The 47601-nt window shown below is 72.8% G+C and carries 35 protein-coding genes; 7 read left to right on the forward strand and 28 right to left on the reverse strand.

The window, feature by feature from the left end; all coding sequences use genetic code 11:
* Nucleotides 1-89: 89 nt before the first annotated feature.
* The 7 genes from ACFCY7_RS20835 to ACFCY7_RS20865 all read right to left on the reverse strand — a co-directional run bounded on the left by ACFCY7_RS20835 (nt 90) and on the right by ACFCY7_RS20865 (nt 10500).
* Nucleotides 90-908 (reverse strand): S1 family serine peptidase, encoded by an 819-nt coding sequence (locus ACFCY7_RS20835; protein WP_376487194.1) that lies wholly within the window; start codon nt 906-908, stop codon nt 90-92.
* Nucleotides 909-1051: 143 nt separating this feature from the next.
* Nucleotides 1052-2587: an RNA polymerase sigma factor gene (locus ACFCY7_RS20840; RefSeq protein WP_376487196.1), complete on the reverse strand. Its 1536-nt coding sequence runs from the start codon at nt 2585-2587 to the stop codon at nt 1052-1054.
* 375 nt (nt 2588-2962) lie between these two features.
* The gene (locus tag ACFCY7_RS20845; protein ID WP_376487197.1) at nt 2963-3850 is read right to left on the reverse strand and encodes a FadR/GntR family transcriptional regulator; all 888 of its coding nucleotides are present in this window, start codon (nt 3848-3850) and stop codon (nt 2963-2965) included.
* A 160-nt stretch (nt 3851-4010) separates the two neighbouring features.
* Nucleotides 4011-5834, reverse strand: coding sequence for an ATP-binding cassette domain-containing protein (locus tag ACFCY7_RS20850; protein WP_376487200.1), 1824 nt, complete (start codon nt 5832-5834; stop codon nt 4011-4013).
* A gap of 122 nt (nt 5835-5956) precedes the next feature.
* Complete coding sequence (locus ACFCY7_RS20855) at nt 5957-6724, reverse strand: NUDIX domain-containing protein (protein ID WP_376487202.1); 768 nt, start codon at nt 6722-6724, stop codon at nt 5957-5959.
* Between the two features lie 109 nt (nt 6725-6833).
* Nucleotides 6834-8951, reverse strand: coding sequence for a glycogen debranching N-terminal domain-containing protein (locus ACFCY7_RS20860; RefSeq protein WP_376487205.1), 2118 nt, complete (start codon nt 8949-8951; stop codon nt 6834-6836).
* Nucleotides 8952-9066: 115 nt separating this feature from the next.
* Nucleotides 9067-10500, reverse strand: a complete 1434-nt coding sequence (locus tag ACFCY7_RS20865; protein ID WP_376487207.1) for a DUF4192 domain-containing protein — start codon at nt 10498-10500, stop codon at nt 9067-9069.
* 142 nt (nt 10501-10642) lie between these two features.
* Between ACFCY7_RS20865 and ACFCY7_RS20870 the strand changes: the two genes are divergently transcribed.
* Both ACFCY7_RS20870 and ACFCY7_RS20875 read left to right on the forward strand, forming a co-directional pair.
* Nucleotides 10643-12826, forward strand: coding sequence for a RecQ family ATP-dependent DNA helicase (locus ACFCY7_RS20870; RefSeq protein ID WP_376487208.1), 2184 nt, complete (start codon nt 10643-10645; stop codon nt 12824-12826).
* Nucleotides 12827-13054: 228 nt separating this feature from the next.
* Nucleotides 13055-13684: a hypothetical protein gene (locus ACFCY7_RS20875; protein ID WP_376487210.1), complete on the forward strand. Its 630-nt coding sequence runs from the start codon at nt 13055-13057 to the stop codon at nt 13682-13684.
* A gap of 102 nt (nt 13685-13786) precedes the next feature.
* Here the strand turns inward: ACFCY7_RS20875 and ACFCY7_RS20880 are convergent, their stop codons facing one another.
* The 3 genes from ACFCY7_RS20880 to ACFCY7_RS20890 all read right to left on the reverse strand — a co-directional run bounded on the left by ACFCY7_RS20880 (nt 13787) and on the right by ACFCY7_RS20890 (nt 15944).
* A complete protein-coding gene (locus ACFCY7_RS20880; protein ID WP_376487269.1) occupies nt 13787-14365 on the reverse strand; it encodes a hypothetical protein in 579 nt (192 codons plus the stop codon).
* A gap of 129 nt (nt 14366-14494) precedes the next feature.
* Nucleotides 14495-15199 (reverse strand): ribonuclease HII, encoded by a 705-nt coding sequence (locus ACFCY7_RS20885; RefSeq protein WP_376487213.1) that lies wholly within the window; start codon nt 15197-15199, stop codon nt 14495-14497.
* A 118-nt stretch (nt 15200-15317) separates the two neighbouring features.
* Nucleotides 15318-15944 carry a TetR/AcrR family transcriptional regulator gene (locus tag ACFCY7_RS20890; RefSeq protein ID WP_376487215.1) on the reverse strand — a complete coding sequence of 209 codons (627 nt, stop codon included), beginning with the start codon at nt 15942-15944 and terminating at the stop codon, nt 15318-15320.
* Nucleotides 15945-16076: 132 nt separating this feature from the next.
* Between ACFCY7_RS20890 and ACFCY7_RS20895 the strand changes: the two genes are divergently transcribed.
* Nucleotides 16077-17630, forward strand: coding sequence for an MFS transporter (locus ACFCY7_RS20895; protein WP_376487217.1), 1554 nt, complete (start codon nt 16077-16079; stop codon nt 17628-17630).
* 141 nt (nt 17631-17771) lie between these two features.
* Here ACFCY7_RS20895 and ACFCY7_RS20900 read toward each other — a convergent pair whose 3' ends face one another.
* From ACFCY7_RS20900 to ACFCY7_RS20915, 4 genes are all read right to left on the reverse strand, one after another.
* Nucleotides 17772-18683, reverse strand: a complete 912-nt coding sequence (locus ACFCY7_RS20900; protein ID WP_376487219.1) for an ADP-ribosylglycohydrolase family protein — start codon at nt 18681-18683, stop codon at nt 17772-17774.
* Nucleotides 18684-18695: 12 nt separating this feature from the next.
* The gene (locus ACFCY7_RS20905; RefSeq protein ID WP_376487222.1) at nt 18696-19355 is read right to left on the reverse strand and encodes a histidine phosphatase family protein; all 660 of its coding nucleotides are present in this window, start codon (nt 19353-19355) and stop codon (nt 18696-18698) included.
* 181 nt (nt 19356-19536) lie between these two features.
* Entirely contained in the window at nt 19537-20142 is a 606-nt protein-coding gene (locus ACFCY7_RS20910) for a YdbC family protein (protein ID WP_376487224.1), read from the reverse strand.
* Between the two features lie 42 nt (nt 20143-20184).
* On the reverse strand, nt 20185-21015 hold the full coding sequence (locus tag ACFCY7_RS20915) for an arylamine N-acetyltransferase (RefSeq protein ID WP_376487226.1): 831 nt from the start codon (nt 21013-21015) through the stop codon (nt 20185-20187).
* Nucleotides 21016-21158: 143 nt separating this feature from the next.
* Between ACFCY7_RS20915 and ACFCY7_RS20920 the strand changes: the two genes are divergently transcribed.
* Nucleotides 21159-21686, forward strand: a complete 528-nt coding sequence (locus tag ACFCY7_RS20920; RefSeq protein ID WP_376487229.1) for a TerD family protein — start codon at nt 21159-21161, stop codon at nt 21684-21686.
* Nucleotides 21687-21832: 146 nt separating this feature from the next.
* On the opposite strand, the gene ACFCY7_RS20925 is transcribed toward ACFCY7_RS20920, so the two are convergent.
* The 3 genes from ACFCY7_RS20925 to nrdR all read right to left on the reverse strand — a co-directional run bounded on the left by ACFCY7_RS20925 (nt 21833) and on the right by nrdR (nt 26454).
* A complete protein-coding gene (locus tag ACFCY7_RS20925; protein ID WP_376487232.1) occupies nt 21833-22573 on the reverse strand; it encodes a class I SAM-dependent methyltransferase in 741 nt (246 codons plus the stop codon).
* Between the two features lie 306 nt (nt 22574-22879).
* Complete coding sequence (locus tag ACFCY7_RS20930) at nt 22880-25771, reverse strand: vitamin B12-dependent ribonucleotide reductase (protein WP_376487235.1); 2892 nt, start codon at nt 25769-25771, stop codon at nt 22880-22882.
* A gap of 173 nt (nt 25772-25944) precedes the next feature.
* Nucleotides 25945-26454 carry a transcriptional regulator NrdR gene (gene nrdR / locus ACFCY7_RS20935; protein ID WP_376487237.1) on the reverse strand — a complete coding sequence of 170 codons (510 nt, stop codon included), beginning with the start codon at nt 26452-26454 and terminating at the stop codon, nt 25945-25947.
* Nucleotides 26455-26899: 445 nt separating this feature from the next.
* Between nrdR and lexA the strand changes: the two genes are divergently transcribed.
* Nucleotides 26900-27688: a transcriptional repressor LexA gene (gene lexA, locus ACFCY7_RS20940; protein WP_017237805.1), complete on the forward strand. Its 789-nt coding sequence runs from the start codon at nt 26900-26902 to the stop codon at nt 27686-27688.
* A 91-nt stretch (nt 27689-27779) separates the two neighbouring features.
* Here the strand turns inward: lexA and ACFCY7_RS20945 are convergent, their stop codons facing one another.
* The 5 genes from ACFCY7_RS20945 to ACFCY7_RS20965 form a co-directional block, all read right to left on the reverse strand.
* Entirely contained in the window at nt 27780-29753 is a 1974-nt protein-coding gene (locus ACFCY7_RS20945; protein ID WP_376487241.1) for an ATP-dependent DNA helicase, read from the reverse strand.
* Nucleotides 29754-29812: 59 nt separating this feature from the next.
* Nucleotides 29813-31705 carry an IucA/IucC family protein gene (locus ACFCY7_RS20950; RefSeq protein ID WP_376487242.1) on the reverse strand — a complete coding sequence of 631 codons (1893 nt, stop codon included), beginning with the start codon at nt 31703-31705 and terminating at the stop codon, nt 29813-29815.
* 67 nt (nt 31706-31772) lie between these two features.
* On the reverse strand, nt 31773-32429 hold the full coding sequence (locus ACFCY7_RS20955) for a GNAT family N-acetyltransferase (RefSeq protein ID WP_376487245.1): 657 nt from the start codon (nt 32427-32429) through the stop codon (nt 31773-31775).
* Between the two features lie 162 nt (nt 32430-32591).
* Nucleotides 32592-34634: an IucA/IucC family protein gene (locus ACFCY7_RS20960; RefSeq protein ID WP_376487247.1), complete on the reverse strand. Its 2043-nt coding sequence runs from the start codon at nt 34632-34634 to the stop codon at nt 32592-32594.
* Between the two features lie 36 nt (nt 34635-34670).
* Nucleotides 34671-36113 (reverse strand): diaminobutyrate--2-oxoglutarate transaminase family protein, encoded by a 1443-nt coding sequence (locus ACFCY7_RS20965; protein WP_376487250.1) that lies wholly within the window; start codon nt 36111-36113, stop codon nt 34671-34673.
* 327 nt (nt 36114-36440) lie between these two features.
* Between ACFCY7_RS20965 and ACFCY7_RS20970 the strand changes: the two genes are divergently transcribed.
* Nucleotides 36441-37616, forward strand: coding sequence for a trypsin-like serine peptidase (locus ACFCY7_RS20970; protein ID WP_376487254.1), 1176 nt, complete (start codon nt 36441-36443; stop codon nt 37614-37616).
* A gap of 126 nt (nt 37617-37742) precedes the next feature.
* Nucleotides 37743-38909, forward strand: a complete 1167-nt coding sequence (locus tag ACFCY7_RS20975; protein WP_376487256.1) for a trypsin-like serine peptidase — start codon at nt 37743-37745, stop codon at nt 38907-38909.
* A gap of 87 nt (nt 38910-38996) precedes the next feature.
* Here the strand turns inward: ACFCY7_RS20975 and hflX are convergent, their stop codons facing one another.
* The 6 genes from hflX to miaA all read right to left on the reverse strand — a co-directional run bounded on the left by hflX (nt 38997) and on the right by miaA (nt 47349).
* The gene (hflX, locus tag ACFCY7_RS20980; RefSeq protein ID WP_376487259.1) at nt 38997-40490 is read right to left on the reverse strand and encodes a GTPase HflX; all 1494 of its coding nucleotides are present in this window, start codon (nt 40488-40490) and stop codon (nt 38997-38999) included.
* A gap of 122 nt (nt 40491-40612) precedes the next feature.
* The gene (locus ACFCY7_RS20985; protein ID WP_376487262.1) at nt 40613-42103 is read right to left on the reverse strand and encodes a M1 family metallopeptidase; all 1491 of its coding nucleotides are present in this window, start codon (nt 42101-42103) and stop codon (nt 40613-40615) included.
* A gap of 126 nt (nt 42104-42229) precedes the next feature.
* Nucleotides 42230-44467, reverse strand: coding sequence for a RelA/SpoT family protein (locus ACFCY7_RS20990; protein WP_376487265.1), 2238 nt, complete (start codon nt 44465-44467; stop codon nt 42230-42232).
* A gap of 140 nt (nt 44468-44607) precedes the next feature.
* On the reverse strand, nt 44608-45516 hold the full coding sequence (dapF, locus tag ACFCY7_RS20995; RefSeq protein ID WP_376487266.1) for a diaminopimelate epimerase: 909 nt from the start codon (nt 45514-45516) through the stop codon (nt 44608-44610).
* Between the two features lie 273 nt (nt 45517-45789).
* The gene (locus ACFCY7_RS21000) at nt 45790-46302 is read right to left on the reverse strand and encodes a hypothetical protein (RefSeq protein WP_376487271.1); all 513 of its coding nucleotides are present in this window, start codon (nt 46300-46302) and stop codon (nt 45790-45792) included.
* Nucleotides 46303-46410: 108 nt separating this feature from the next.
* Complete coding sequence (miaA, locus tag ACFCY7_RS21005) at nt 46411-47349, reverse strand: tRNA (adenosine(37)-N6)-dimethylallyltransferase MiaA (RefSeq protein ID WP_376487267.1); 939 nt, start codon at nt 47347-47349, stop codon at nt 46411-46413.
* Nucleotides 47350-47601: the final 252 nt, after the last annotated feature.

The raw sequence follows: 47601 nt of genomic DNA on the forward strand, positions 1-47601 counted from the left end.
CCCCCGCAAGGGGGTGGCCGCCCGTTCTCGTACCCGGAAGAAGCAGGACCCTCGGAAGCGGGCCCGGGCCCCGTCACGCGGGTTCCGGATCAGAAGCGCGCCGGAAGCACCGCCGAGACCCGCGTGTAGACGCCCGGATTCTCCGCCTGCCCGCAGCCGCTGCCCCAGGACACCAGGCCGACGAGAAGCCCCTTGGCCACGAGCGGACCTCCACTGTCCCCCTGGCACGCGTCCTTGCCGCCCTGCGGGTCGCCCGCGCACAGCATCGTCTCGCGCTGGTACCGGACGCCGAAGCCGCCCGGGTAGGCCCGCTCGCACGACGCGTCGGGGAGCACCTGCACGCGCGCCGTCCGCAGCGTGGAGGCGTAGGCGCCGTTGCCGGTCGTGTCGCCCCAGCCGTAGACGTCCGCCTCCGTGCCGGGCACGTACGCCGCGTCTCCCGAGCGGGCGACACCGATGACGTACGACTGCGGCAGCGCGCTCACCAGCGTCAGCACCGCGAGGTCTCCCGAGTTGCTCGTCGGGTCGTAGTCGGGGTTCACCCACGTGTCCGAGATCCGGACCTCCTGGCCGCCCTGCCCGCGCAGCGCGGCGCGCCCCGCGATGACGGCGAAGTCGCGCAACTCCCACGGCTCCCCGCCGAGCACCTCCCGGCCCAGGCAGTGGGCCGCCGTGAGCACCTTGGTCGGCGCGACCACCACGCCCCCGCAGAACTGCCCCGCGCGCGTACCTCCGAACCGGTCACGACTGGACAGGGCCACCACCCACGGCGCGTCCGTGATCTGAGCCGTGCTACCACCCACCACGACGCTGTCGGCCGCCGCGGGGGCTGCGGTGGCGACCTGCCCCGCCACCGCAGCGATCACGCCCACGGCACCCGTCAATGCTCGGGCCAAGGAACCACGCATGGAGCCTCCTGACTCTCCGGTGATGTCGCTTCACCCAGCGTCCAGCACAGCTCCGCGCCCTGCACCCCCGCACAGCCGGAGGGCCCGGCTCCCCCTCTCGGGGAACCGGGCCCTTCCGCGTACCGCTCTGTGCCTCGTACGGATCAGTCGAGGTAGTCGCGCAGCACCTGCGAGCGCGACGGGTGGCGGAGCTTCGACATCGTCTTCGACTCGATCTGGCGGATCCGCTCTCGCGTCACGCCGTAGACCTTGCCGATCTCGTCCAGCGTCTTCGGCTGGCCGTCGGTGAGACCGAAGCGCATCGAGACGACGCCGGCCTCACGCTCGGAGAGCGTGTCGAGGACGGAGTGCAGCTGCTCCTGGAGCAGCGTGAAGCTCACCGCGTCGGCCGGGACGACCGCCTCGGAGTCCTCGATCAGGTCGCCGAACTCGCTGTCGCCGTCCTCACCCAGCGGGGTGTGGAGGGAGATCGGCTCACGGCCGTACTTCTGGACCTCGATGACCTTCTCAGGGGTCATGTCGAGCTCCTTGGCCAGCTCCTCCGGGGTGGGCTCGCGGCCCAGGTCCTGGAGCATCTGGCGCTGCACGCGCGCGAGCTTGTTGATGACCTCGACCATGTGCACCGGGATACGGATGGTGCGGGCCTGGTCGGCCATGGCGCGGGTGATCGCCTGACGGATCCACCAGGTGGCGTACGTGGAGAACTTGTAGCCCTTGGTGTAGTCGAACTTCTCGACGGCGCGGATCAGACCGAGGTTGCCCTCCTGGATCAGGTCCAGGAAGAGCATGCCGCGACCGGTGTAGCGCTTGGCCAGGGAGACCACCAGACGGAGGTTGGCCTCCAGGAGGTGGTTCTTGGCCCGACGGCCGTCCTCGGCGATGATCTCCAGCTCGCGCTTGAGCTTCGGAGCGAGCTTGTCCGAGTTCGCGAGCTTGTCCTCGGCGAACAGGCCGGCCTCGATGCGCTTGGCGAGCTCGACCTCCTGCTCGGCGTTGAGCAGCGGGACCTTGCCGATCTGCTTGAGGTAGTCCTTGACCGGGTCGGCGGTGGCACCGGCGACGGCGACCTGCTGCGCCGGAGCGTCGTCCTCGTCCTCGTCGGACAGGACGAAGCCCTTGCTCTCGCCCTCGGTCTCCTCTTCCTCACCCTTGCCGGGCGCGACGTCCTCGAGGAGCTCCTCGCCCTCGACGAGCTCGTCGGAGTCCTTCTTGGACGTGGCCTTCTTGGCCGTCGCCTTCTTGGCGACGGTCTTCTTGGCCACCGTCTTCTTGGCGACGGTCTTCTTCGCCGCCGCCTTCGGGGCGGATCCGGCCTCGTCGGCCGGGTCGGCACCCTCGGCCGCAGCGGCCGAGACGGTGGTCTTCGTCACGGTCGTCCTGGCGGTGACGGTCTTGGTGGCGGTGCGCTTGGCCGGGCTCTTCGCCGCGACGCTCTTGCGGGCGCGCTTCGGCGACTCCGCTGCACTGACCATCAGCGTCACACCCTCTTCCTCGAGGATCTGATTGAGGCTGCGCAGAACATTCTTCCACTGGGTTGGCGGAATCTGGTCAGCCTCGAAGGCACGACGCACGTCATCGCCGGCGATCTGCCCATCAGCCTTTCCCCGCTCGATGAGCGCCATCACAGACTCGGACTCGGCGATCTCCGGCGGGAGCGTACGGGATGTGCTGGCCGACACGAACAACCTCTCGGAACGATGGAAACGGCTTCCGGCCCCGCTCTGGATCGAGCTGGAGCCGACGACCGTCGACGGGGAATGTGCCGACGGCGCGGGTTGGGCCGGGGAACTGCACAGCGCCTCCAGGGGCTGCTGTATTCCTTCCTCGGCTGTCACCTCTTAGGTCATCGCACGGCTCGGAGGAGTGTTACGCCCAATCTTCGTGGCCCGAGTCACACCTCATTTGCGACGAAACGGCCAGAGTGGTCGATCGGTGCACATTCGTACCGCCGGAACCCTGGCGCCACCCGGGAACCCTGCCGGGCTCCCGGGTGGCGCTCGGATCCGGCGGCACGCCCTGCGTACGCCTCGGCACTCCCGGCCACGGCCCGCGGATCAGTGTTCGCGAGGGGCGGGGACGACGCGCTCCACCTCGGGGTGGACCGTCAGCAGCTGCCGCATGGCCGTCTCCGCGCCGTGGGCGTCCCCCTCGGCAAGTGCGTCCACGATACGGCCGTGATGGGTGAGGCAGGCCTCGCTCGGCCGGTCACAGCCGGTGACGGGGCCGCCGGACACCTGGAGCGCGGCGGAGACGATGCCGGAGAGGTGCTCCAGCATGCGGTTCCCGGCGAGCTGGATGAGGAGGGAGTGGAACTCGGTGTCGGCCCGGGAGAAGGTGATGCCGTCCCCCTGGGCGAACGCGTGACCCATGATCTCGACCATGTCGGCGAGACGCTGCTGCACGTCCTCGCGGCCGTGTCCGGCGGCGAGCCGTGCCGCGAGGGGCTCGATCGTCCAGCGCAGCTCGTTCAGCTCGCGGCGCTGGTCGTCACGCTGCGGACCGAAGGCCCGCCACTCGATGATGTCGGGGTCGAGCAGGTTCCAGTCGCTGACCGGCCGGACCCTGGTGCCGACGTTCGGGCGGGCGCTGACGAGGCCCTTGGCCTCCAGCACGCGCAGCGACTCGCGCACGACGGTGCGCGAGACCTCGAACCGCTGGCCGATCTCCTCGGGGACGAGCGGACGGTCGGCTCCGAGGTCGCCGGAGACGATCATCTGACCGAGCTGCTGGACGAGCTGCCCGTGCAGCCCGCGACCCCGGTTGCCCGCGCTACGGCGCCCCACGCGGCCGAGGTCGGTGTCCACCCCCTCCCAGGAGGGCGGGCCCACGCGGCCGGCGGCGGGCGCCTCCGCGTAGGGGTAGCGGTCGAGGTCGCCCGGGGCACCGAGGGGGGAGTCGACGGGGCGGGCGGCGGTCATCATGGTGTGCGCAAGGGTACTCACGCATCCTTTGTCGGCGTTGCCTCCGTGACCCTTGAGGTCTTTGGTGAAAAGCACACGAAAGGGTGATCGGCGCCTCCTGCGCAATTGACGATCAATCAGACATATAGGGCATATTTCAAGGAAGTTGGCGGCGAACCGGAGCCTTTCGGTCCGCAAGTGATCACCAACGGGCCCTCCGCCGAAGACCGGTGAACACGTAGGCGCAGAGCAACCCTGTCAACATCAGCGAGAGCGCCACCCCTGCGGGCTGCCCGACCACCCGCAGAGCCCCTGCCAGCCAGTGCTCGGCGGCCGGCGACCAGCGCGGGCCGGCGAACTCCCGCAACCGGCCGGGAAGTCCGGCGGCGGACCGCACCGACGGCCCGGTCAGCACCTTCTGCAGGAGCGGCACGAAGGCCACCGGTACGGCGAGGACCGCGGCCACGCCGGCCGCCGCGGCCCGGAAGACCCCGGCGCCCAGCAGCCCGGCCCAGGCGCAGCCGACCAGCAGCCCCAGCCAACTCGCGCAGAGAGTTGGCCAGTTCCTCGGTACGGGGATCAACTCGCCGCCGTAGAGCAACCGCAGCGCCCCGAGGTCGGCGAGCACGACGAGCACTCCGAGCACGAGGGCGACGGAGGCCGCCACGACGAGCTTCGCCAGCAGGAGGCCGGGCCTGCGCGGCACCGCGCCGCGCCCCGAGGTGAGCGCCGGGTAGCGGTACTCCTCACCGAAGGAGAAGGCACCGAGCAGCCCCGCGCCGAGCGCCGCCGGCGGCAGCGGCGAGATCGCCGGCCAGCCGGCCAGGACCGCGGGCAGCGCGGCGCGGCCGCCCCGGCCGAGGAGCAGCGCGAGCGCCACCGACACCAGCAGGACGGCCGCCGCCACGAGTGGAGTGCTCGGCACGCCCAGGAGCCGGTGGAGCTCGTACCGCAGCGGCCGCAGCGGCGAGCGGGCCGGCCGTCGGGCGGCGCGGCGTCCGGCCGACTCGTCGCGCGTCGCGGCGACAGGCCCCGGCCCGCCCTCCGGCGACTCGCCGGACCGGCTTCCGGGAACGGCGTTCCGGGAGTCGGCACCCTCGGCGTCCGGCGCGGGCACGGGAGCGTCCCGCCGGGGGGCCCGCGGAGCGGCGGGGGCCGTGTCGCCCGTCTCTTCGACGAGCCGGTGGATCGGTACGCCGTGGCGGAAGGCCGTGTCTCCGACGGCGGCGCAGTCGCTGCCGTAGACGGACAGGCGATTGCCGTCCTCGGCGACCACCTCGACGGCGCGGCGGGCGGCCCTGGCCTCCTGGGTCACGGCGGCGGCGAGTCGCGCGGGGTGCGGGGTGCGGACGGCGACCCGGGGGCGCAGCCGGGTGCGGGCGAACTCGGCCGCTTCCTGGTCGGCGACGAGGCGTCCGCCGTCGAGCGTGACGACCCGGTCGGCGTTGCGGGCGGCGTCCTTGGGATCGTCCGTGGTGTAGAGCACGGTGCCCCCGTCGGCCGCGTGGGCGCGCAGGAGCTCGTACAACCAGGCACCCTCGGGCGCGGAGAGACCGGCACCGGGCTCGTCGAGCAGCAGAGTGTGCGGGGTGCCCAACAGGGCGGAGGCGAGGCCGAGTCGGCGGTCCGCGCCGACCGGCAGGGTGCCGATCCGCCGGCGTTCGAGACCCGCGAGGCCCACGGTGCGCACCAGTTCGTCGGACCGCGACGCGGGCACTCCCGTGGCGGCGCAGAGCATCCGGAGCTGGCCCCGGAGCGTGCGCGAGGGGTGTCCGGGGATGTCGCCGAGGAGCACGCCGACCTCGCGGGGAGGGTGGGCGATGCGGTGCAGCGGCCGACCTCGGAAGTAGGTGATCCCGCGGCCCGGCTCGAGTTCGAGCATGAGCCGGAGGGTGGTGGTCTTGCCGGAGCCCGGGGGGCCGAGGAGGGCGGTCACGGTGCCCGGCCTGGCCTCGAAGGTCAGATCGTCCACGGCGGGCGGGCGATCACGGCGGGGCGTGCTGGTCAGTCCGATTGCCTGGAGCATCGCTTCTCTCGCGGTAGGTGACACCGCTCCGCGGCAGGGCGGCGCTTCCGCAGCAAGATAACGCTACATTTCGGACTTTCCGCGCAGGGGTGGCGCTCCGAGGGGCCGGATGTCCGCGCCCGTCAGACCTCGGGTCGCAGCATCGGCGGGTTCAGAAGGGTCGCCCCACCTGCCCTGAAGAGCTGGGCGGGACGCCCGCCCTGACGGGTCGTGGTACCACCGGCCGGGACCAGGAAGCCGGGCGTGCCGGTCACCTTGCGGTGGAAGTTGCGCGGGTCGAGGGCCACGCCCCAGACGGCCTCGTACACGCGGCGCAGCTCTCCGACGGTGAACTCCGGCGGGCAGAAGGCGGTGGCCAGGGAGGAGTACTCGATCTTGGAACGGGCGCGCTCCACCCCGTCGGAGAGGATCCGGGCGTGGTCGAAGGCGAGCGTCCCGCCCTCCTCGCCGCCTCCGGCCGCCGCGTCCTCACCGAGCAGCTCCTCGACCGGAGCCCACCGGGCACTGTTCGCGTCCCCGCCCGCCCGCGGCGCCGGCAGGTCCGGGGCCAGGGCGAGGTGCGCGACGCTGACCACCCGCATGCGCGGGTCGCGGTCGGGCGCTCCGTAGGTCGCCAGCTGCTCCAGGTGCGCCCCGTTGCTCGGCACCGGCGGCGGAGAGGCCGGATCGTGCGCGCAGAGGCCGGTCTCTTCGACGAGCTCGCGCGCGGCGGCGGCCCCGAGGTCCTCCTCCGCGCGGACGAAGCCGCCGGGGAGCGCCCAGCGGCCCCGGTACGGCGACTCCCCTCGCCGTACGACCAGGGTGCAGAGCGCGTGGCGCCGCACGGTCAGCACGACCAGATCGACGGTGACGGCGAAGGGCGGGAAGGCCGACGGGTCGTAGGGAGGCATGCCGCGATCATAGTCGTCTTCCTGACGATAAACACTCCTCGCGGAAGCATCGAGGACGACTTCCTCCCCCTGCCGCGAAGCTTCCCGCGTGTCTGCGCCCGGCATCTCGTCACACCCCCAGTTGAAGGCCCTCTGCGGCCTCCTCGACCATACCGAGACCGAGCCTGCCGACCCGCACGGCGAAGGGCTCGCCCGCGACCACGAGCCCCGAGAACCGGACCGCTCCGAGCGGGGCCGAGGGCAGCGGGTGCACCGACACGGACCCGCCCGGCACGTCGGGCCGGATTCCGGCCAGGGCGAGGAGCGAGTGGACCGCTCCGGCGGCCGCGACGGCCGCCGGCCTGCACGCGGCCGGGTGGGGCGCCGGGCGCCCACCGGCCGTTCGCTGCTCTCCCGCATACATCTCGGGGAGGCGATGGGCGAAGGACTCCGCCGCGTCGAGCAGCCCGCGCAGCAGGGATGCCGCCTCCCGCTCGTGGCCCGCGGCGGCGAGACCGGCCACGGCGACCGCCGTCTCGTGGACCCGGACCGCGCCGGCGCGATGGCCGAAGGGATTGTGCCCGGGCTCCTTGGCTCCCAGGCTGCGCAGGCCCCAGCCGGAGTCGAGGACCGGGGCACCGAGCAGCCTCGCCACCTGTTCGGTCTCCGCCCTGTCGAGCAGCCCCGGCGCGTGGAGGCCGCCGCCCAGCAGCCCGGTGTCGAGCAGATGGGCGGCCCAGCCGCCCATCTCGGGCCGGTTGCGGCCGTCCGGCGTCCGGGCCACCGCGGGGCGGCCCCCTGCCCGGTCCTCGATCCAGAACTCCCGCCGGAACCGCTCGCGCAGGATTGCCGCCCCGTCGCGGAGCGCGTCTCCGCCGGGCCTCCCGCAGCCGTCGAGCAGGTCGGCGCCGAGCAGCGCCGAGCGGTGCGCGTGCGCCTGGGTCTCGGCCCGCCACGGCCCGGCGGGCACCGGGTCCGGCACGAACCCGGTACCGGCGAAGACCCGGCGCAGCCAGCCGAGGCACCGCTCCGCCACGGGAAGCAGCTCGTCGAGATCCGCCGACGGCAGCCCCCAGCGGCGGGCCTCCGCGAGCACGACCGGGAAGGCGAGGGTGGCCTCGACGCCGGTGCAGCGGGGCTGGAGATACGGGCCCGCGTCCCTGAGGGGCCCGGGGATGCGGCCGGACTCGGGCCCTGTCCCCGAGAGCTGGGTGCGGCCGAGGGCGCGCAGGGTGGTGGCGGCGAGCCTGGTGCCGAGGGGCAGGGCCATGCGGGCCGCCCAGAGCGCTTCGGCGGTGACCGGTCCGCATCGCCAGGGGACGCCAGCGGCGAGGTGGACATCCGCGGGGTGCGCCGGGTCGCGCTGGAGGAGCGCCCGGAGGTCCTCGACGGAGCAGCGGAGCAGTTCTGCGGGGCGGGGGTCGTCGCCTTCGGCACGGGCTTCGGAGAGCAGGTGGCCACCGGGCCGTCCGGCGCCCGTTCCCGAGGGGGCGCCGGGTCGGGTGGCCACTTCGCCCCGGACCCGCAGCCGGACCGTGAAGGCGGCTCCGGGGGCCAGCTCGGCCTCCCAGCGCAGCACGCCGGCTGCTGCCAGGGAATCCATCGGCGGCGGGTCGGCCGTGACGGCGACGGATCGGCCGTCGCTCCCGGTCCAGCGGAGTCCGGTGCCGTGGACGCTGGCGCTGAGCTCGGGCCCCGGCCTGCCCGACGCCACCGCCCCCAGGTCCGCGAGATCCGTGCCCAGAGCGATCTCGACGGGGAGCCGGAGGGCGCGAGGGGCGGAGCTGCGCAGGGTGATCCGCTCGGTTCCGTCGGCGCTCCGCGTGCGTTCCACGGCCAGGCCCGGGTCGGGCCCCAGGTCCCCCGGCACCCGCAGGACGCCGAGGAAGACCGCCCGGTCGGCGGCCGCCATGCGGCCTTGGAGGGCGACGGGTTCACGGCCCGCCACTCGGAGGACGCAGCGGGAGAGGAGCCGTCTCCCCGCGGCGTAGACGCCCTCGGGCCCGTCGCCGGTGAGCTGGCCGTGCTCGGCGCAGACGGCGAAGGCGGGCAGGGCGACGCAGAGGAGGGCGCCGTGCACCGAGGGGAGCTCCATGGGGCGGGCCGCTCGCGGGAGCGCGATTCCCGCACCGGACGTGTGTCCGGAGGGGTATCCGGGCGGGTGCCCGATCGAGTGCGGGAACGGGGACGGGTGGCCGCTCGGGGGGCCGCTGGGGCGGCCGGGGGCCGGGACGGGTCTGGAAGCCATGGCAGGTGCGAAGTGCTCTCTGTGCGAACCGGGCGGCCGGCGGGGTGTCGGCGGCACGGTTCGTACGACTCCGCCAGAGAGCTGAACGCGTTCGCGGGTGGCCGGGTCACGGTCGTCATCGGCCGCTCCTGGTGCCGCGCTGCCCGTCGTGCCGGGGCGCCCTGTTCACGGGCTTCCCCGTGGCGCGTCCGCCGGGTCGGACCCCGGCGGCCGGCCCGCGCTCCCGCACGCCGGTCCGTCCGGGCTTCCTGAGGGTCTGCCGGGTGCCTTGCGGGCGCGTGGCACGGGTCCTGACCCGCCGGGAGGACTCCGTGTCAGCCTGCTCCGCCGCGTCGGCCTGCTCCGCCGCGATCCGGGTGTCCCGCTCGCTCCTGAGGCACGAGCGCAGGGATTCGGGGTCGAGTCCTTCGTTGCACGCCTGGTGCAGCAGCCGGGCGAAGACGTACTCCGGGTCGGCGTCGAGCGCGAGCCCGAGGGCGACGCGGGCGGTCGGCTCGTCTCCGGTGGACCAGGCCGTCCACCCCGCGAGGCTGAGGGGCGCGGCGGCGTGCTCCTGGTACGGGGTCACGCAGCGCCGGGCCAGCACGCGCCAGAGGCGCAGGGCGGCGGTGCCCTCCCAGCCCTCCATCCATTCGGCGGCACGGTCCCGGGTGACGCGGTCCTGGAGGCCGAGGATCAGGGCGGCCGCCTCGTCGGTCCCGATCAGGGCGTCGTCCGCCGCGTCTCCCTCCGCCGTCGTGCCGACCGGCTTGGTCGGCTGCGCGGGGCGCGCGGCCCCGGCCGGGCCGGCGGGAGCCGTCGGGTTCTTCCGGTGGGCGAACCGGCGCAGGGACTCGCGGGCCAGCCGCAGGGTCGTCTCGCGCACCTCTTCGCGCCCCTTCCCTTCGGCGCCTTCGAGGATCCGCGGCACGATCGCGGCCGCGGCGGCGTCGAGGGCGGCGCGCTGCTCCTCCTCCCCTGGCTTCCCGGAGGGCTTCAGCCGGGCCTCCATGTCCCTCAGCGAACCGCGCAGCCGGACTCCCGCGTACGCGGCCGTCGCGGCCATCACCGAGGTGCCGGTGAGGGCGAGCGGGGTGCCGTCCGGCGGGCAGCACCGGGCGTCGGGGCAGCAGTAGGAGAAGTAGAGGCCGTCGGAGATGCACAGGGCCTCGTAGACGGGGATGTCGAGTGCGCCGCAGGCGGTGCGGAGCCGCTGCGCGAAGGGGCGCAGCCGCTCCATGACCACCCGGGCCGTCTCGCCCGGCGCGGGGTCCTGGCAGAGGAAGACCACGATGCCGTCCGGTCGGGTGCCGCGGCGGCTGCCTCCCTCGACGAGGCATTCGGCGAGGTGGTCGGCGGTGCTCGCCCATTCGCGGGGCGAGCGCGGGATGCCGAGCCTGACCCGGCCGCCGAAGCGGCCGTGCTCGCCGTGGAGGGCGGCCAGGACGACGGAGTCGGTGGGGTGGAAGCCCAGCATGAACGGGAGGGCGTCGGCCAGTTCCGCCGGGCCGCGCAGGGTGATCTGCTGGGTACGGGAGGGTCCGCTGGTTTCGTGGTGATTCGCGTTCATGGTCAGGACGGTCTCGTGATCTCCCGAATTCCGAAACCCCTGTGGATAACTCCCGAAACGGGGCATCCGCAGACCCTTCGGGTTGTCCACAGGTTCGGCCGCTCATTCGCGCGATGTCCGAGGCATCGGGTTGCATGGAGGCATGACCCACGCAGACCCCCTGGAAGACCGCGCCGCCCTCAGGACCGCCGCCGACACCGTGCTCGCCCGTCTCGTCTCGGACCCGACGGGCAAGGCGAGACTGCGCGAGGACCAGTGGCGGGCGATCGAGGCCCTGGTCGCCGACCGGCGCCGGGCCCTGGTGGTGCAGCGGACCGGCTGGGGCAAGTCCGCCGTGTACTTCGTGGCGACCTCGCTGCTGCGCGAGCGCGGCAGCGGCCCGACCGTGATCGTCTCCCCGCTGCTGGCGCTGATGCGCAACCAGGTGGAAGCGGCCGCCCGCGCGGGCATCCGCGCCCGGACGATCAACTCGTCGAACACGGAGGAGTGGGAGACGGTCCAGCAGGAGGTGGCCGCCGGCGACGTGGACGTGCTCCTGGTGAGCCCCGAGCGGCTCAACAATCCCGACTTCCGTGACCAGGTGCTCCCCCGCCTCGCGGCCGCCACCGGGCTGCTCGTGGTCGACGAGGCGCACTGCATCTCGGACTGGGGACACGACTTCCGGCCCGACTACCGCAGGCTGCGCACCATGCTGGCCGACCTGCCGGCCGGGGTTCCGGTGCTCGCCACGACGGCGACGGCGAACGCACGGGTGACGGCGGACGTGGCCGAGCAGCTCGGCACCGGTGCGGGCACGGACGCCCTGGTGCTGCGCGGGCCGCTGGACCGGGAGAGCCTGAGCCTGGGCGTCGTGAGACTGCCCGACGCCGCCCACCGGCTGGCCTGGCTCGCCGACCACCTCGGCGAGCTCCCCGGCTCCGGGATCATCTACACGCTGACGGTCGCCGCCGCCGACGAGGTCACGGCGTACCTGCGGCAGTGCGGGCACACCGTCTCCTCGTACACGGGCCGGACGGAGAACGCCGACCGGCAGCAGGCGGAGGACGACCTGCAGGCGAACCGGGTCAAGGCCCTGGTGGCGACCTCGGCCCTCGGCATGGGGTTCGACAAGCCGGACCTGGGTTTCGTGGTGCACCTCGGGTCGCCCTCCTCCCCGATCGCGTACTACCAGCAGGTCGGCCGGGCCGGCCGAGGGGTGGAGCACGCGGAGGTGCTGCTGCTGCCCGGGCAGGAGGACGAGGCGATCTGGCGTTACTTCGCCTCGGTGGCGTTCCCGCCCGAGGAGCAGGTGCGGCGCACGATCGACGTGCTCGCGCAGGCCGGCCGCCCCCTCTCCCTGCCCGCCCTGGAGCCGCTGGTCGAGCTGCGCAGGACCCGTCTGGAGACGATGCTCAAGGTCCTCGACGTGGACGGCGCGGTACGGCGGGTGAAGGGCGGCTGGGAGAGCACGGGCCGCCCCTGGGCGTACGACGCGGAGCGGTACGCGTGGGTGGCGCGGCAGCGGGAGGCCGAGCAGCAGGCGATGCGCGACTACGCGTCGTCGACGGGGTGCCGGATGGAGTTCCTGCGCCGGCAGTTGGACGACGAGGAGGCCGTTCCCTGCGGGCGTTGCGACAACTGCGCGGGGAGCCGCTTCGACCCCAAGGTGTCGGATGCGGCACTGGACGCGGCCAAGGGCGAACTGGGGCGGCCCGGCGTGGAGGTCGAGCCCCGGAAGATGTGGCCGACGGGGCTCGCCGCGGTCGGGGTCGACCTGAAGGGCCGTATCCCGGCCGGAGAGCTGGCGTTCGGGGGCCGCGCCCTCGGGCGGCTCTCGGACATCGGCTGGGGAAACCGGCTGCGTCCGCTGCTGGCCGACGGCACGCACGACGGGCCCGTTCCCGACGACGTCGTGCAGGCCGTGGTGCAGGTGCTCGCCGACTGGGCGAAGGGACCGGGCGGTTGGGCTTCCGGGGCGCCGGACGCGCCGGCCCGGCCCGCCGGAGTGGTCACCGTCGCCTCCCACCGCAAGCCGAGGCTGGTGGGCTCGCTCGGGGAGCGGATCGCCGAGATCGGCAGGATGCCGTTCCTCGGGGTCGTGGAGTACGCCCCGGAGGCCGAGGGGCTGCGGCTGTCCCGCACCAACAGCGCCCAGCGGGTGGTCGGCCTGCAGCGGACGCTGACCGTCCCCGCCGAGCTCGCGGGGCGGCTGGCCGACGCCGGGGGGCCGATTCTGCTTGTTGACGATCTGTCGGACACCGGCTGGACGCTGGCGGTGGCGGCGCGGCTGCTGCGGCGGGCCGGAGCGGAAGGGGTGTTTCCGTTGGTGCTCGCCGTCCAAGGGTGAAACAGGAGGGGAAACGGGGAGTGAACAATGGGCAACTGGGCAGGGATATGAGAGGCATACCGACGCATTCCCGTCAGCGGCCTCAATTGCTCGTTGCCGCTCGCGCACGGGCCCGCAAGAATTGGGAAACCGCCCCACTCGGCCCATCAGCGGTCCGGAAGGACTGTGCTGTGGTGCGCCCTCACCCGACCTTGCCCGCCTAGCGGGCGCGTATCCGAAGGGAGGCCCGTGACCCTCGGATTCGCTCCGCCCACAGCCACCTCGCTCAGATCGTCGTCCGAGTCCGCCAGCCGCCTCGCTCGGATGCTCGAACCCGCCGAGTGGGCCGCGGCCGGAATTCCCCTGCTGCGCAATCCGCGTGAGGTCGTCAGCGGCCTCCACTCACGTCACACGCCCACGCCCGCCACGGCGGTCCTGGCGATCCTCGACCACGAGGAGCGCCTCACCGCCAGCGCCTCCTTCGTCCGCCGCCCCGTCCCCGCGGACGGCTGGGAGTTCCGCAACGCGCTCCTCGCGCATCTGCGTCGTGTCATCCCGCACGACCTCCGGAGGCGCGCCCCCGTCAGGACCGCGGTGCTGCTGTACTGCCGCGAGGGCGACGAGCGCTGGACGGAGGAGGACGGAGCCTGGATGTGGGGGCTCCGGGACGCCTGCACCCTGCACGGGCTCCGCTGCGGGGCGTACATCACGCTGACCCGGGGCGGCTGGCAGGTGCTCGGCGAAGGCCGCGGAGGCCGTCGGCCGAGCTCCGACTCGCCTCCCCTGCCGCTCGGCGACGAGCCGGTCGAACTGGGCCGGCTCGCGCCGCGAACGGCTAGCGGCGCGACGGAACCACTGCGCCGGGTCGCCGCGCGCTGATCACGCGCACGGCACACCGGGCAGCCTTCGCCCGACCCGAGCGGACCGGTGCGGACCGAGTCGACCGGTCCGCACCGGTCCGCTCCGGCGAAGGGGTGTCGTTCAGACGCCGGCGCCCGCTCCGAGGAGCGAGGTGACGCGCTGCGGGTCGCCGCAGACGACGAGCAGCACGCCCGCGCGGGCCATCGCCGACGGCAGGGCCCGGGCGACCGTCTCGTCGTCGCCGCCGTTGAGGGCGACGATCACCACGGGTCGGGTGTTCGCCCGCTCCGCGGCGGAGGCGTCCGCGAAGAACACGTCGTCACCGGTGTCCTGCTGGGCCCAGTAGGCGACCTCGCCGAAGGACAGCTCGTGCGCCGCCCACGGGTGCTGGTCGCCGGTGGTCAGCACCAGGACGTCGCCGGGTGCCCGGCCGCTCTCGAGGAGCAGATCGAGCGCCTCCTCGGCGGCGTCGAGGGCGCCGTCGAGGGGGGCCGGGATCAGCTGGAGCTGCGGCGTGGATCGCTGGTCGGAACGATTCTCCGACCGGTTGGCCGGAGGGCCGGGGCGCGGTGCCGGCGCCGCGGGCCCGGCCGGACCGGGACCAGGGCGTCCGGGACGCGGGGTGGCCGCGGAACGCGGGCCGGGTACGGGACGGGGGGTCGGCGCGGTGGCGCGGGGACCCTGGGCGCTCTCGTGAATCTGAGGCTCCTCGGGAGGGAGGGTGGATGGAGGTCGAACACCGCTGCGCGGAGCACCGGCGGGTGGGCACGCATGTGCACCCCGGGCGCGTGAGGGATCGCCCTGTGGCAGGTCCCCGCGACCGGAAGATCAGAAGTCGAAGCCGAGTTGGCCCCCGCTTTCCAGCGCGGCCGCCTCGGCGGAGAGGCGGACCTTTTTGAGGTGGCGCCACTGGGGCAGCGCGTCCAGGTACGACCAGGAGAGGCGGTGGTACGGGGTGGGCCCCAGCTCCTCGAGCGCCGCTTTGTGGACCGGGGAAGGGTAGCCCGCGTTGGCGGCGAAGCCGTACGCCGCGTAGCGCTCGGCCTCCAGCTCCGCCATGAGGGTGTCCCGGCGGACCTTCGCGATGACCGAGGCGGCCGCGACGGCGATGCAGGACTGGTCGCCCTTGATCACCGTACGGACCTGCCAGGGGCTGCCGAGGTAGTCGTGCTTGCCGTCGAGGATCACCGCGTCGGGGCGCACGGGGAGGCCTTCGAGCGCGCGGACGGCCGCGAGGCGCAGGGCCGCGGTCATTCCGAGCTCGTCGATCTCCTCCGGGGTGGCGTCGCCGAGCGCGTACGCCGTGACCCACTGCTCCAGCTCCGCCGCGAGCGCGGTCCGGCGTTTGGGGGTGAGCAGTTTGGAGTCGGTGAGGCCTTCGGGGGCCCGGCGCAGACCGGTGACGGCCGCGCACACCGTGACGGGGCCGGCCCACGCCCCGCGCCCGACTTCGTCGACTCCGGCGACGACCTTGGCGCCGCTGGTGGCGCGGAGCGATCGCTCGACAGTGTGAGTGGGAGGTTCGTACGGCATGGCGCAAGCCAGGTTACGCCGCCCGGTGCCGCGCGCGATACCCGGATTCCCCCAGGACCCCGGGGAGGCCTCCGCGCCCGGCCTCCGGGAGCGTCGTTCCCGTGCCCGCGCGCCCGTGTCAGCCGCGTTCCGCGCGTACCAGCGGCATCATGATCCGGTCGATCACGGCGGCGATCTCGTCGTCCGGCCATTCACTCCCGCACACCTTGGAGCGGTACATCATCATCGCGGGAATCACGTCGAGGACCAGGTCGTCCACCGCGTCGGGCCGCACCTCGCCCCGTGCGATTCCGCGCCGCAGCACCTCTTTGAAGAGGCGGGTGGACGGCTCGACCACCCCGGTGACGATGAGTTCGTGGAACCGACCTGCGGAGTCGGCGTCGCACTCGTGAAGCACCGCGCGCAGGGCGAAGCCGGGCTTGGAGTACATGACGTCCCGGACGCGGAGGCAGAGCCCGTACAGGTCCTCGCGCACGCCGCCGCGGTCCGGGGCCTCGTCGAGCGTCGGCAGTCCGGCCTGGAGGGCGTCCGCGACGAGGTCCTCCTTCGACGGCCAGCGGCGGTACACCGCGGCCTTGCCCGTCTGCGCGCCGACCGCGACGCCCTCCATCGTCAGGCCGTTCCAGCCGACGCTCCCGAGCTGTTCGAGCGCGGCCTCCAGGATGGCCCGTTCGAGGACGGGACCGCGGCGTCGCAGCGACGCCCCTTCCGGCCGGGCGGCGGCCGCGGAGCGCGAAGTAACCATCAGGCTCTCTCCGTTGTGGCGATTCGGATCGTCGGCAGCGCTCAGTGAACGGTTGCGTTCACTGAGGGGGACTCACTACCGTGGCGAACAGTGAACGGGTGCGTTCACTAATTCTTCCGTGGGGGATCCATAGTGACAACTTCTCCGCTGGACACCCAGACCAAGGACGGCCCCGCTCGCTCCGCGGGCCGGCCGGGCATCGCCCTGACCGTCATCGCCGCCTGCCAGCTGATGGTCGTCCTCGACGCGACCATCGTGAACATCGCCCTGCCGCACATCCAGGACGCGCTCTCCTTCTCGACGACCGACCTGTCCTGGGTGCTCAGCGCCTACACGCTCACCTTCGGCGGCCTCCTGCTGCTCGGCGGGCGCGCGGGGGACATCCTGGGGCGCCGCAGGGTGTTCCTGGCCGGCATCCTGCTCTTCACCTTCGCCTCCCTGCTCGGCGGCTTCGCCCAGGAGCCCTGGCAGCTGCTCGCCGCGCGGGCCGTGCAGGGCGTGGGCGGCGCCATCGCCTCGCCCACCTCGCTCGCGCTGATCACCACGACCTTCCCCGAAGGGCCCGAACGCAACCGGGCGTTCGGCGTGTTCGCCGCCGTCTCCGCGGGCGGCGGCGCCATCGGCCTGCTCGCCGGCGGCATGCTCACCGAATGGCTCGACTGGCGCTGGGTCCTCTTCGTCAACGTGCCGATCGGCCTGCTGATCGCCTTCCTCACCCCGCGCTACATCGCCGAGTCCGAGCGCCACCCGGGCCGTTTCGACATCGCGGGCGCCGCGACCTCGACGCTGGGCATGGCGGCGCTGGTGTACGGCTTCATCCGGGCCTCCGAGGAGGGCTGGAGGGACGCGCTGACCATCGGCTCCTTCATCACGGCGGTGGTCCTGCTGGTGGCCTTCGCGCTCGTGGAGTCGCGCGCCAAGGAACCGATCACTCCGCTCCGGATGTTCGCGGACCGCAACCGCTCGGGCACGTACGTGATCATGCTCAGCCTGTCGGCCGCCATGTTCGGCATGTTCTTCTTCATCGTGCTGTGGGTCCAGGACGTCCTCGGCTACAGCCCGATCCAGTCCGGACTCGCCTTCCTCCCCGTGACCGTCGCGATCGGCCTCGGGGCGGGACTCGCGCAGCGGTTCCTCCCGGCCTTCGGCCCCAAGCCGTTCATGGTGGCGGGGGCGGCGATCACCGCCGCGGGCCTGTTCTGGCAGATGTTCATCACGGCGGACAGCGGGTACGTCGACGGCGTCCTCGGGCCGATGCTCCTCTTCGGCTTCGGCATGGGCCTCAACTTCGTGACGCTGACGCTCACGGCCGTCTCCGGGGTGGCCCAGCACGAGGCCGGGGCCGCGTCGGGGCTGCTCAACGCCACCCAGCAGGTCGGCGGTTCGCTCGGCCTGTCCATCCTGGTCACCGTCTTCGGCACGGCGAGCCGCGAGGAGGGCCTCAAGCAGGTTCCCGCCTTCCTCTCGACCTCGACGCCCGAGCAGAAGGCCGCGTTCGCGCAGACCAAGCAGCTGCCCGCCCCGTGGGGCCACGAGGTACTGACCTCGGGCATCGCCTCGGCCTTCATGGCGGCGGCGGTGATGGCGCTGATCGCTCTCGTCACGGCCGTCCTGATGATCCGGGTCCGCAAGACCGACCTGGAGGCGCTGAGCGGCCGCGCGGAGGCTTCGGGCCCGATGGCCTGATCACCGGAGAACCGGCCGTAGATGCCGTGGTCCCTCGCACCCCGAACGGGGGGCGGGGGACCACGTACGCCGTTCGAAGCCCGACCCGCGCCGCCCGACGCACGCCGATCGACTACGCCGACCGACGCGCGCCTTACGGCGTCAGGCCGACGCCCCGTCCGGAACCCAGTCGGGAAGCACCTCGGTCTGCCGCAGCCATTCGGCGGGCGGCGCACCGGCCGCGGTGCCGGCCACCACGCCGCCGGCGATGGCACAGGTCGTGTCGACGTCGCCGCCGACCTGCGCGGTCGTCCAGAACACCCGCTCGAAGTCGCCGAGGCCGCGGGCCGCGGACCAGAGGGCGAAGGGCACGGTGTCGTGCGCGCTGGTCCGCCGGCCGCTGCCGAGGACGGCGGCGACCGTGGTCGCGTCGCCGTAGTCGAGCATGTCGCGGGCCCTGCGCAGGCCCGCCCCCACGGCACTGCGCGGCACCAGGGCGATGACCCCGTCGAGGAGCGCCTCGGGCGTGGGCGGCCCGGTGGGATCGGCGGCGAGCGCGGCCGCGGCGGCGACGGCCATGGCGCCGACGACGGCCTCGCGGTGCTGGTGCGTCGTGTACGCGGAGATCTCGGCCTGGTGCGTGGCCTGCTCCGGGTCGTCCGCGTACCAGGCGCCGAGCGGGGCGATCCGCATCGCGGCGCCGTTGCCCCAGGAGCCCTGGCCCTTGAAGAGCGCGGCGGCCAGCTCCCGCCAGTCGCCGCCCTCCCTGATGAGCCGGAGCATCCGGTTGACCGCAGGGCCGTAGCCGCGGTCGAAGTCGTGGTGATGGGCGAACGACAGCGCCAGGGCGTCCTGGTCGATGCGGTCGTGGTGCACGAGCACGGCCAGGACGGAGCAGGCCATCTCGGTGTCGTCGGTCCACTGCCAGGGGCCGGCGGGGAGCTCACGCCGCTTCAGCAGGGGGTAGTGGGCGGGTACGAAGAACTGGGAGCCCAGGGCGTCTCCCACGGACAGCCCGCGCAGGCTGGCCAGGGCGCGGTCGAAGCGCCGGTCGAGTGAGGAGTCAGCGGTCATCGCTCTGCCACTCTATCCGGTGTGGCCGTACGGTTCCGGGGTACGCCAGCGTTCGAACGGCCTGTCCAGGCGGTAGCGGCCGTCCTCGCCGAGCAGAAGGGTGCGGGTCTCGGCGTTGCCGGGGTTCGACAGCGACTCGAAGTCGGCGACCGTCCAGTGGAACCAGCGCATGCAGAACAGCCGCATGGTGAGTCCGTGGGTGACGAGCAGGACGTTCGGCGGGTGGTCGGGGGCCTCGAAGCTGCGGTAGAGGCTCTCCAGGAACGCGCCGACCCGGTCGTAGACGTCGGCGCCCGACTCGCCCTGGGCGAAGCGGTAGAAGAAGTGCCCGTACGCGTCCCGGTACGCCTTCTGCAGGCGCACGTCCTCGCGCTCCTGCCAGTTGCCCCAGTCCTGTTCCCGCAGGCGGGGCTCCTCCCTCACCCGGACCTGCTCCGGAGGCAGCCGGAAGGCCCGGAGGGTCTCGTGGGTGCGGCGGTACGGCGAGACGTAGACGCTGACGGGTTCGTCGCCGAAGACGTCCCGGAGCCGCTCGCCCGTCGCCTCGGCCTGCCGCCGACCCGTCTCGGTGAGGCGCAGCGCGTGGTCGGGCTCGCGTTCGTACACCGTGTCATCGACATTGCCCTCGGACTCGCCGTGCCGTACGAGAACGATGCGCCGCGGTCGTGCCATACCCACGACCCTAGATCCCGGGTACCCGACCGGCTCGGCCGGGCCCTCGCCCGACCTCCGTACGGTGCACGGGCGGGGCGGCCCGTACGGTGTACGGGCCGGGCCCACGCGGATCATCCGGCCCGGTTCACACCGCCACGCCGGTTCACACCGCCACCCCTGATCACACCGCCACGCCGGTTCACACCGTCCACGCCGGTTCGAGCTGCACCACGTCGCCGGAGAGCGCCGCGACGTCGGCCGCAGTGCGGGCGCGGAGCCCGAGGCGCTCGATGCGCTCCACCCGGTACTTGCCGTGCTCGGCGGCGGAGTGCCACAGGGAGAGCACCAGGAACTCGCTGCCGGGCGCTTCGCCGAAAAGGCCCCGCAGCATGCCGGGGGACCCGGCCATCGCCGGGTTCCAGACCTTCTCCTGCATGAGGGCGAAGTGCTCGGCGCGCTCCTCGTGGACACGGCAGTGCGCCACGCGTGCCACGTCGGCGTCGGAGAACCGCGGCTCGAACCCGGTCTTCACGTCGAAGCGGTGGTCGAACAGCTTGACCTGGATGTCCTTGAACGTGCCCACCTGCGAGGCCGCCAGACGATCGTGCGACCGCGCCATGAAGGAGTCGTAGAAGGCCCGGCTCTCCCAGAACGCGAAGATGTGGGCGACGTCCGGTCGAGCCCGGCTCCACCCGCCGCCCTGGCCCCGGAATCCCGGCTCACCGAGCAGCCCCGCCCATTTCCGCTGTCCCCGCTCGAACCCTCGACGGTCCGTCACGGTGCAGCGAATCCACTTGACCAGCACCGCGCCATCGTACGGGGCGGGAGAGCGCCCCGGCAGACCCTCTCAGGACCCCGCCGGGTGCACGCGCTCGAGCCCCGCGCGCTCCTCGTCGTCCAGTTCGATCCCGAAGTCGTCCTCCAGTACGGCGGTCAGGTCACCCACGGGCACCACCCGCTCCTCGGTGGCACCGTCCGTGCGGACCGTCGACAGCGTGTCGCGCACGAGGGCCCTGCGGACGCCGGGTCCGGGGCGCTGGGCCACGACCTGGCCGAGGAACCGCGACTGCGGATGGCTGGAGCTGTAGTGGTTCATGACGGTGAAGTCGCCGGGGTAGAGGGTCTGCGGGGCGAACGCGTACAGGTCGGTCCAGCCCTGCGGACGCAGGGAGCGCAGGACGTGGATGCCCTCGTCCTCCACGCCGATCCCGAACGTCCAGCCGCCCTGCTCGACGCGGGCACCATCCCGCAGGGGCACCGGTTCCAGCGGTCCCTGCCAGCCGAACCCCACGTCGGCGAGCCACTGTTCGCCGTCCACCGTGACGACGAGCAGGGCGTGGGTGACGGGCGTCAGCGCCCCGCCGCGCGACCGGTTGCGGGCCCCGCGGCCGGCCACCGGGAACCCGATCCGTTCGAGGACCGCCGCGAACAGGGAGTTCTGCTCGTAGCAGTAGCCTCCCCGGCGCCGCTCGACGAGCTTGCCCTGGAGGCTCTTCAGGTCCAGCGGGACCCGCCTGCCGAGGGCGACGTCGAGGTTCTCGAACGGAATGGCCCGGACGTGGGCCCGGTGAAGCGCCGTCAGCGTCCGCAGATCGACGGCGGGTTCGCCGTCACGCCCGACCTCGTATCCGATTCGAGCCAGATAAGCGTCGAGATCCAGCTCGTCACCGCTCCACAAACCGCTCTCCCCCTCAAGCGCCGGGTCCTCTGTCGTAGCCCCATGACACCATGGGCAATCAGCCCAGGACCACGGGCTTTTCAGCGGGTGGACGGGATGCGGGCGAGGCGTGCGCGGGGGCGCACAGGAAGAGGGGAAGCACGATGAGCGGACTCAACAAAGGGGTGGGACGGGTCGAGGTCACGCTCAGGTGGGACCCCGCGCCGGCCGGCTCGCCGGCCCACGACCTGGATCTCGTCGCGGGCGTCTTCTCGGGCGCCGACCCGCACGGGGCGCCCGTGTACCTGGTGCACTTCGGCAGCCGCTCCCCCGACGGCACGATCACGCTCCACCGCGACAGCCGTACGGGCCAGGGCTTCGGCTACGACGAGGCCATGACCCTGGAGCTGGACCGGCTGGCCCCGGAGTACGCGCGCGTGGTGGTGGGCGTGGCGATACAGCAGAACGGCGGCCGACTGGCGTTCGGCTCGATAGCGAACACGGGCATACGGGTCCGCGAGGGGTACGACGACCTCCTGACCCACGACTTCGCGGACGTGCCCGACGCGCTGTCGGCGACGGTCGTCGAGTTCACCCGCGCCGGGGCCGGCTGGTCGTACCGTCCGATCAGCCACGGCTTCGACGCCGACCCGCAGGCCTTCGCCACGCTCCTGGGCACGGCACGGGTCTGATCCTTCGGGGCGGACGCGCGAAGGAGGCGCCGACCGGTGGTCGACGCCTCCCCTGCCGCACGGCCGGTGTCCCGCCCGGAGTCCGCCACCGGGGGGACCGGCCGCAGGTCGGACCCGGAGCCCGCCGACGGGCGACCGGCGTCAGGTCAGGCGCGGCAGCGCAGCATCTCCAGGGGCGGGTTGGCGAGGAAGTCCGCCCAGAAGTCCTCGCCGAACGCCTCGACGCCCGCGTCGGACACCGTGAGCGGGACCCAGGTCAGCTCGCTGAATCCGGCCGCCCGCAGGCACTTCTCGTACACCTCGCGGCGCGGGAAAGTGCTGACGATCGTGATCGGCCGGTGGAGCAGCGCGGTGGTCCGGACGCGCGGCCCGGCCTCGGCCTCCTCGCCGGTCAGCTCGGTGACGAAGCCGTACTTGGCCAGGGAGGGCCCGGCGAAGTCGTAGTCGGGCGACTGGTTGAACAGGAAGAGCTCGGCGCCGGGCGCCAGGTTCGCGTGCACGTTGCGGCACATCCGCTCCATGGCCGCGATGTCCTCGGCGTAGTTGAGCAGCTGCACCGCCACGGCGACGTCGAAGCGCTGCCCGAGCGGCCGCAGTTCGGCCGCGTCGGCGACGTCGTAGCGCACGCCCAGCGGATCGCGCTCCTCCAACTCCTTCGCGACGGCGACCATCTCGCCGGAGATGTCGAATCCGAACACGTCGGCGGCGCCCCGCCGCTTGAACTCCCGGCTGTAGAAGCCGGTCCCGGAAGCGAGGTCCAGGACCGACTTGCCGCGCACGTCCCCGACCATGGCGAGGAAGCTCGGCACCTCCCCGTACCGCACCGCCGGAAGGGCCTTGAAGCCCTCGAACGCCTCACCGATCTCGTCATACTGCTGCACGCTCATCGTGCCGCCCTCCCCTGTACGCCGTCGGATTCACGGCCGCGGCGCCTCCCGCCCCCCGGGACGCGCCTCGGCCTCCGGCGGTAGTCTCCCCGCCTCCTGACGGACCGTCGTACTGGCGGAAGCCACGAAGATCCGGACACGTCACCGGCCTTGTGTACGGGCACCGGGCCGCCGGACGCGTGCGGAAGACACTCCCACGGGCACGACGAAGGGGACCGGCACTCGGCCGATCCCCTTCGTGAACCGCTGGTCAGCGACCCTTGCGGGCTACGCCGGACGCTCGGGTCCGACGCGCGCCGTCAGGTGTCAGCTGCAGCCGCTGGTCGAGCCGCAGCCCTCGCAGATGTAGCAGGAGCCGGCGCGCTGCATCTTCGTACCGCAGGAGAAGCAGAGCGGGGCGTCGGCGCTGATGCCGAGCTGCATCTCGACGAGCTCCGCCGAGGTGTGCGCCTGCTTCGGAGCCGGGACCTCGATCTTCGGGGCCGGGGCCGCGACGGCCTTCAGCTCCTGGGTGCGGGGCGCGGACTGGGCCAGCGCCTCGACGTCGACCTCGTCCTCGGCCTGCTCGTACGAGCCGGTGTCGAGGTGGCGCTGACGCTCCTCGGCCGAGTGGATGCCGAGGGCGGAGCGGGTCTCGAAGGGCAGGAAGTCGAGCGCCAGGCGGCGGAAGATGTAGTCGACGATCGACTGCGCCATCCGCACGTCCGGGTCGTCCGTCATGCCGGCCGGCTCGAAGCGCATGTTGGTGAACTTCGAGACGTACGTCTCCAGCGGGACGCCGTACTGCAGGCCGACGGAGACGGCGATGGAGAAGGCGTCCATCATGCCGGCGAGGGTCGAACCCTGCTTGGACATCTTCAGGAAGACCTCGCCGAGACCGTCGTCCGGGTAGGAGTTGGCGGTCATGTAGCCCTCGGCGCCACCGACGGTGAAGGAGGTGGTGATCCCCGGGCGGCCCTTCGGCAGGCGCTTGCGGACCGGACGGTACTCGACGACCTTCTCGACGGCCTCGCGGATCGTCGCCTCGGACTTCGCGGTGACCTCGGCCTTCTCCTCCTCCTTCTTCTTGGCGGAGAGCGGCTGGCCGACCTTGCAGTTGTCGCGGTAGATCGCGAGCGCCTTGACGCCCATCTTCCACGCCTCGAAGTAGACCTCCTCGACGTCCTCGACCGTGGCCGTCTCCGGCAGGTTCACGGTCTTGGAGAGGGCGCCGGAGATCCACGGCTGGATGGCGGCCATCATGCGGACGTGGCCCATCGCGGAGATGGAGCGCTCGCCCATGGCGCAGTCGAAGACCTCGTAGTGCTCGGCCTTGAGGCCGGGGGCGTCGACCACGTTGCCGTGCTCGGCGATGTGGGCGACGATCGCCTCGATCTGCTCCTCCTGGTAACCCAGGCGGCGCAGGGCCTGCGGGACGGTGCCGTTGACGATCTGCATCGAGCCGCCGCCGACCAGCTTCTTGAACTTGACCAGGGCGAGGTCGGGCTCGAGGCCGGTGGTGTCGCAGGACATCGCGAGACCGATGGTGCCGGTCGGGGCGATGACCGAGGCCTGCGCGTTGCGGAAGCCGTTCTTCGCGCCGAGGCGGACGACGTCCTGCCAGGCCTCCGTGGCGGCGGCCCAGATCGGCGAGTCGAGGTCGTCGAAGCGGACGGCCTTGGTGTTCTCGTCGGCGTGCTGCTGCATGACGCGCTGGTGCGGCTCGGCGTTGCGGGCGTAGCCGTCGTAGGCGCCGACGACCGCGGCGAGCTCGGCGGAGCGCTTGTACGAGGTGCCGGTCATCAGGGAGGAGATGGCACCGGCCAGGGCGCGGCCGCCGTCGGAGTCGTACGCGTGGCCGGTCGCCATCAGCAGGGCGCCGAGGTTGGCGTAGCCGATGCCGAGCTGGCGGTAGGCGCGGGTGTTCTCGCCGATCTTCTGGGTGGGGAAGTCGGCGAAGCAGATGGAGATGTCCATCGCGGTGATGACGAGCTCGACGACCTTGGCGAAGCGCTCGACGTCGAAGGACTGGGCGCCCTTGCCGTCGTCGTCGAGGAACTTCATCAGGTTCAGCGAGGCGAGGTTGCAGGACGTGTTGTCCAGGTGCATGTACTCGCTGCACGGGTTCGAGCCGTTGATGCGGCCGGACTCGGGGCAGGTGTGCCAGTGGTTGATCGTGTCGTCGTACTGGATGCCCGGGTCGGCGCAGGCCCACGCGGCCTCGGCCATCTTGCGGAAGAGCGACTTGGCGTCGACCTCCTCGATGACCTCGCCGGTCATGCGCGAGGTGAGGCCGAACTTCCCGCCGGACTCGACAGCCTTCATGAACGTGTCGTTCACGCGGACGGAGTTGTTGGCGTTCTGGTACTGGACGGACGTGATGTCGTCGCCGCCCAGGTCCATGTCGAAGCCCGCGTCGCGCAGCGCGCGGATCTTCTCCTCCTCCTTGACCTTGGTCTCGATGAAGTCCTCGATGTCGGGGTGGTCGACGTCGAGGATGACCATCTTGGCAGCGCGACGGGTCGCACCGCCCGACTTGATCGTTCCCGCGGAGGCATCGGCGCCGCGCATGAAGGAGACCGGGCCGGAGGCGTTGCCGCCGGAGGAGAGCAGCTCCTTGGAGGAGCGGATGCGGGAGAGGTTCAGGCCGGCGCCGGAGCCGCCCTTGAAGATCATGCCCTCTTCCTTGTACCAGTCGAGGATGGACTCCATGGAGTCGTCGACGGACAGGATGAAGCAGGCGGAGACCTGCTGGGGCTGCGGCGTGCCGACGTTGAACCAGACCGGCGAGTTGAAGCTGAAGATCTGGTGCAGGAGGGCGTAGGCCAGCTCGTGCTCGAAGATCTCGGCGTCGGCGGGCGAGGAGAAGTAGCCGTACTCCTCGCCGGCCTTCGTGTACGTCTTCACGATCCGGTCGATGAGCTGCTTGAGACCGGTCTCGCGCTGCGGGCTGCCGACGGCACCGCGGAAGTACTTGCTGGTGACGATGTTGACCGCGTTCACCGACCAGAAGTCGGGGAACTCGACGCCACGCTGCTCGAAGTTGATCGAGCCGTCGCGCCAGTTGGTCATGACGACGTCACGGCGCTCCCAGGCCACCTCGTCGTACGGATGCACGCCGGGGGTGGTGTGGATGCGCTCGATACGCAGGCCCTTGCTCGCCGACTTGGGTCCCTTGGTGCGGGAACCACGTGCCGGGCCGCTCGCCGTCTCTGTCATGCCGCCTCCCATATACGGGCAAAACACACTTTGGCGCCCAGATAGTCCCAGGGCACCGTCTTCTGTACGTCGTTCTGTACTGCTGCCACGAGGACCACGCGGGTCGCTCGGGGCACGTCTGCCGGGCCGCACGGCGGCCGGTCGCCGGGCCTGGGTCGGCCCGGACCGCCGATCTAGTCGGCGGCGGTGACGGGAACGGGGACCTCGGGGGTCGCACCGGTCCCGCTGTTCTCAGTGGAAGGCCGCACGCGGAGCTCCGCGATGGCGGCCTCGAAGTCTTCGAGGCTGTCGAAGGCCTTGTAAACGGACGCGAAGCGCAGGTAGGCGACGAGGTCGAGCTCCTGCAAGGGGCCGAGGATGGCCAGACCCACGTCGTGGGTGGTCAGCTCGGCGCTCCCGGTGGCGCGCACCGCCTCCTCGACCCGCTGGCCGAGCTTGGCGAGGGCGTCCTCGGTGACCGGTCGCCCCTGGCACGCCTTGCGGACGCCGGAGATGACCTTGGTACGGCTGAAGGGTTCGGTGACGCCGGAGCGCTTCACCACCATGAGCGAGCAGGTCTCCACCGTCGTGAAACGACGGGAGCAGTCGGGGCACTGGCGACGGCGACGGATCGACGTCCCGTCGTCGGTGGTGCGACTGTCGACGACACGGCTGTCAGGGTGCCGGCAGAAGGGGCAATGCAAGGTTCCGACCCTTCCTCACGGCACGACTGACGAGCCTCGCCGGCCCGTCAAGGCCCTGCGAAGCGACCACCAGCATAGGCGATACGGGCACCCTCGGCAGACCGAGGACCACAACCCCTGGGTGGCCGGTGCCATACAACCACTAGATCTTGGGTTGCGGGCGATTCCGCGCCCTGCGCGTGTCGCAATGCCCCCGGTACCGGGATTCCGGGCCCGCGGATGCGACACTGGAAGGCGCGACGGACGCCCGCGACGCAGCGGCGAGGTTACCGTCACGCACCTCGTCGCGGCTGCGACGGGTGCGGCGTGAGAGTGCTCATACACCCCCATGCATAAAGGCGTAAGGCAATCTGCGATTTTTCACTCGAACGTGTGTTTGGCGCAACCTTTCGAAAGCTACTACCGTTGTGCCAGCCAGGGAGACCATTCGAGAGGGGCCGACGACGTGACCACCACCGCAGACAGTGCCACCATCACCGCCCAGGACCGCTCCCAGGGCCGACTCGAGCCGGTGCACGCCATGAATGACGCAAGCATGAACGGCGAGGAGCCCGGGCGACCCGCCCGCGCCCTCCCCGGGCGACCTCCAGGCATCCGGGCGGACAGCTCGGGACTCACCGACCGGCAGCGCAGGGTCATCGAAGTCATCCGCGACTCGGTCCAGCGGCGCGGCTACCCGCCGTCGATGCGCGAGATCGGGCAGGCGGTCGGCCTCTCCAGCACGTCCTCCGTGGCCCACCAGCTCATGGCACTGGAGCGCAAGGGCTTCCTCCGCCGCGACCCGCACCGCCCCCGGGCGTACGAGGTCCGCGGATCGGACCAGCCGAACACCCAGCCGACGGACACCACCGGCAAGCCCGCCGCGTCGTACGTCCCGCTGGTCGGCCGGATCGCCGCCGGTGGCCCGATCCTGGCCGAGGAGTCCGTCGAGGACGTCTTCCCGCTCCCCCGGCAGCTGGTCGGCGACGGCGAGCTGTTCGTCCTCAAGGTCGTCGGCGACTCCATGATCGAGGCCGCGATCTGTGACGGCGACTGGGTCACCGTCCGCCGCCAGCCCGTCGCGGAGAACGGAGACATCGTCGCCGCCATGCTCGACGGCGAGGCGACCGTGAAGCGCTTCAAGCGCGAGGACGGCCACGTCTGGCTGCTCCCGCACAACGCGGCGTACCAGCCCATCCCCGGCGACGAGGCCACCATCCTCGGCAAGGTCGTGGCGGTGCTGCGGCGGGTGTGACACATCCCGCCGGCTCTGACCGGGCCCCGGGACCAACTGCGCCGGTCCCGGGGCCCTGCCGTGTCCGCAGGGCCCCGACACCCACCGGGACTCAGCCGCTCGCCGCCTTCGAGGCCGCGTCGATCGCCGCCAGGGACTTCCGCACCTGATTGCGGTCCGTGGTGTACCAGAAGTCGGGCAGCGAGGCCTTCAGATAGCTGCCGTACCGGGCCGTGGCCAGCCGCGGGTCGAGGACCGCCACCACACCCCGGTCGCCCGTGGCCCGCACCAGCCGGCCCGCGCCCTGCGCCATCAGCAGCGCCGCGTGGGTCGCCGCGACCGCCATGAAGCCGTTCCCCCCGGCCTCCTCGACGGCCTTCTGCCGCGCGCTCATCAGCGGATCGTCCGGGCGCGGGAACGGGATCTTGTCCATCACGACCAGCTGGCAGCTGGGCCCCGGGACGTCCACGCCCTGCCACAGCGACAGCGTGCCGAAGAGACAGGTCTTCGGATCGGCGGCGAAGTTCTTGATCAGCTCGCCCAGGGTGTCCTCGCCCTGGAGCAGGATCGGCATCTCCGGGATCCGGGTCCGCAGCTCCTCCGCGGCCTGCTGCGCCGCGCGCATCGAGGAGAACAGACCGAGGGTCCGGCCGCCGGCCGCCTGGATCAGTTCGGTGAGCTCGTCGAGCATGTCGCCCCGCTCCCCGTCCCGCGCGGGGCGGGACAGGTGCTTGGCGACGTACAGGATGCCCTGCTTCGGGTAGTCGAACGGAGAACCGACGTCGAGGCCCTTCCAGACGGGCAGGTCGTCGCCCTTCGTGCCCTCGGGGGCCAGCCCGAGCGAGGCTCCGACGCCGTTGAAGTCGCCGCCGAGCTTGAGCGTGGCCGAGGCCAGCACCACGGACCGCTCGGTGAAGAGCTTCTCCCGCAGCAGGCCCGAGACGGTGAGCGGCGCGACCCGCAGCGAGGCGCCGAAGCGGTCGTGACGCTCGTACCAGACGACGTCCCACTCCGAACCCTGGGTGATCCGCTCCGCCACGCCGTGGACGGTCTCCACCGAGGCCATGGCCTGCTTGCGCACGGCGTCCTCGTCCTGGACGGACCGGTCGCGGGTCGAGCCCAGCGCCGTGATCACGGCGCGCGCCGCGTCGCGCAGCGCCATCAGCGCGTATGCCAGGTCCTCCGGGACCTCCTCCAGACGGCCCGGCAGAGCCAGCTCCATGACCCGCTCGAAGCCCTCGGCCGCGGTCTGCAGCTGATCCGCGACCTTCTCGTCGACGAGCTTCGCCGACCGGCGCACGGCCCGGTTGACCTGGCCCGGAGTGAGCTCCCCCGTGGCCACCCCGGTCACCCGGGAGACCAGCTCGTGGGCCTCGTCGACGATGAGCACCTCGTGCTGCGGGAGCACCGGGGCGCCCTCGATGGCGTCGATGGCGAGCAGGGCGTGGTTGGTGACGACGACATCGGCGAGCTTGGCGCGCTCGCGGGCGGCCTCGGCGAAGCACTCCGGGCCGTACGCGCACTTGCTCGCGCCCAGGCACTCCCGGGAGGAGACCGAGACCTGCGCCCAGGCCTTGTCGGAGACGCCGGGCGTCAGGTCGTCCCGGTCGCCGGTCTCCGTCTCGTCCGACCAGTCCCGCAGCCGCAGCAGGTCCTGGCCCAGCTTGCTGCTGGGCGCCGCCGCCTCGAAGGGGTCGAAGAGGCCGTCCTCCTCGTCCTGCGGGACCCCTTCGTGGAGCCGGTGCAGGCAGAGGTAGTTCGACCGGCCCTTGAGCATGGCGAACTGCGGGCGGCGGCGCAGCTGCGGGTGCAGCGCGTCGACCGTCCGGGGAAGGTCGCGCTCGACGAGCTGGCGCTGCAGCGCCAGGGTGGCGGTGGCCACCACCACCCGCTCGCCCTGGGCCAGCGCCGGCACGAGGTAGCCGAGCGACTTGCCGGTGCCGGTGCCGGCCTGGACGAGGAGGTGGGAGTTGTCGTCGATGGCCTCGGCCACGGCCGTGGCCATGGTCACCTGGCCGGGCCGCTCCGTGCCGCCGACGGCGGTGACGGCGGCGTGGAGGAGGTCGGGGAGGGATGGCTTCGTCATAGCCCTTCCAGCCTACGGGGCACCACTGACAGCTCGATCACGTCGATCACGCGCGGACGTCACGCGAGCGGGTTGGGGACGGTCCCGTGGACGGCCGCGTGGGGGCGTTCGGGCCGGTCGCGGTAGCCGTCCAGGTGCAGACGGTTGCGGTTGAGGCAGAGCCGCTCGATGCGCGGGGTGAGGAGGTCGAAGAGCTCGAACCGTTCCTTCAGCTCGGGGAAGCGTGCCTGGTGGCGGAGGATCTCCGCGCGGACGAGGGACCAGAAGTCCGCTTCGGGCACTCCGAGTTGTTCCTCGCACAGTGGCGCCAGATAGCGGAAGACGCCGACGAAGAGCCCCGAATGGATGAACTGGACGAGGAAGTCGGGCTCCTCGGTGAGGAGGACGGCGCGGACGTCGTCCGGCATCGACCCGTGCTCGGGGAGGGGCTGGGCACTGATGTTCACGTCGTCGACGAAGTCCTTGATCGCCAGGCGTACGGGGACGTCGTCTCCGTCGTAGACGACGATCGCGTTCTCGCCGTGCGGGGAGAAGACCGTGCCGTAGCGGTAGAGGAAGTGCAGCAGCGGCGGGAGCAGCGCACCGAACAGGTGCCGGAGCCAGACCGCGGGGTCGAGGCCGGAGCGCTCGACGAGTTCGGCGACGAACGCCCGCCCCTCCGGGTCCGTGTGGAGCAGCGAGGCGAGGGTGCGGGCGCGCTCCCCCGGGGGCAGCCGCAGCGGCTCGCGCCAGATCGCACCGAGGAGTTCCTTGTACTGGTACGGCACTTCGGGGAGCCGGTCGTAGAGCGGGTGCTCGACGGTGACGGAGGCGACCTCGCCGAGGAGGATCACCCCGCACTCGTCCCGCAGGAACGGGTCGGCCGCGCGCAGGCCCTGGACCCAGGCGGTCACGGCAGGCGCGGCCAGGGTCCGCTCGGTGGGCAGGCCGCGCCAGACGAGGGTGTTGAGCACCGACAGCGGGAGCTTGACCGTGTGCCGGTCGGGGCGGCTGGTGTTGAGGAAGGTACGGACGGACTGCTGCGGCAGCCGGAGGTCGGCGTCAGCGGAGAGCGGGACGACGGTCCCGGCGGCGACGGCCGGGGCGTAGAGCGGGAGCAGGACCTCGTCCCACTGCCAGGGGTGGACGGGCAGCAGGAGGTAGCCGTCGGGTTCGAGGCCGCGGGCGGTCAGTTCGGCGCGGAAGGCGGCGTGGACCTCGGGGTCGAGCTCCTGGGCGTAGAGGCGGTCGGGGGTGTCGAGGCCGGGCACGCCCCGGTAGGCCGCGAGGCGGTTGCTGACGGCGATCCACGGCAGCCGGGTGGCCCGCCGGGCCTCGGGGGCCCAGCGGGCGGCGTCGGTGGCGGAGAAGCCGATGCGGCCCTTGTTGAGGACGAGCCAGGGGTGGCCTGTCTGATGGCCTTCGAGCTCGGCGTACGGGAGGTCGGCGAGCCGGGCCGCGGTGAGGGCCGTGTGGTCGAGCCGGGTGTCGGCGGCGAGGGTGGCGGAGAGCTCGCGGATGAGGTGTCCGAGGGTGGCGCCGTCGAGCCGGAGGAGGCGGCGGGCGCGGACCAGGAAGTCGAGGGGGTCGGTCATGGGCCGGCCGTCGTGGGTGATCGAGTCGCCGGCGATCCGCCAGCTGCCGTAGGCGCCGCGGCGGGCGCGGAAGGTGAGCGTGCTGCCGTCGTCGAGGCGGAGCGCGTGGCCGTCGGGGGCTCCGCCTTCCTCGGGCACGGGTTCCAGGATCTCCTCGTAGGCGAACTCCGCCAGGGCCTTGGCGAGCAGCCGGGAGGAGGCCCGGGTCCAGGCGGCCGCGGTCAGCTCGGGGGGCGCGAGCAGCTCGGGGGCCGGCGCCGGTGCCTCCGTGGCGGCCGGTGCCTCCGTGGCGGGGGTTGCATCCGGGGCAGGCGTTGCGTCCGTTGCGTCCGTGGCGGGCGGCGTGGGCTGAGCGGAGTCGTGGGGTGCAGGGGACATCGACACGAGGACTCCTAGGAGTGGGAACCGCTGTGGGCCGAGCGGTGTATGAAAGACAGAGGGTTGTTCACAGAACGTGACGGAGCGCGCGGTCACGGATCATGAGCGCCGCTTGTTTGTCGGGGAGGTCGACTTCCGCCGCGTAGCGGAAGCCGCCGCTGAGGAAGGCGGAGACGGAGGGGGTGTTGCGGATGTCCGGTTCGGCGACGACTCGGGTGCAGCGGGGACGGTGGTCGAGGACGAGATCGGCGACGGCGCGCAGGAGCGTCGTGCCGACGCCCTGGCCCCGGTCGGTGACTCCTCCGATCAGGAGATGGATACCGGTGTCGTGGGGCCGCGCCGGGTAGTACCGGGCGAGCGGGTCGAGATCGGCGCGGTAGAGCTCGAAGTAGCTCATGGGGGTGCCGTCGAGCACGCCGAGGCAGGGGACGCTCCGGCCGTCGCCCTCGAGCTGGGCGCGGAGGTGCTCGGCGGTCACCGACTCGGGGCCGGCGAGTTCCCAGAAGGCGGCGACGGCGGGGTCGTTCATCCATCGCGCCAGAAGCGGCAGGTCCCGTTCGAGTCGCACGGGGACGAGCTTGAAGGTGCCGACCGGGGTCGTGGTCGCGGCCCAGTCGGCGACGGAGTCCAGCAGGTCGCCGTCGAGGAGGGCGACGAGGTCGTCGACCCTCAGGTCGAGGGTGTCGTCCCCGGGCGGGCCGACCGGTGGGTGGATGGGTGACACGTTGTCGCTCTCCTCTCGGCGGTGTGATCGGGGCGTGGGCGCTCCGATGGTGCGTACGGGTCCCGCGTGGGCGTCCTGCGTGCGGGGGGGGGTGCGGCAAGTCCGCGTGCGGGTGGGGCGGGCGCGTTCCGCGTGCGGGTCCTGGCTGGGGGTGGGGTGTGTTCAGTCGGTACGGAGGGGGTTGGTGACGGTGACGTAGACGGACTGGGTGTCGACCGGGCCGACGAGTTCGTCCAGGCCGTGCAGACGGGTGAGGAGGTTGGCCTTGCTGCGCAGGGTGGCTGCCTCCAGGAGCCGGTGCGGCAGGGGTGAGCCCAGGCCGGTGGCGGAGGCGAGGAAGCTGCGGAAGGCGGCGAGCAGGACGCGCTCGTCGGCGAGGTGCTGGGAGCCGAAGGCGCCGATCAGGCCGAGGACGTTGTTGATGCCGAGGTAGTAGGCGAAGCGTTCGTCGGTGACCTGGTCGGAGACGAAGGTGTCGCTGCGGGCGCCGATGCCGGGGAGGCGGCTCTCCAGCTCGGCGCGGTGGGACTCGCGGAAGTAGTAGCCCTGGTTGTCCCGGTAGCGGCCGCCGACCGGCCAGCCGTCCGGGTCGAGCAGGACCAGGGTGTTCTGCTGGTGGGCTTCCAGGGCGATGCCGGCGTGTCCGTCGAGCCAGAGGACGGGGCGGACGACCTGGTCGAGGTAGCGGAGGAACCACTCGGCGGCGACGGCGGTGAGGGGGCGGCCGGTGCGGGCGGAGAGCCGGCCGACGATGTCGGCGAGCCGGGAGCGCATGGCGGTGCTCCCGGGCCAGGGACGGGGGGCGGTGAGCGAGGCGATGCAGACGGCGTCGTCACTGGGGCCGAAGGGGTTGTGGCGGATCATGACGTCGAGTCCGGTCACGGGGGTTCCGTCCGGGGCGTCGACGGCGAGCCAGGCCGGGTCGCGGACGATGTCGAAGCCCGGGTGGACCGCCTGCCACTCGTCGACGAGGCCGGTGCGGAGCAGCCGGTGGACCTCGACGCCGCGGTGGAGCTCCTTGCGGAGGTTCTCGCGGCGGGAGTTGGTGATGCGCAGGCCGAGGGAGAGCTTGAGCATGGCCCGGGCGCCGGGGCGGTGCACGGTTCGGACGGAGGAGGTGGGGTGCCAGGGGCTGCCGTGGAGGCCGAGGTCGTGCAGGAGGCCGGCGTCGAGGAGGGCGCGGACGTCGGGGCGGTGCAGGAGCTCGCGGGCCTGCCAGGGGTGCAGGGGCAGGGGCGCGGTGCCGGCGGGCACGGCGATCCCCTCGGCGAGGGCGACGGCGAGCTGCTCGGCGGTGACGGGCCGGCCCTGTTCGGTCCAGGCCGAGTCGGAGGCCAGGAGGGAGGAGTCGACGGCCATCCAGTGGAGCGGGAAGGCGCCCTGCAGTTCCGGCGAGTAGAGCCGGGCCTCGGCCTCGGAGAGCCCTTCGCGGCTCTTGGGGGTGGGGTGGAGCGGGTGGCCGAGCAGCAGGGACTGCTCGGCCGCGAGGAAGAGGTCGGCGTCCGGGTGGGGCCGGGGCCGGTGGCGGCGCTCGGTGAGGAAGTCCGCGGTGCGGCGTACGGAGTCGGCGACGCGGCCGACCAGTTCGGTGCCCTCGGGGCGGCCGGACTCCCTGCTCAGCAGGGCGGCGACGGTGACGGCGTCGGCGGTCGGCGCCGAGGCCGGGAGCCCTTCGAGGGTGGGGGCGCCGAAGCGGTGCCAGCCGGTGGGCGACCAGTAGCGGACGGGGACGAGGAGGGCGGTGCCGCTGGCGTCGAGGGGGATGCGCAGGGTCGCGGCGGCGGGGGCGGGGAGGTTCTTCTCCCGGACCCAGCAGCGGAGGAGGTTCTCGACGGCGGCCGTGTCGGCGGCGCGAGCGGGATCGGGGTCGTCCAGGGGGTCCGCGCTGACGGCCGGGTGCGGCGTCCTGGGGTCGTACGGGCCGGTGTGCTGGCGCGGGACGGTGGGCTCGTCGGCGGGACCGCGGCCGGTGGCCGGCAGGGCAGGGGCCGGGAGACCGGTGGCCGGCAGGGCAGGGGCCGGGAGACCGGTGGTCGGGAGGGTGGTGGCCGGGAGGCCGGAGGCCTGGAGGGTGGTGGCCGGGAGAGCGGAGGCCGGGAGGGTGGTGGTCTGGAGGGCGGGGGCCGGGAGGGCCGGGGAGGTGAGGTCCTTGAGGGAGAGGGGCGCGTCGGTCTCGGGAGCCGGGGAGGTGGGCGTGGGGTTCACGGGGCTTCCTTGGGGTGGGGCCGGGGGCGGTCCGGGTCAGTGGGACGGTCCGGGGGCGGTCCGGGGGGCCGTGGCCCGGCGGGAGGCGGGTGAGTGGGGGGTGTGGGCCCGTTCGGCCGCGGCCAGGGCGTCGGCGAAGCGGTCGAGGACGGCGGTGGCCTGCTCGTCGGTGAGGGTGAGCGGGGGCAGGAGCCGGACCACCGCGGAGTGGCGGCCGCCGAGTTCGACGATGAGGCCGCGGGCGAGGCACTCCTGCTGGACGGCGCGGGCCAGCGCGGGGGCGGCGGGCGGGACGCTGTCGTCCGGTCCCGCCGCCTCGGGATCGACGAGTTCGACGCCGATCATCAAGCCCCGGCCGCGGACGTCGCCGACGCAGGGGTGGGCGGCGGCGAGGCCCTGGAGTCGGCCGAGGATGCGGGCGCCGAGGATGCCGGCCCGCTCGGCGAGTCCGTTCTCGCGGACGTACGCGAGGGTGGCGGTGCCCGCGGCCATGGCGAGCTGGTTGCCGCGGAAGGTGCCCGCGTGGGCGCCGGGTTCCCAGGCGTCGAGCTCGGACCTGTAGACGATGACGGCGAGGGGGAGGGAGCCGCCGATGGCCTTGGAGAGGACCATGACGTCGGGCACGACGCCGCTGTGCTCGACGGCCCAGAAGGCGCCGGTGCGGCCGACGCCGGTCTGGACCTCGTCGACGACGAGGGGGATGGAGCGGTCGGCGGTGATCCGGCGCATCCGGCGCATCCAGTCGTCGGGGGCGGGGATGACGCCGCCCTCGCCCTGGACGGCCTCGACGATCATTCCGGCGGGGGCGGTGACGCCGCTCTTGGGGTCGTCGAGGAGGCTCTCGGTCCACTGGGCGGAGAGTTCGGCGCCGCGGTCGCCGCCGACGCCGAAGGGGCAGCGGTAGCGCTGGGGGTAGGGCAGCCGGGTCACCCGGACGTCGTCCGCGCCGCCGGAGGCGGAGAGGGCACCGGCCGTCATGCCGTGGTAGGCGCCGGTGAAGGCGAGGAGGCCGCGGCGGCCGGTGGCGGTGCGGACGAGTTTGAGGGCCGCCTCGACGGCGTCCGTGCCGGCCGGTCCGCAGAACTGGATGCGGGCGTCGGCGGCGAGTTCGCCCGGCAGGGTGGCGAACAGCTCGGAGGTGAAGGCGTCCTTCACGGGGGTGGCGAGGTCGAGGACGTGGAGCGGTGCGCCCGAGTCGAGGACCTTCTTGATGGCTTCGAGGACCACGGGGTGGTTGTGGCCGAGGGCGAGCGTTCCCGCGCCGGAGAGGCAGTCCAGGTAACGGCGGCCGTCGGCGCCCTCGATGGTCAGTCCCCTGGCCCGCACCGGGACGATCGGCAGGGAGCGCGCGTAGGTGCGCGCGGCGGACTCGCGCTGGGTCTGGCGGCCCAGGATGCCTTCGTACCCGCCCCCTTGGTCCGTCGGGGTGTGAGCCCGGGCGGCCGGTGGTACGGCCGGAGCTGATTCGGTCACGGCCACGGCTCGGTGTCCTCCCGCGGTAACAGTTGCGTTGCACATCGGGGCGGCGTCGAGTCGCCCGCAAGGGCCTTCCTGAACGCCACCGTTGTGTCCCCCGTACGTACCAACGACGGGAACTGCCCGGGATCACGGGCCGGGGGCAAGTTCTTGGCGTGTCCCGGATCACGGCACGGCAACGGCCGAGCGATGCCCGGAACCGATCACGTGGCGCGTACCGTCCCCTCCGGCACCGGCATAGTGGGGGCGTCGGTCGAGCCCGGGAGGGCACGGCCGCCCTTCACCACGCACACGTAGGACAAGTTGACGTAGTCCCAGGGGGATCACGAGATGCGATCGATTCGCCCGCTGCTGATGGCGGCTTCCGCCGTCGCGGCGCTGACGCTCACCGCTACGGCCTGCGGGCCGAGCGAGGAGAACGCGGGAGACAAGCCCAGCGCGCCCGCGAGCCTGAACCCGGCCGACAAGATCAAGATTCCGGAGGACCTGAAGGAGCGTCTGAAGGAGCACGGGATCGACGTCGACAAGTGGCGGAACGGCGAGTGGAAGAACTGGGACCGCGACAAGTGGCTCCGTGAGGCCAAGGACTTCGTCAACCCGATCATCGAGGACCTCTGGGACCCGGACCGGATGCGCGAGGCCGAGCGCCCCGACAAGCCGGTCGAGGAGGAGGACATCTCGGGTGACAAGGGTGTCACCGACCCGACGCCGGTCCCGGTCCGGGCGAGGGCCGTGGACGCCAAGTACCACGCCAACGCACCCGAGTCCGGGAAGGTCTTCTTCGACGGCCCCGAGGGCTCGATGGTCTGCTCGGCCACGGTCGTGAAGGACCCGGCGCACCCGGGCAAGTCCAACATGGTCTGGACGGCCGGGCACTGCGTGCACAAGGGCAAGCAGGGCGGCTGGTACCGCAACATCGCCTTCGTGCCCTCGTACAACGACTCCGCGCTGCCGACGTCGGACCTGGAGAAGGCGACGCGGGAGCAGATCGCGCCGTACGGCGTGTGGTGGGCGGACTGGGTCAAGACGTCCGACCAGTGGATCTCCCAGGGCGCGTCCACGGGCGGTGCGGGCGCTCCGTACGACTTCGCGGTGATCCGGGTGACCCCGGAGAAGGGCGCCTCGGGCAAGTCGCTCGAGGAGACGGTCGGTTCGGCGCTTCCGGTCGAGTTCAACGCGCCGGCGGTGCCGAAGATCAAGAGCCTGACGGCGACCGGGTACCCGGCGGCGCCGCCGTTCGACGGCCAGAAGATGTTCCAGTGCCAGGACAAGCCGGGCCGGCTGTCGCTGAAGGCGGAGCAGCCGACGATGTACCGGATCGGCTGCTCGATGACCGGCGGTTCGTCCGGCGGCGGCTGGGTCGCCCAGGGCGCCGACGGCAAGCCGGCGCTGGTGTCGAACACCTCGATCGGCCCGTCGACGGCGGGCTGGCTGGCTGGTCCGCGCTTCGGACCCGAGGCCAAGGCCGTCTTCGACGAGGTCAGCAAGAAGTACGCCGGCCACTAGGCGCGGCGCGGAGGCGGGGCCCGCGGGTCCCGCCTCCTCCCTGTCCGGTCCGACCGGCATACTGTGCACCGCACATGACACGTCCATGGCAACATCGACATGGCGAAACCAACGGGGAATCCATCCATGCGTTCCATACGAGTCCTACCCGCCGCCCTCGGCCTGGTCACCGCGCTCGCGCTGACCGCCACGGCCTGCGGCCCCACCGAGACCCCGGCGTCCGACAAGCCGGCCGCCGGGGCGAGCAGCTCCGCACCGGCCGGCGGCGACGCCGGCGCCGACCTGGCCCAGGACCTCGCCGACAAGCTCAAGAAGCACGGCGTCGACCTGGACAAGTGGAAGAACGGCGAGTGGAAGAACTGGGACCAGGAGACCTGGCTCCGTGAGGCCGAGGACTTCGTCAACCCGGTGATCGAGGGCCTCTGGGACCCGGCCCGCATGCAGTCGGCGAAGAGCCCGGACCCGACGATCACCGCCCAGGCCGGCACCAGCGGCAGCGACCCGACCCCGCGGCCCGTCAAGGCGCAGCGCGAGAAGACGCCGTACCACCGCAACGCGGCCCCGGTCGGAAAGATCTTCTTCGACTCGCCCCAGGGCTCCATGGTCTGCTCCGGCACGATCGTGAAGGACCCGCGCCGACCCGGGAAGTCGAACCTGGTCTGGACGGCCGGCCACTGCGTCCACGCGGGCCAGAAGGGCGGCTGGTACCGCAACATCACCTTCGTCCCGGCCTTCAACGACCTGGGCAAGTCGCCCGCGGCGCTCGCCAACGCGCAGCCGCACGAGGTGTACCCGTACGGCCAGTACTGGGCCGACTGGGCCGTGACCTCGGGCGAGTGGCTCCAGCGCGGCGGCACGAACCAGGCCTGGCCGTACGACTACGCCGTGCTGCACGTGCAGCCCGAGCGGGGCGGCAAGTCCCTGGAGGAGACCGTCGGGGCGGCGCTGCCCGTCGACTTCTCGGCCCCGACGCCCGCGGCGTCCGGGACGGTGGGCGCCTGGGGCTACCCGGCGGCTCCGCCGTACAACGGCATGATCATGCACAAGTGCCTGGACCGGGCGACGCGGCTCACCACGGCCCCGGCCACGCCGACGATGTACCGGATCGGCTGCACGATGACCGGCGGTTCCTCGGGCGGCGGCTGGTTCCGCGTGCTGCCGAACGGCAAGACGGCGCTCGTGTCGAACACGTCGATCGGCCCGGCCGGCGGCAACGGCTGGCTCGCCGGCCCCCAGCTGGGCAAGGGCGCCAAGGCGGCCCACGAGATGGTCAGCAAGAAGTTCGCCCGCTGACCCGACCGACGGCACCATGACCGAGGGCGCTGTCCCCCTCCCTTGACGGGGAGGGGGACAGCGCCCTCTGCGTGGTGCTGCGGCGGGTCAGTGCGCGGCGGGGACGAACGGCGCGAGCAGCGCCGCCAGTTCCTCGTGCACCCGGGCCTTGAGCAGGGTGCCCTCCGCGGTGTGCTCCTCGGACTCCACCTCGCCCTCGGCGTGCACGCGGGAGACGAGGCCGCCCTGCGTGTACGGCACGAGGACCTCGAGCCCGACCTGCGGGCGCGGCAGTTCGGCGTCGATGAGCGCGAGCAGCTCCTCGATGCCCTGGCCCGAACGGGCCGAGACGACGAGGGAGTGCTTCTCCCTCCGCAGCAGCCGCTGGAGCACCAGCGGGTCGGCCGCGTCCGCCTTGTTGATGATGACGATCTCCGGCACGTCCATCGCGCCGACGTCCCGGAAGACCTCGCGCACGGCGGCCAGCTGCTCCTCCGGCGCCGGGTGCGAGCCGTCCACCACGTGCAGGATGAGGTCGGACTCGGCGACCTCCTCCATGGTGGAGCGGAACGCCTCGACGAGGTGGTGCGGCAGGTGCCGGACGAAGCCGACCGTGTCGGCCAGGGTGTAGACCCGGCCGGTGGGCGTCTCGGCCCGGCGCACGGTCGGGTCGAGGGTGGCGAACAGGGCGTTCTCCACCAGCACGCCCGCACCGGTGAGCCGGTTGAGCAGGGAGGACTTGCCGGCGTTGGTGTATCCGGCGATGGCGACCGACGGCACCTTGTTGCGGCGGCGCTCCTGCCGCTTGATGTCGCGGCCGGTCTTCATCTCCGCGATCTCCCGGCGCATCTTCGCCATCTTCTCGCGGATGCGGCGCCGGTCGGTCTCGATCTTGGTCTCACCGGGACCGCGGGTGGCCATGCCGCCACCGCCGCCGCCACCCATCTGCCGGGAGAGCGACTGGCCCCAGCCGCGCAGTCGCGGCAGCATGTACTGCATCTGCGCGAGCGCGACCTGGGCCTTGCCCTCTCGGGACTTGGCGTGCTGGGCGAAGATGTCGAGGATGAGGGCGGTCCGGTCGACCACCTTCACCTTGACGACGTCTTCGAGGGCGATGAGCTGGCCGGGGCTGAGCTCGCCGTCGCAGACGACGGTGTCGGCACCGGTCTCGATGACGATGTCGCGCAGTTCGCGCGCCTTGCCCGAGCCGATGAAGGTGGCCGGGTCCGGCTTGTCGCGGCGCTGGATGACGCCGTCGAGCACGAGGGCGCCCGCCGTCTCGGCGAGGGCGGCGAGTTCCGCGAGGGAGTTCTCCGCGTCCTGCACCGTCCCCGAGGTCCACACACCGACCAGCACGACGCGCTCCAGGCGCAGCTGGCGGTACTCGACCTCGGTGACGTCCTCGAGCTCGGTGGAGAGGCCGGCGACACGGCGCAGGGCCGCGCGCTCGGAGCGGTCGAGCTGGTCGCCGTCCCGCGCTCCGTCGATCTCGTGGCTCCAGGCGACGTCCTCTTCCATCAGGGCATCGGCCCGAAGGCTCTCGGTACGGCTCGTCTCCGCGAAGCTCTGCTCGTCCTGGGAAGGGGAAGAAGAGGAGGTCATTGGATCCTTACGTCGAATGAAGCGATGGGTCTGTGTCCGTGGCAACGCGTGGGGGCGCCGGAAGATTCCCGGGCCGGCCGCGCCGCCGACCTGAAGATGGTGGCACGGCCCGGCCGGGGCCGTCACCCGGGTTTCGGGGCGGTCCTTGCGGCGTCGGCCGGGCGGCTGCGCCAGTCCGGGTGTCCGGGCATCGCCGGGGTCTTCGCGGCGTACAGCCAGCCCCGGAAGAAGGCGGTGAGGTCCCGGCCGGCGATCTCGCCGGCGAGGGCGGTGAAGTCGGCGGTGGTGGCGGTGCCGTCCCGGTGGTCGGCGACCCAGCGGCGCTCCAGGCGGCGGAAGGCGTCGGTGCCGATCTCCTGGCGGAGCGCGTAGAGGACGAGGGCGCTGCCGTCGTAGACGACGGGCCGGAAGAGGCTGATCTTGTGGCCGGGCGAGGGGGGCTCCGGTGCGGCGGGCGGGCCGCCGTCGGCGCGCCACTCGTCGGAGGCCGCGTAGGCCGCCTTCATGCGCCGCTCCAGGGACTTGCCGGCGGTGTCCTCGGCGTAGAGGGCCTCGTACCAGCTGGCGTGCCCCTCGTTGAGCCACAGGTCGGACCAGGTCCGGGGGGAGACGCTGTCGCCGAACCACTGGTGGGCCAGCTCGTGGACCATGACCGAGTCGACGTACCACTCGGGGTAGCGGGGGTCCGTGAAGAGGCCGCGCTCGAAGAGCGAGAGGGTCTGGGTCTCCAGCTCGAAGCCCGTGTCGGCGTCGGCGACGAGCACGCCGTACGTCTCGAAGGGGTACGCGCCGACCTGCCGTTCCATCCATTCCAGGTGCCCCGGGGTCCGGCGGAGCCAGGGCTCCATCAGCTGCCGGTCCGCGGTGTTCACGACGTCCCGGACGGGCAGTCCGCGGGGCCCGTCGCGGTGCACGACGGTGGAGCGGCCGATGGAGATCTGGGCGAGTTCCGTGGCCATGGGGTGGCGGGTGCGGTACGTCCAGGTGGTGGTGGAGCCGTGGTCGGCGCGCCCTTCGGGCAGCCCGTTGGCGACGACGGTCAGGTCGCTGGGGGCGGTGACCCGGAAGGTGAAGTACGCCTTGTCCGCCGGGTGGTCGTTGGACGGGAAGACCCGGTGGGCGGCGTCGGCCTGGTTGGCCATGGCGAGGCCGTCGCCGGTGCGGACCCAGCCGCCGGTGTCGGCGGGCCCCGTCGGGTCGCTGGTGTGGGTGACGGTGATCTCGATCGCCTCGCCGGCGTCGACGGCGACGGCGGGGGTGACGACCAGGTCCTCACCGCTGCTCGCGAACGCGGCGGGCAGGCCGTCGACGGTGACGGCGGAGACCGTGCCGTGGGTGAAGTCGAGGTTGAGCCGCTCCAGGTCGTCGGTGGCGAGCGCGTCGATCCTGGTCACCGCTGCGAGCGGCTTGGTGTTCACCCCGGGGTAGGTGACGTCGAGGTGGTACGCGAGGACGTCGTAGCCGGGGTTGCCGAGGTGCGGGAAGAGCGGGTCGCCGATGCCGAGCGGCGGCGGCGCGGGCAGCGCGGCGGCGACGAGCCCGGCGGAGGCGGCGACCAGGACGGCGGAGCGGAGCCACCGCGCACGGGGCAGGGGGGTTCGGACGAGCGGCATGGACCAGGGCCTTTCCGGACGACTGCCTTACGGCTACCAGGGGATCCGCCGCTCCCCCGGGCGGCGCGCTCGCCCGCCACCCGAAGGGCTCACGGCCTCGCGCGGCCGCGGCGGACGACGTACCCGTCAGGCCCGGCGCGACTCGGACGTCCCCCGGCGGGCGCGGCTCACGTCGTACACCCCCGGCACGTCCCGCATCGCCCGCATGAGGGCGGGGAGCCCGGCCGCGTCGGGGAGGTCGAGGGTGTACGTGTGGCGGACCCGCTGCTCGCTGGGCGGCTCGACGGTCGCGGAGACCACGGCGGCGCCGGCGGTGGCGATGGCGTCGGTGAGGTCGGCGAGCAGCCCGGGCCGGCCGAAGGACTCGGCGACGAGGGTGACGCGGCCCTGGGCGGTGTCGCCCCAGCGGACGGCGACGGGTTCGCGGCCCAGCCCCCGCATGGTGTCGACGGCCGCGCAGCGCGCCCGGTGGGCGGTGACCGATCCGCCGCGGACCCGGAAGCCGGTGATCTCGTCGGGGGGTACGGGGGTGCAGCAGCCGGCCGGGCGGACGGCCGCCGGTTCGCCCCCCAGGTCGGCGTGGAGTTCGGCGCCGGTACGGCGGGCGGCGGTGACGCTGACCTGCGGCCGCGGGTCGGTCTCGGCCGGGGGCGCGGCGGTCTCGGGGTGGGCCGCGAGCCAGCCGGCGATCGCGATCCGCGCGGCCGGGGTGCGGGCGTGGTCGAGCCACTCGGGCGACGGCCCGGACACGGTGTCCTGGGCGAGCAGCGGCTGGACGGTGTCCCCGTCGCCGAGCACGGTGCCGAGCGGCGCGAGGCGGCCGTTGACGCGGGCGCCGAGGCAGCCGTGGGCGGCTTCGCCGTGCTGCGCGTAGGCGGCGTCGACGCAGCTGGCCCCGGCGGGGAGCTTCAGGGTGCCGCCGTCGGCGCGGAAGACGGTGATCTCGTCGTCCTCGGCGAGGTCCGCGCGGAGCGAGGACCAGAAGGTGTCCGGGTCGGGCGCGGCCTGCTGCCAGTCGAGGAGCCGGGAGAGCCAGCCGGGGCGGGTGGGGTCGACGCGCTCGCCGTCGTCGGCCCGGGAGGCGGTGGCGTCGGGCCGGGCCGGGGCGTGCCTCGGCTGGGAGCCGGCCGCGGCCTGCTGTGCGGTGGCGTTCTGCCGGTCGACCTGGTCCGGCTGCTCGGCCGCCTCCTGGCCGACGTGCGGATTGCCGAGGGCGACGACCCCGGCCTCCGCGACCTTGTGCATCCGGTGGGTCCGGATCAGGACCTCGGCCACGGCGCCGTCGGGGGCGGCGACGGCCGTGTGCAGGGACTGGTACAGGTTGAACTTGGGGGCCGCGATGAAGTCCTTGAACTCGGAGATCACCGGGGTGAAGCAGGTGTGGAGCTCGCCGAGGACCGCGTAGCAGTCGGCGTCCTCGGCGACGAGGACGAGCAGCCGCCCGAAGTCGCAGCCCCGCAGTTCGCCGCGCTTGAGGCGGACCCGGTGCACGGAGACGAAGTGACGCGGACGGACGAGGACTTCCGCGCCGACGCCCGCCTCGCGCAGGACGGCGGAGACCTGCTCGGCGACGGCGCCGAGGGCGTCGCCGGCCTGCGGGTTGCCGGCGACGAGCGCGCGGGTGGTCTCGTACTCCTCGGGGTGGAGGATGGAGAAGACGAGGTCCTCCAGCTCCGTCTTGAGGGCCTGGACGCCGAGCCGCTCGGCCAGCGGGATGAGGACGTCCCGGGTGACCTTGGCGATCCTGGCCTGCTTCTCGGGCCGCATCACGCCGAGGGTGCGCATGTTGTGGAGCCGGTCGGCGAGTTTGATCGACATGACCCGGACGTCGTTGCCGGTGGCGACGAGCATCTTGCGGAAGGTCTCGGGTTCGGCGGCGGCGCCGTAGTCGATCTTCTCCACCTTGGTGACGCCGTCGACGAGGTAGGCGACCTCGTCGCCGAACTCCCCGCTCACCTGGTCCAGCGTCACGTCGGTGTCCTCGACGGTGTCGTGGAGGAGCGAGGCCGTCAGGGTGGTGGTCTCCGCGCCCAGCTCGGCGAGGATCAGCGTCACCGCGAGGGGATGGGTGATGTACGGCTCGCCGCTCTTGCGGAACTGGCCGCGGTGCGAGGACTCCGCGAGGACGTACGCCCGGCGCAGCACCGAGAGGTCGGCGTCGGGGTGGTGGGCCCGGTGCGCCTCCGCCACATGGCTGATGGCGTCGGGCAGCCGGTCACGGGGAGCCGGCCCCGCGGTGGCGCCGAGCAGGGCGGCCCGGCCGAGCCTGCGCAGGTCGATCCGGGCCCGTCCGCGTCTGCGGACGGTCGTGTCGGTGACGGCGGCGTCCGCCGCGCTCACGGGGTTGGTGGCCTCTGCGCTCATGGGGCACCTCCGGCGACGTGGACCGGCGGTGGGCGGGCCAGGCGTGCCCTGGGGGCCGGTGCTTGATGCTACCGACCCCACCACGCGGCGCAGTCACGCTCTCGCCCAGCGTGAATCGGATCACCCATTCGAGCGACAAATCAGTCGTTGACAGTTTCGATTCCACCCGGCGCGGCCCACCACGCCGGGTCGAGGGTGCCCTCGGCGACGATCACTGCGGGCCCGGTCATGTCGACGCCGCCGTCGGGGTGCTCCGTGATGACCAGGGTCCCGCCGAGCACGTCGACGGTGTACGTGACGGGGGTGCCGGTCGCGGCGGGGTCGGCGCCGTCCCGGCGGGCGGTGGCGACGGCGACGGCGCACGCGCCGGTGCCGCAGGAGCGGGTCTCGGCGGCGCCGCGCTCGTGGACCCGCATGGCGACGTGGCGGGGGCCGCGGTCGACGACGAACTCGATGTTCACCCCGTCCGGGTAGACGGCGGCCGGCTCGTACGGCGGCTCGGCGTAGAGGTTGCCCGCGTGGTCGAGGTCCTCGACGAAGGCGACCGCGTGCGGGTTGCCCATGTTCACGTTCCGCGCGGGCCAGCTGCGGCCGTCGACGGTGACGGTGACCCCGTCCTCGGGCAGCGTCGCGCGCCCCATCGAGACGGTCACGGAGCCGTCCTTGTCCAGGTGCACCCGCTTGATCCCGCCGCGGGTGGCGACGGCCACCTCGCCGGCGGTGACGTGGCCGGCGTGCTCCAGGTAGCGGGCGAAGACCCGGACCCCGTTGCCGCACATCTCGGCGACCGAGCCGTCGGCGTTCCGGTAGTCCATGAACCACTCGGCCTCGTCGGCCAGGTGCCGTGCCTCGGGATGGGCGGCGCTGCGCACGACGTGCAGCACGCCGTCCGCGCCGATGCCGGCCCGGCGGTCGCAGAGCCGCGCGACGGCCGCGGGGGGCAGGTCGACGACGTTCTCCGCGTCGGGGACGATCACGAAGTCGTTCTCGGTGCCGTGGCCCTTCAGGTACCTGAGGGCGGGGGGCTGCGGGGTCTGCGTGCTGGTCACGAGATCAACTGTACGGGTCGGGTCCGCGGGACCGCCCGGGCGTCCACGGGGCGGTCCGGCGGCCGTGCGCCGTCCGGCCCGGCCGAGGGCGCGGTCGGCGGTCGGCGCGGTCTGTGGTCGGCGCGATCGGCGGTCCGAACGGTCAGCGGCTCGACGCCAGCACCCGGCGCGGTCGGCGACTCGCTTCAGCGGCCCGCGCGCTCGGCGGCCCGGCTCGGCGGCCCGGGCGATCGGCGGTCCGGGTCAGCGGAGGCAGGCGATCAGTGGTCCGGGTCAGCGGAGGCGGGCGACGCGCCAGACGGCGAGGGCGACGAGGGCCGCGCTGGTCGTGACCGACAGGGCGAGGAGGCGCCAGTCGGGGCGCTCGCCGGAGCCGCGCTGCGGGAGGCCCGGCCAGGTGTAGCCGACCTTGCGGGCGGCCATCATGCCCCAGCCCGCCGCGCAGGAGCTGATGAGCAGTCCGAGCATGGCGACGACGGCACCGCCGTCGCCCGACCCGAAGGCGAGCGGGAAGGCGAACATCAGCGAACCGAGGGCGGCCAGGGCGACGATCGGGGCGATCTGCCAGATCCGCAGCCGCCGCTGGGGGCGGAGTTCGACCTCGACCTCGTCGGCGTCCACCTCGACGGAGCTGCCCACCGCGTCGTCGGGACCGTCGGGGGTCAGCCCCGAAGCGCCGATCGGAGCGTCGTCCGTCGGGTGGCCCGGCGCGTCACCCGCGACGTCCGCCGTCGGGTCGTCCAGGGCCGCGTCGTGCTGTTCTCTGTCGCGAGGGCCGGCCTCCATCGCCACGCGCCCTCCCCACTCGGACTCCACTTGGTCGATCGATGCTCGATGATGGCACGCTCCTGACCGCCGGAATGACGGGCAGGGCGTCCCGATGCCATCACGTGATCAGGCTGTAACCGCTCGTTCGACCAACGACAGCGCCTCCCGCGGGAGTTCCCCGCGGTGATCGGCGGCCCCGCTGAGCCAGTGGACCCGCGGGTCGCGGCGGAACCAGGAGTCCTGCCGGCGGGCGAAGCGCTTCGTCGCGCGGACGGTCTCGGCCCTGGCCTCGTCCTCGGTGCACTCCCCCGCGAGCGCCGCGAGGACCTGCTGGTATCCGAGGGCGCGGGCGGCCGTGCGGCCCTCGCGCAGCCCCCGCGCCTCCAGGGCGCGCACCTCGTCGACGAGGCCGTCCTGCCACATGCGGTCGACGCGGGTGGCGATCCGCTCGTCCAGCTCGGGACGGGCCACGTCGACGCCGATCTGGACGGTGTCGTAGACCGAGTCGGGGCCGGGGAGGTTGGCGGTGAAGGGCTTGCCGGTGATCTCGATCACCTCCAGGGCCCGGACGATGCGGCGGCCGTTGCTGGGCAGGATCGCGCGGGCCGCGTCGGGGTCGGCGGCGGCGAGCCGGGCGTGCAGGACGCCGGAGCCGCTCTCGTCGAGTTCGGCCTCCAGGCGGGCCCGTACGGCGGGGTCGGTGCCGGGGAACTCCAGGGCGTCGACGGCTCCGCGTACGTACAGTCCCGAGCCGCCGACGAGGACCGGGGTGCGGCCGGCGGCGAGCAGCCGGTCGATCTCGGCACGGGCGAGCCGCTGGTACTCGGCGACGCTGGCGGCCTCGGTGACGTCCCAGATGTCGAGGAGGTGGTGCGGGACGCCGCCGCGTTCCTCGGGCGTCAGTTTGGCGGTGCCGATGTCCATCCCCCGGTACAGCTGCATCGAGTCGGCGTTGACGACCTCGCCACCGAGCTGCTGGGCCAGGAAGACACCCAGATCGGACTTTCCGGCCGCTGTCGGACCGACGACGGCGATGACCCGCGGGGCGGGAGCTGCGCTTCTCACCGCCACAGTCTCGCAAACCTCGCGGCCCGTCCCCGAACGAGCTACGTGACGGGCCTGCTCCGGGCTTCGTTGCCTGTTGCGTGGTTCCGGCCGCCGGTCACCTCGGAGCCCCTCCCACCCGAGTACGCTATGGAGTGAATATGGGCCTTTTGGCAATGTTTCGCCGGAAGAAGCAAGATGTGGTCGAGGCCTCGCCGGAGGAGACCGGGACGGTCGCACCGGTGCCGGACGGGGCCGCGGACACGGACACCG

The sequence above is a fragment of the Streptomyces sp. NPDC056361 genome (assembly GCF_042262805.1).
In the GTDB taxonomy this organism is placed as follows: domain Bacteria; phylum Actinomycetota; class Actinomycetes; order Streptomycetales; family Streptomycetaceae; genus Streptomyces.

Coding starts and splice junctions, on each gene's coding strand:
- ACFCY7_RS20835 (WP_376487194.1), bottom strand. CDS start 908: ATGCGTGGTTCCTTGGCCCGAGCATTGACGGGTGCCGTGGGCGTGATC.
- ACFCY7_RS20850 (WP_376487200.1), bottom strand. CDS start 5,834: ATGCTCCAGGCAATCGGACTGACCAGCACGCCCCGCCGTGATCGCCCG.
- ACFCY7_RS20855 (WP_376487202.1), bottom strand. CDS start 6,724: ATGCCTCCCTACGACCCGTCGGCCTTCCCGCCCTTCGCCGTCACCGTC.
- ACFCY7_RS20860 (WP_376487205.1), bottom strand. CDS start 8,951: ATGGCTTCCAGACCCGTCCCGGCCCCCGGCCGCCCCAGCGGCCCCCCG.
- ACFCY7_RS20865 (WP_376487207.1), bottom strand. CDS start 10,500: ATGAACGCGAATCACCACGAAACCAGCGGACCCTCCCGTACCCAGCAG.
- ACFCY7_RS20870 (WP_376487208.1), top strand. CDS start 10,643: ATGACCCACGCAGACCCCCTGGAAGACCGCGCCGCCCTCAGGACCGCC.
- ACFCY7_RS20885 (WP_376487213.1), bottom strand. CDS start 15,199: ATGCCGTACGAACCTCCCACTCACACTGTCGAGCGATCGCTCCGCGCC.
- ACFCY7_RS20890 (WP_376487215.1), bottom strand. CDS start 15,944: ATGGTTACTTCGCGCTCCGCGGCCGCCGCCCGGCCGGAAGGGGCGTCG.
- ACFCY7_RS20900 (WP_376487219.1), bottom strand. CDS start 18,683: ATGACCGCTGACTCCTCACTCGACCGGCGCTTCGACCGCGCCCTGGCC.
- ACFCY7_RS20905 (WP_376487222.1), bottom strand. CDS start 19,355: ATGGCACGACCGCGGCGCATCGTTCTCGTACGGCACGGCGAGTCCGAG.
- ACFCY7_RS20920 (WP_376487229.1), top strand. CDS start 21,159: ATGAGCGGACTCAACAAAGGGGTGGGACGGGTCGAGGTCACGCTCAGG.
- ACFCY7_RS20925 (WP_376487232.1), bottom strand. CDS start 22,573: ATGAGCGTGCAGCAGTATGACGAGATCGGTGAGGCGTTCGAGGGCTTC.
- ACFCY7_RS20930 (WP_376487235.1), bottom strand. CDS start 25,771: ATGACAGAGACGGCGAGCGGCCCGGCACGTGGTTCCCGCACCAAGGGA.
- ACFCY7_RS20945 (WP_376487241.1), bottom strand. CDS start 29,753: ATGACGAAGCCATCCCTCCCCGACCTCCTCCACGCCGCCGTCACCGCC.
- ACFCY7_RS20950 (WP_376487242.1), bottom strand. CDS start 31,705: ATGTCCCCTGCACCCCACGACTCCGCTCAGCCCACGCCGCCCGCCACG.
- ACFCY7_RS20970 (WP_376487254.1), top strand. CDS start 36,441: ATGCGATCGATTCGCCCGCTGCTGATGGCGGCTTCCGCCGTCGCGGCG.
- ACFCY7_RS20975 (WP_376487256.1), top strand. CDS start 37,743: ATGCGTTCCATACGAGTCCTACCCGCCGCCCTCGGCCTGGTCACCGCG.
- hflX (WP_376487259.1), bottom strand. CDS start 40,490: ATGACCTCCTCTTCTTCCCCTTCCCAGGACGAGCAGAGCTTCGCGGAG.
- ACFCY7_RS20985 (WP_376487262.1), bottom strand. CDS start 42,103: ATGCCGCTCGTCCGAACCCCCCTGCCCCGTGCGCGGTGGCTCCGCTCC.
- ACFCY7_RS20990 (WP_376487265.1), bottom strand. CDS start 44,467: ATGAGCGCAGAGGCCACCAACCCCGTGAGCGCGGCGGACGCCGCCGTC.
- ACFCY7_RS21000 (WP_376487271.1), bottom strand. CDS start 46,302: ATGGAGGCCGGCCCTCGCGACAGAGAACAGCACGACGCGGCCCTGGAC.